A 47,590-nucleotide genomic window follows, 5' to 3' on the forward strand; every position below is an offset into this window, starting at 1 on the left:
AGGCCTGTGGCTCGTGCTCGATGACGTCCGGCAGGTACTGATGGTGGTAGCGCGGCACGGCTGGCCAACTGGCGATGGGCTGACCGTCCAAGTACTGCAGGATCGACAGCAGCACCATGCTGGGAATGCGGCTGCCGCCCGGTGTGCCGAAACTGGTGAAGTCGCTCGGGCTGTCGATGAAGGTCGGGCTCATGCTCGACAGCGGGCGTTTGCCGGCGGCGATGGCATTGGCCTGGCTGCCGGCGAGGCCATAGGCGTTGGCGCCGGCAAGGTCGGCGGCAAAATCGTCCATCTCGTCATTGAGTACCACGCCCGTGCCCGGCACCGTGAAGGCCGCACCGAACGGTAGATTGATCGACAGGGTGGCACTCACCGCGTTGCCATCGGCGTCCAGCACGGTGAAGTGAGTGGTGTGGTCGCCTTCCTTCCAGGGCTTGGCTGGCGGCAGCTCGCTGCTCGGCGTAGCGTGCTGCAGATCGATGCTGGCACTCAGGCTTTTCAGGTAGTCCGGGTTGAGCAGGGCGGCTGCGGGATTGTCGACGAAGGCCGGGTCGCCCAGTTGGCCGCGGTCGCGGTAGGCGCGGCGCAGGGTTTCCACCACCAGATGGGTGCGCTGCACCGGCTCGGCCTCGCGCCAGGGCAGCTGCTGCAGCATCAGCAGGCTTTGCGCCAGTGCCACACCGCCGGCCGAGGGTGGCGGCGCGCTGATCAACTCGCGGCCTTCGGCCAGCGGTACGCGAATCGGCTGGCGATTCACGGTGCGATAGTCGGCCAGATCCTGCAGCGTCCAGATACCGCCCGCAGCGCGCACCCCGGCGACCAGACGCTCGGCCACGGGGCCGGAGTAGAAGCCGTCGCGGCCGTGATTGGCCAGCTTCAACAGGGTGTCGGCCAACTCCGGCTGGCGCAGCAGCGCGCCTTCAGCGGGCACCTCGCCACCGCTCAGGAACAGCCGCGCGGTCTCCGCATCGTCACGCATCGCGGCTAGGCGCATGGTGGCGCGGTCGCGGTACACGCGGTCGACCGGGAAACCTTCGCGGGCCAGGCGGATGGCCGGCGCCAGGCTGTCGCTCAAGGGCAGTTTGCCGTGATGCTCGGCCAACTCGACCAGCGCGGCGGGTAGGCCAGGAATGGCGGCGGCCAGCGCACCATCGCGGGACAGCGCCGCCTGTACCTGGCCATCGCGGCGATAGAGATCGGCGTGGGCAGCACCAGGTGCTCGTTCGCGGGCATCGAGAAAGTCGTAGCGAGCATCGGCGCTGCGCAGCAGGAAGAAACCACCGCCGCCCAGGCCCGAACCGTAGGGCTCCACTACGGCCAGGGCCGCGCTGATGGCCACCGCCGCGTCGAAGGCATTGCCGCCGAGGGCCAGGGTTTCCTTGCCAGCGACTGTGGCGGCGGGGTGGGCGGTGGCGATGGCACTGCTGCCAGGGCGCTCGGCGGCCTGCAGGCCGAGGCTGAGCAGCAGGAGCAGCGCGCCGGACAGGGCGCGCAGGGAATGGAAGCCGCGAAGGGAGCGGCGCACCCTCAGGCCTTGCCGGTAAGGGCTTTGTACTTGGCCATCAACTGCTCCTTGCTCTCGACGTTGTTCTCGTCGAGGGGAATGCAGTCTACCGGGCAGACCTGCTGGCACTGCGGCTCGTCGTAGTGGCCGACGCATTCGGTGCACAGGTTGGGATCGATCACGTAGATCTCCTCGCCCTGGGAAATCGCCGCGTTCGGGCACTCAGGTTCGCAGACGTCGCAGTTGATGCAATCGTCGGTAATGATCAGGGACATGAAAGGCAAGCTCCCGCCGGGCCAAGGGCCGCGACACATTCAAACGGATGGCCGCGATTGTGCCGCATTGTGGCCGCCAGCGCACGCCCGTGCGCCATATGGCGCGCAGACATGCCAGTGTTGCGGATCAGCGGTTCTTGAAGCGTTCGGTCAGGGCTTCGGCGACGGCGGGGTGCACGAACTTGCTGATATCGCCGCCCAGGTTGGCGATCTCGCGCACCAGGGTGGAAGAAATGAAGGAATACTTTTCCGACGGCGTGAGGAACAGGCTTTCCAGGTCCGGCGCCAGTTGGCGGTTCATGTTGGCCAGCTGGAATTCGTACTCGAAATCCGACACCGCGCGCAGGCCGCGCAGTAGCACGTTGGCGCCCTGTTCCTTGGCGAACGAGGCGAGCAGCGTGGAAAAGCCGATCACTTCGACGTTGGGCAGGTGCTTGGTGACTTCCCGGGCCAGCTCTACACGCTGCTCAAGGGAGAACAGCGGGTTCTTCTTTGGGCTGGCAGCGACCGCGATGACCACGCTGTCGAACAGGCGCGCGGCGCGCTCGACCAGATCGCCATGCCCCTTGGTAATGGGGTCGAAGGTGCCTGGGTATAACACTCGATTCATCGTGACGTCCTGGCAGGCGCGTTAGGGAGTCGGATGGTAGCGCAGCAAACCGGCACGGGCCAAGTCGCGGCCCGGCGAGCGGTGGCGGTTGTGGGCGTTAATCGCGCTGCCGCTCAGCGGATGAACAGCTTGTAGACCAGCTTCTGCAAGGCTTTGCCGTAGGGCGGATAGATCAGCCGCGCGAGGTTGAGGCGCTGCTTGATCAGCACGCCCTTGGCCTTGCTGAAGGTCAGAAAACCCTCGTGGCCGTGATAATGGCCCATGCCCGAAGCACCGATGCCGCCGAAGGGCATGTCGTCCTGTGCCACGTGCATCAGGGTGTCGTTCAGGCACACACCGCCGGAGTGGCTGTGGTGCAGCACGTGCTGCTGTTCGCCGCGGTCGTAGCCAAAATAGTAGATAGCCAGCGGACGCGGGCGCGCAGCGATATAGGCCAGGGCGTCGTCGAGGCGGTCATAAGGCACCACGGGCAGCAGCGGTCCGAAGATTTCGTCCTGCATCACCAGCATGCTGTCGTCGACGTTCAGCAGCAGGGTCTGCGGCATGCGCCGCTCCGTTGCTTCAGCGGTAAGAGCGATCACCTCGGCACCCTTGTGGCGGGCGTCGTCCAGATAGCCTTGAAGGCGCTGCTGCTGGCGCGTGTTGATGATGCTGGTGTAGTCCGGATTGCCCTCGATCTGTGGATAAAAGCGCTGCATCACACGGTGGTAGGCATCGACGAAGCCGTTGACCCGCTGGCGCGGTACCAGCACGTAGTCCGGGGCTACACAGGTCTGACCGGCGTTCAGGGTCTTGCCAAAGGCGATACGTTCGGCGGCGTGTTCCAGCGGCACGTCCGCCGAGATGATGGCCGGGGATTTTCCGCCAAGCTCCAGGGTCACCGGTGTCAGGTTGTCGGCCGCGGCACGCATCACATGGCGGCCGATGCTGGTGGCGCCGGTGAACAACAGGTGATCGAACGGCAGCTTGGCGAAGGCCATGCCGATCTCGGCCTTGCCCAGCGCTACGCTCACCAGGTCCTCGGGGAAGATGCTGGCCAGCAGTTCCTTGAGGTGTTGCGAGGTCTGTGGCGTGGCTTCGCTGAGTTTGAGCATCACCCGGTTGCCGGCGGCCAGTGCGCCGACCAGCGGGGCGATGGCGAGGAACAGTGGGTAGTTCCACGGCACGATGATGCCGACCACGCCCAGCGGCTGATAAATCACTTGTGCCGAGGCGGGCATGAATGCCAGGCCCACATGGCGCCGCGATGCTTTCATCCAGCGGCGCAGGCGTTTGCGCGTATAGCGGATGCCCTGCACGGTGGGCAGCATCTCGGCGAGCAGGGTTTCATCGGCGCTGCGATTGCCGAAGTCCTCGCTGATGCAGCGGATCAGCGCGTCCTGATCGGCGAGCAGGCGTGCCTTGAGGCTGTCGAGCCAGGCGATGCGCTGGTCGGCCGACGGCATGGGGTTGGCCATGAAGGCCTCGCGTTGGGCCTGGAAACACTGCTGCAACTCGGCAATAGCCTGCTCGACCGGGCCGGAAAGGGTGACCATGCCGGTGTCCTTTTCCACTCACTGGAGCTGCTGTGTACCACGTTCGATGGCCTGTAGCCATTGGGCACGCGGCGTTCCAAGTGGTAGCCGCTGTTCGAAGTGGTAGATCCGCTCAGGCCGTGGCAGTCCCTATACGTAGATGCAGGATGAGCGCGGCCAGCAGACACGCCAGGGCGATCCAGTCGGCAATCACCACGCGCCGCAAAGCCTCGTTGTAAGCGGGCTCGCTCCAGGCCAACAGGAGAAAGGACAACACGCTGCCCAGGCCACCGATCAGAGCAATGCTGCGCAGGCCGGGCAGGAAGGCCGCGGCCACCAGTAATGCGCCGAGCAGGCCGAAGAGCACGGCGCGATGACGCATGAGGATATGTAGGTTGGGTTCGTCGAAATTCAGACCGTAGAGTGCGTTCAGTCGCTCACCACCGAGTACTCCGGCTAGCGGGAGCAGGTGGATGATGCCAACGACCAGCAGCAGAAAACCGATCAGCTTGCTCATCTCCAATGCTCCACTAAGGCTCCAGGCGATTCGGCCCGGCGGGATTCGATAATCATCGGGGTCTTCCTCAAGCTCCAGCGGGCAGCACGAGAATGGCGCAGCTGGAGTTCTAGGATAAGCATCGCAATGCGTCAACAGGCTACGACGCAGCCGCTTGTGATTACCGCCGATCAGGCATGCCGCAGATGGGTTGGGCTCAGGTCTTCAGGCTTGCCAGCCACGCCGGGATACGTCTTTCCAGGTAATAGCCGGGCCGGCTCGGAGAGCCGTCGACGAAGCCGACATGGCCGCCCTTGGCGTGCAGCTCGAAACGGATGCAATCGGCCAGCTCATTGGCTTCGGGCAGGCTGTGCGGATAGACGAACGGGTCGTCGCTGGACTGGATCATCAGCGTCGGCGTCTGGATACGGCCCAGGAAATAGCGGCTCGAGGCGCGTCGGTAATAGTCGTCGGCATTCTCGAAGCCGTGCAGCGGCGCGGTGATGCGGCCGTCGAAATCCCAGAAGGTACGCATGCCGTCCAGCGGGCCGAGCTTTTCCAGGATCGACAGCCGATCGGCCTGGCCCTGGTGGGCGAACAGGCGCTGCTTATCCTTCACGTAGGCGACCATGGCGCGCATGAAATGCGCCTGGTAGACCCGCGAAAAGCCAACGCCGATACGGTCGGCGCACTGGTCCAGGCGAAACGGCACCGACACCGCGGCTGCGCCTTGCAGGCCGCTGGCGGCGCCAGTTTCCCCCAGGTACTTGAGCAGCACGTTGCCGCCCAGCGAATAGCCCACGGCATACAGCGGCGCCAGGGGATGCTTGGCCTGCAGATGGCGGATGGTTTCGGCCAGGTCTTCGCTGGCGCCGGAGTGATAGCCGCGTGGCAGCAGGTTGGGCTCGCCCGAGCAGCCGCGCCAGTTGAGCGCCACGCTGGCCCAGCCCTGGGTCGCCAGTTGGCGTTGCAGGCCGAGCACGTAGTGGGAGCCGGAGGAGCCGGTCAGGCCGTGCAGCACCAGCACCAGAGGCGCGTGGGCTTCATGGGGGCCGTGCCAGTCGAGGTCGAGAAAGTCGCCGTCTTCCAGCCACAGGCGTTCACGTTGGCGTTCCAGTTCCGGCGGGCGGCGGCACAGCGAGCCCCACAGGGTTTGCAGGTGCGGCCCGGGCAGCCACCAGGCGGGCTGGAAGCTGCTCGTCATCGGCATGCGCTCGCCCATCTTCAGGCCGCCGTCGGCACTTACGCCGAACGGCGCTCCCATAGTGCGTAATGCACCTGGCCAGCCTTCTGCTCACGGTGCAGGCGCCAGTTTCCGGGCATGCCGAGGCTCGATGGCACCTGCTCGCTCTCGGTGTAGACCCAGGCATCGTCGGCCAGCCAACCCCGTTCTTCCAGCAGCGTGCAGGCGGGCAGCAGCAGATCCTGGCTGAAGGGCGGGTCGAGGAACACCAGGTCGAACGGTGTGGCCGGCTGGCTCTGCAGGTAGGCGAGGGCATCGCTCTGCAGCACCTGGCCGTTGTCGCAGCGCAGGGTGGCCAGGTGGCCGCGCAGGCTGGTCACTGCCGCCGGGTTGAGGTCCAACGCCAGGGCGCTGCCGGCACCGCGTGACAGCGCTTCGAGAAACAGCGCGCCGCTGCCGGCGAACGGGTCGAGCACCCGGGCAGCTTCCACGTAGGGCGCCAGCCAGTTGAACAGGGTCTCGCGCACGCGGTTGGGCGTGGGGCGCAGGCCGTGAGCCATGGGGAAAGCGAACTGGCGGCTGCGCCATTGCCCGGCAATGATGCGCAGTTGCCCGTCGCCACCGTGGGCGACGGGTGCTTTGCCGGTGGTCGGTCGTCTGGCCATCAGTGCTCCGGTACGGCAGCGGGCATCTCTGCCGGCTTGTCGGTGGGCGGCGGCAGCTCTTTCTGCTCGACCTTCGGTCCGGCGGTGACGATCACCAGTGCTTCGGGGTCGAGATGCTTGGCCATGGCGGTCTTCACCTGCTCGACGCTGAGCGCCTGCACCTGGGCCATGAAATCTTCCAGGTAGGTGAGCGGCAGGTCGTAGAAACCGATGGCACCGAGCTGGCCGACGATGGCCGCGTTGCTGGCGGTGGACAGCGGGAAGCTGCCGGCCATCTCGCGCTTGGCGGCGTCCAGTTCTTCCTGGGTCGGGCCGGCCGCGATGAAGTCGCGCAGCAGATCCTTGACCAGCTGCAGGGTGCCGTCGCTGAGCTCGGCGCGTGTCTGCAGGGTGATCATGAACGGGCCGCGGGCCTGCATGGCGGTGAAGCCGGAGTACACGCCGTAGGTCAGGCCGCGCTTCTCGCGCACTTCGGTCATCAGCCGGGTACCGAAACCGCCGCCGCCGAACACCTGGTTGCCCAGGTAAAGGGCAGCATAGTCAGGGTCCTCACGGGTGATACCCAGCTGGGCGATCAGCAGGTGAGTCTGGTTGGAAGGGAAGTCGATATGGGTCAGGCCTGGCTTGGGCGCCTCGGGCTCCACGGTCTTGGTCAGGGCCGGGCCTTTGGGCAGCGATGCGGAAACCTCGGCTGCGATGGCTTCGGCTTCCTCGCGAGACAGGTCACCGACCAGGGCAATCACCGCGTTGCCGGCGGCATAGGCCTTGGCGTGGAAGGCCTGCAGCTGTGCGCGGCTGATGTCGGGCACCGACTGCGCTGTGCCTTCGCTCGGGTGTCCGTACGGATGCTTGCCATACAGGCGCTCGAACAGCTCCAGGCTGGCCAGCTTACCGGGGTTCTGCTTCTGGAATTCGAAGCCGGCGAGAATCTGGTTCTTGATGCGCGCCAGCGAGTCGGCCGGGAAGGTCGGTTTGCCGATCACCTGCTCGAACAGCTTCAGGGCCGGCTCGCGCTGCTCGGCGGTGCTGAGGCTGCGCAGGCTGGTGACCGCCATGTCGCGGTAGGCACCATTGCCGAACTCGGCGCCCAGGCTCTCGAAGCCGGCGGCGATGGCGCCGACGTCCTTGCCGGGCACGCCTTCGTTGAGCATGGCGTTGGTCAGCAGCGCCAGGCCGGGCACGTCGCCGTCCTGGCTGCTGCCGCCGGCGTAGGTCAGGCGCAGGTCGAACATCGGCAACTCGCGGGCTTCGACGAACAGCACCTTGGCGCCTTCGGCGGTCTTCCAGCTCTGGATATCCAGTTTGCGGCGCTCGGGCTCCTTGCCGTCCAGCTCGGCCAGTGACTGCAGTTTGCTGTCGTCGGCTTGTGCGGCTTGTGCGGCTTGTGCGGACTGGGCAGTGGGCTCGGCAGCGTCCGGTGCGCGTTTGACGGTGAAGGCCAGGGCCGCCAGCAGGGCGATCAGGAACAGCCCCAGCAGGGCGTAGCGCGGGCCGTTGCGCTTACTCATCGCGCTTCTCCTCGGGCAGAACGTGGGCGACGCTGAGGCGATCGCGGGTGAAGTAGGTCTTGGCGGCGTTCTGGATGTCGGCCGGGGTCACGGCCTCCAGCTCGGCGAGTTCCTGGTCGATCAGCTTCCAGGACAGGCCGACGGTCTCCAGCTGGCCGATGGCGGTGGCCTGGCTGCTGATCGAATCGCGGTCGTAAACCAGTTCGGCGATCAGCTGGGCGCGTACGCGGGCCAGTTCCTCGGCCGACGGCGCTTTGTGCTGCAGGTCCTCAAGCTCGCGCCAGATGCCGGCCTCGGTTTGCTCCAGAGTCTTGCCGGTCTGCACGTTGGGCGTCGCGGAGATCGTGAACAGGCTGTCGCCGCGTGTGTAGCCGTTATACCAGGCGCTGGCGCCGGACACCAATTCCTCGCCGCGCTCCAGGCGGCTGGCCAGGCGCGCGCTGTAGCCGCCGTCGAGCAGGGCGGCGATCAGGCGCAGGGCGTGCACATCACGCGGGTTCCTGGCGGTGGCCAGGCCCGGCACGTTGAAGCCCATCATCAGGGTGGGCAGCTGGGTCTTCAGATGCAGGGTGATCTGCCGCTCGCCGGGCTCGGCCAGCTCCAGGGGAATCTTCGCGGCCGGCACTTCACGCTTGGGGATCGTGCCGAAGTAGCGCTGGGCCAGGGCTTTGACGCCATCGGCGGTTACGTCGCCGACCACCACCAGGGTGGCGTTGTTGGGCACGTACCAGGTTTCGTACCAGTGACGCAGCTCCTGCACGCTCATGCGGTCCAGGTCGGCCATCCAGCCGATGGTCGGGATGCTGTAGCCGCTGGCCGGGTAGGCCATGGCCTTGAAGCGCTCGTAAGCCAAGCCCGAAGGTTTGTCGTCGGTGCGTAGGCGGCGCTCTTCCTTGATCACCTCGATCTCCCGGGCGAACTCTTCCGGCGGCAGGCGCAGGCTGGCCAGGCGGTCGGCCTCCAGCTCGAAGGCCACGCCCAAGCGGTCGGCGGCCAGCACCTGGTAATAGGCGGTGTAGTCGTCGCTGGTGAACGCGTTCTCTTCAGCGCCCAGGTCACGCAGCACCCGCGAGGCTTCGCCGGGGCCGAGCTTGCGGCTGCCCTTGAACATCATGTGTTCCAGGGCGTGGGACAGGCCGGTCTGGCCGGCGGTCTCGTAGCTGGAGCCGACCTTGTACCAGATCTGCGAGACCACCACGGGGGCACGGTGGTCTTCGCGGACGATGACCTTGAGGCCGTTGTCGAGGGTGAATTCATGGGTCGGTTGCAGTGCCGCGGCGTGCGCGCCGAATGGCAGGGCGCAGACGGCCAGTAGCAGGCCGGCGAGATGGCGGGCAAGTGAAGTGGACAAACCTCTCTCCTCGTTGAACCACGCCGGGCGTGGGATTGCGGTCGGGTGTGAGCGCGGTGCAGCGTCGCCGAGGCAGGCCGTCAGAGCGGTCGCGTGGCTTAGCCGTGGTGGCTGCGGAGGTGCTAGGATACGCATCCGTTTTAACGGCGACCACGTCTGGCAATGGCAGTTTGCAATTAATCAGCTGCCCAACTGCAAGCCCTCAGCCCCTCGTGCCCAGGCGCCATGGCGTTCGCCCCAGTGAGATAGCCGTCCTCCATGTTTGGTTCAAAAGACGACAACAAGACTCCGGCCCCCGAACAGGGCGCCGAGAAAGCCGAGAAGCGTGGCCTGTTCGGCTGGCTGCGTAAGAAGCCAGCCGAGCCCACTCCCGCCGTTCCGGAGCCCCAGGCCGATGCGCCTGAGGTAGCGGCGCAGAGCCAGCCAGAGCTGTCACCACAAGCGCAGCCGGCTGAGACCCCTCAGGTTTTGCAGAGCGCTACCGTCGATGGCGACCCGGTCAGCCGTGACCCGGTCGAGGCGCCTGCGCTCAGCGAACCGGCCGTCACCGCCGAGCCCGTGGTGGACGACGCCACCCGCCATGGCCCTGAAGCCTTGCCTGAGCCGGTTGCCGAACAGCCGGCGGCGCAGCCTGAGCATTCGCCTGAGCTGGCCTCCGGCAGCGACGTGCAGCATGCCGTGCCTGCCACGCCAGCCGCGGTGCTGACCGCCCCGGCCGAAGTGGTCGCCGAGCCAGTGGTCGAGCAGAACAAACCGTCTGACAACAAGGGTGGCTGGTTCGCCCGCCTACGCCAGGGCCTGTCCAAGACCAGCGCCAGTATCGGCGAAGGCATGGCCAGCCTGTTCCTTGGCAAGAAGACCATCGACGACGACCTGCTCGACGAGATCGAGACCCGTCTGCTCACTGCCGACGTGGGCGTTGAAGCCACCACGGTGATCATCGGCAGCCTGACCCAGAAGGTCGCGCGCAAGCAGCTGACCGACAGCGACGCGCTGTTCAAGGCGCTGCAGGAAGAGCTGGCCGCCATGCTGCGCCCGGTCGAGCAGCCGCTGAAGATCGACAGCGCCAAGCGCCCCTACGTGATTCTGGTGGTCGGCGTGAATGGTGCCGGCAAGACCACCACCATCGGCAAGCTGGCCAAGAAGCTGCAGGGCGAGGGCAAGAAGGTCATGCTCGCCGCTGGCGACACCTTCCGCGCCGCCGCCGTTGAACAGCTGCAGGTGTGGGGTGAGCGCAACAAGATCCCGGTGATCGCCCAGCACACCGGCGCCGATTCGGCCTCGGTGATCTTTGATGCCGTGCAGGCCGCCAAGGCCCGTGGCATGGACGTACTGATCGCCGATACCGCCGGCCGCCTGCACACCAAGGACAACCTGATGGAGGAGCTCAAGAAGGTTCGCCGGGTGATCGGCAAGCTCGACGACAGCGCGCCTCACGAAGTGCTGCTGGTGCTGGATGCCGGCACCGGCCAGAACGCCATCAACCAGGCCAAACAATTCAACCAGACGGTGAACTTGACCGGCCTGGCCCTGACCAAGCTGGATGGTACGGCCAAGGGCGGCGTGATCTTCGCCCTGGCCAAGCAGTTCGGCCTGCCGATTCGCTATATCGGCGTGGGTGAGGGGATCGATGATTTGCGCACCTTCGAGGCCGAACCCTTCGTTCAGGCGCTTTTCCAGCAGCGGGAGCAGTGATGATCCGATTCGAGCAGGTCGGCAAGCGTTACCCCAACGGTCATGTCGGGTTGCATGAGTTGAGTTTCCGCGTGCGGCGCGGCGAGTTCCTGTTCGTCACCGGCCACTCCGGCGCCGGCAAGAGCACCCTGCTGCGCCTGCTACTGGCCATGGAGCGCCCGACCTCGGGCAAGCTGCTGCTGGCCGGGCAGGACCTGGGGCAGATCAGCAACGCGCAGATTCCCTTCCTGCGCCGGCAGATCGGCGTGGTGTTCCAGAACCACCAACTGCTGTTCGACCGTAGCGTGTATGACAACGTGGCCCTGCCGCTGCAGATCCTCGGTCTGTCCAAGAGCGATATCGGCCGCCGCGTCGGTTCGGCGCTGGAACGGGTTTCCCTGAGCGACAAGGCCGAGCTGTACCCCGGGGACCTGTCCACCGGCCAGCAACAGCGCGTCGGCATCGCCCGCGCCATCGTCCATCGTCCGGCCCTGCTGCTGGCCGATGAACCCACCGGTAACCTCGACCCGCGTCTGGCGGCGGAAATCATGGGCGTATTCGAAGACATCAACCGCCTCGGCACTAGCGTGCTGATCGCCAGTCACGACCTGGCGTTGATCGCGCGCATGCGCCACCGCATGCTCACCCTGCAACGTGGCCGCCTGATCGGCGACGGGGAGGCGGGCGAATGAGCGCTTCCCGCATCCCGCCACCGCAGCCGTCCCAACGCGTCGGCGCAGCACCCAAAAACGCCGAGCCTCAGGGCCCGGACAACGAACCGGATTTTCGCACCCTGACCCGCGCCTGGCTGGAAAGCCACCGCGCCAGTCTGGTCGATAGCCTGCGTCGTCTCGGCAAGCAGCCGATCGGCAGCTTCTTCACCTGCCTGGTGATGGCCGTGGCCCTGAGCCTGCCCATGGGCCTTTCGCTGCTGCTCAACAACGTCGAGCGTCTTGGCGGTACCTGGGAGCGTGCTGCGCAGATCTCGGTGTTCCTCAAGATCGATACCAGCGATAGCCAGGGCCAGGCCCTGCGCGAAGAAATTGCGGGCATGGACGACGTCGCCGAGGCCGAATGGGTCAGTCGTGAACAGGCGCTGGAGGAATTCCAGCAGCAATCCGGCCTCGGTCAGGCGCTCAAGGAGCTGCCGGACAACCCGTTGCCGGGCGCGGTGCTGGTGACACCGAAGGAAGTCGACAAGGCTACGCTGGAGGCACTGCGTCAGCGCCTGGCCGAGTTGCCCCACGTGCAGCAGGCGCAGCTCGATCTGTTATGGGTCGAGCGCCTGAGTGCCATCCTGTCTCTGGGCGACCGATTCGTATTCGGCTTGACCGTGCTGCTGGTCATGGCGCTGCTGCTGGTGATCGGTAACACCATTCGCCTGCATATCGAGAATCGCCGCACCGAGATCGAGGTGATCAAGCTGGTCGGTGGCACCGATAGCTACGTGCGCCGTCCGTTCCTTTATATGGGCGCGCTCTATGGGCTGGGCGCAGGTGTGCTGTCCTGGCTGGTGCTGGCCTTTGGGCTGAACTGGTTGAACGATGCCGTGGTGCGCCTGTCGGGATTGTATGGCAGTGATTTCGCCCTGGCCGGCGTGCCCGCTGGCGACGGCTTCTCCCTATTGCTGGGAGCGGTGCTGTTGGGGTATATCGGTGCGTGGCTGGCGGTGGCGCGACATCTCCGTGAATTGGCGCCCCGCTGAGGCGCTAGTTTGACGCTTCGCTAACACATTGATTTGGTTGATATTGACTATTGACCGGGGAACCAGGATGGTGGCTTCCGGTCATATTGCGCAGTGCTACACTGCGTACGTTTCGTGAATCGGAGGATTCAAATGTCCACTTCTTTGCAACCTGTTCATGCTCTGGTTCCAGGCGCCAACCTGGAAGCTTACGTGCATGCCGTCAACAGCATCCCGCTGCTGACGCCCGAGCAGGAGCGTGAACTGGCCGGTAATCTCTTCTACAAGCAAGACCTCGAAGCGGCCCGCCAGATGGTTCTTGCCCACCTGCGTTTCGTCGTGCACATCGCGCGCAGTTATTCCGGCTACGGTCTGGCTCAGGCCGATCTGATCCAGGAAGGCAACGTTGGCCTGATGAAGGCGGTCAAGCGTTTCAACCCGGAAATGGGTGTGCGCCTGGTGTCCTTCGCCGTGCACTGGATCCGTGCCGAAATCCACGAGTTCATTCTCAAGAACTGGCGCATCGTCAAGGTCGCGACCACCAAGGCCCAGCGCAAGCTTTTCTTCAACCTGCGCAGCCAGAAGAAGCGTCTGGCCTGGTTGAGCAACGATGAAGTCAACGCCGTGGCCGAAAGCCTGGGTGTCGAAGCCCGCGAAGTGCGCGAGATGGAAAGCCGTCTGACCGGTCAGGACATGGCCTTCGACCCGGCCGCCGATGCTGATGACGACAGCGCGTTCCAGTCGCCCGCTCAGTACCTGGAAGATCATCGCTACGATCCGGCCCGGCAGATGGAAGACGAGGACTGGAGCGATACCTCCAGCGCCAACCTGCACGAAGCCCTCGAGGCGCTCGACGAGCGTAGCCGCGATATTCTGCAGCAGCGCTGGTTGGCCGAAGAGAAGGCCACGCTGCATGAGCTGGCAGCCAAGTACAACGTCTCCGCGGAGCGTATCCGTCAGCTGGAGAAGAATGCGATGAACAAGCTCAAGGGCTCCATCGCCGCCTGATCCGGTCAGCAATACCCAAAACGCCCCGACTTGTTCGGGGCGTTTTTGTTTGGGCGATTCAGATCTACTGCGGACTTTAACTATTGTGAGGATTGTGGGAGTGGGCGGGGGGCGCCTAGTTCATGCCCGCGAAAAGGGTTTGCCAGCAGGTGAAGTTCGCGGGCATGTTCCGCACCCACAGACGGCAGAGCGCTGGCTTCTTTAGCTTTTCAAGCTGCCTACTTCGCCCACCAAGCTGGCCGAGGCGCCTGCAGCTGGTCGAGGTAATGGCTACCGCCCAGCTGACGCATCTGGCGACGAATCCAGTTGGCGCGCTGGTTGACGTAGCCGCTCGGGCGGCCGGCATCGAATTGTCGCGGATTGGGCAGCACTGCGGCGAGCAGACTCGCCTGGCGGGCCGACAGGTAGGACGCACCGATATTGAAGTGGTGCCGGGCGGCGGCTTCCGCGCCGAACACGCCGTCTGCCCATTCCGCGCTGTTGAGGTAAACCTCAAGGATGCGCTCCTTGGGCCACAGCAGTTCGATCAGTCCGGTAAACCACACTTCGATGCCCTTGCGCAGCCAGCTGCGGCCGGACCACAGGAACAGGTTCTTGGCTACCTGCTGGCTCAACGTGCTGGCGCCGCGCACCGAGCCGCCCTGTTGGTTGTGCGACAGCGCCGCCTTGATCGCCTCCACATCGAAGCCCCAGTGATAGGCGAACTTCTGGTCTTCGCTGGCGATGACCGCGATCTTCAGGTCATCCGGCAACTGGTCCCAAGAGCGCCAGGTGCGCTGCAGGTCGATAGGCTTGCCGTCGACCCAGGACTCGATCTTGCGCTCGACCATCAGCGCCGTGCCCGGTGGTGGCACCCAGCGCAGGGCGAGCACCAGCAGGAAGGAGCCGGCGATAAACCAGAGCAGCGACTTCAGCAGGAGGCGGCGAAGGGATCGGAGCATGGGCAGGGAGCCGGGCTTGATTGGCCGCTTAGTATAAGGTGCCTGGCGCCGTTGCGGGCAATGCAGCGGCCCGCTGCGGCAATCGGGGAGGCGCGCCGAGGCGTGTGGCGGCGTAAACTGCGTCTTTGTATTGGTAATCGGTGAGAGCGCTATGGTTCGCTTGTGGTTGTTGCTGTCGGCTTTCGCCGGCTTTTCCGGGGTCGCGTTGGGCGCGTTCGCGGCCCATGGTTTGAAGAGCCGGCTGAGCGCCGAGTACCTGGCCGTGTTTCAGACCGGCACCCATTACCAGCTGATCCACGCATTGGCCCTGCTGGGCGTGGCCATTCTGGCGCTGGTCGCGCCGGGGCGTCTGGTCAACCTGGCCGGTGCCTGCTTCGCCATCGGCATCCTGCTGTTTTCGGGCAGCCTGTACGCGCTGACCCTCAGCGGCATCGCCAAGCTGGGCATCATCACGCCGTTCGGCGGCCTGGCCTTTCTGGCCGGCTGGGCCTGCCTGGGGCTGCTTGCCTGGCGCATGGCCTGAGACCAACGGCGGGCCTGCGCCTTGGTCATCGCCGGGGATCGGGCTAGAATGCCGGCCCTTTCTCCTGTCATGACGGGTCGCCATGCATATCCAGTTGAACGGTGAAACCCTCGAGCTGCCCGAGGGCGCCAGCGTTGCCGATCTGATCGAACGTCTGGAACTGACCGGGCGCCGTGTGGCGGTCGAACTTAACCTCGATATCGTCCCGCGCAGCCAGTACGCCAGCACAGCGCTGGCCGACGGCGACCGCCTCGAAGTGGTCCATGCAATCGGCGGCGGTTGAACTCGGCGCCGCGCCCTTCCAACTTTCTGCAGAGGAATCACCATGAGCCACGCAGTCAACGACAAGCCTTTTACCCTGGCTGGCCGCACCTATCAGTCGCGCCTGCTGGTCGGCACCGGTAAATACAAGGATCTCGACGAGACCCGCGACGCCATCGAGGCCTCGGGCGCGGAGATCGTGACCGTGGCGGTGCGCCGTACCAACATCGGTCAGAACCCGGGCGAGCCGAATCTGCTCGATGTGATTTCGCCGGATCGCTACACCATCCTGCCGAACACCGCTGGCTGCTACGACGCCGTCGAGGCCGTGCGTACCTGCCGCCTGGCCCGTGAGCTGCTCGACGGCCACAAGCTGGTCAAGCTGGAAGTGCTGGCCGACCAGAAGACCCTGTTTCCCAACGTGATCGAAACCCTCAAGGCCGCCGAAGTGCTGGTCAAGGAAGGCTTCGACGTGATGGTGTACACCAGCGACGACCCGATCATCGCCCGCCAGCTGGCCGAGATGGGCTGCATCGCGGTGATGCCATTGGCCGGCCTGATCGGCACCGGGCTGGGTATCTGCAACCCCTACAATCTGCGCATCATCCTCGAAGAAGCCACCGTGCCGGTGCTGGTGGATGCCGGTGTGGGCACCGCGTCGGATGCCACCATCGCCATGGAGCTGGGTTGCGAGGCGGTGCTGATGAACAGCGCCATTGCCCATGCCCAGCACCCGGTGCTGATGGCCCAGGCCATGAAGTACGCCATCGAGGCCGGTCGCCTGGCCTACCTGGCCGGGCGGATGCCGAAGAAACTTTATGCCAGCGCGTCCTCCCCATTGGAGGGGCTGATCCGCTGAGTCGCCTTTGCATAGGCGCCTGACGGGGACATGGGTCCCCGTTTCTCATTCCACCTAGTGTCCCGAGTACCCCATGAGCGATATCGAGCAAACCCCAGCCGAAGAAAACCCGCGGCACATGCGCGCCATCAAGAGTTTCGTGATGCGTGCCGGCCGCATGACCGAAGGGCAGCAACGCGGCTTCGACCTGGGCTTGCCGAAATTCGGCCTGGAGTTGAGCGATGGCATGCAGGATTTCGATGCGGTATTCGGGCGCAAGGCGCCGCGCACTTTCGAAATCGGCTTCGGCATGGGCCACTCCACGCTGGAAATGGCCGCCGCGGCGCCCGAGCAGGATTTCATCGGTGTTGAAGTGCACCGGCCGGGCGTCGGTGCATTGCTCAACGGGGTAATGACCCAGAACCTGACCAACCTGCGCGTTTACAGCTGCGATGCCATGGAAGTGCTGCGTCAGTGCGTGCCAGATGCCAGTCTGGATCGCGTGCTGCTGTTCTTCCCCGACCCCTGGCACAAGGCGCGCCATAACAAACGTCGTATCGTGCAGCCGGTATTTGCCGAGCTGGTGCGCCAAAAGCTCAAGGTCGGCGGCGTGCTGCACATGGCTACCGATTGGGAACCCTACGCCGAGCACATGTTGGAAGTGATGAACGTGGCGCCGGGCTATCGCAACCTGGCTGCCGATGGTCGCTGTGTCGAGCGTCCGGCGGAACGCCCGGTGACCAAGTTCGAGCGTCGTGGCGAGCGCCTCGGCCATGGCGTCTGGGATCTGAAGTTCGAGCGCATCGACTGAGCCGATGACTCGCCTGTCGAAACGCCAGGCCCGCCGCGCCGCCCATGCGCGCAACCGTGCGCAGTGGCAGATGCCTCAGCCCAGCAGGCGTGCGGCCTGGGCCGCGCGCCTGTTGTTGCCATTGACCGCAATGGTCATGTTCATCAGCGCCGCGGCGATTCTCTTCACGGTCGGGCAGGCGCTTTACAGCGGTGTGGCCATTTCGCTGTCGCGCATCGGCCCCTCGACCCTTTATCCGCTGGCCAGCGATCCACTGGGCTACTGGCTCACCCTGTTGTGGCACGGCGTCGTCGCGCTGTTTTTCGCGGGGCTCGGCGGGTTCAGTTGGTGGATCTCGCGCCAGCGTTGATCAGGCAGTAACACCACGCAATTGCTGCAGCAGGCGTGCGCCGAACACGTTGATCAGCAGGCCGAGCATGACGATGGCGGCGCCGACCCATTGCACGGCGCTCAACGCCTCGCCGAGAAACAGCCAGGCCGAGCTGAGGCCGACCACGGGGACGAGTAGCGAGAACGGCGCCACCTGGCTGGCCGGGTAGCGCGACAGCAGGCGGCTCCACAGGCCGTAGCCGAGCAGGGTGGCGACAAAGGCCAGGTAGGCGATAGCCAGTATCGAATTCAAGGAAATGCTGCGCAGCCCCGTCTCGATCTGCGCCGGGCCTTCGAGCAGCAGCGACAGGGCCAGGAACGGCAGCGGCGGAATCAGGCTGCCCCAGACCACCAGGCTGACCAGATTGACCTTGCCGATGCGCTTGGTGACCACGTTGCCCAGCCCCCACATCGCCGCTGCGCAGAGCGTCAGCACGAAGCCGGCCAGGGTGAAGGCGCGCCCGCTCTCGCTGCCGATCAGCAGCAGGCCCGCTGCTGCCACCACCAGGCCGATCAGGCTACTGCGCTTTACCGACTCACCGATGAACAACGCGGCGAAGCCCAGGGTAAAGAATGCCTGGGCCTGCAGCACCAGCGATGCCAGGCCGGCGGGCATGCCGGCATACATGGCCGAGAACAGAAAGGCGAACTGCCCCAGGGAAATGGTCAGGCCGTAGGCCAGCAGCCAGCGCAGCGGCATGTCCGGGCGGCGGATGAAGAGGATCGCCGGAAAGGCGGCGAGCATGAAGCGCAGGGCGCCGAGCAGCATCGGCGGCACGCCGTCCAGGCCGACTTTGATGACCACGAAGTTCACACCCCAGGCGACGATCACCACGGCGGCCAGCAGAATGTCCTTGGGTGTCATGGGCGCGGCCTCGTGTGGTGGTATGCGGAGGCGCAGGCTAGCGCGGATGGGCGAGTCTGAAACGCCACAGTTAGCGGTCTTTTTCCCCATACAGAAATGAAAACGCCCCGAGCAGGTCGGGGCGTTTCAGTATCGACGATGCAGTCAGACGGTCAGCGTCCAGTCGTAGTCGACGATCAGCGGCGCGTGCTGCGAGAAACGCGGCTGGCGGGGCAGGCGGGCACTGCGCACGCTGCGGCGCATGCCCGGCGTGAGCAGCTGGTAGTCGAAGCGATAGCCCAGGTTGAGCATCTCCGCCTGCTCGTTGTCCGGCCACCAGCTGAACTGATCGGCCTCGCGATTGACCTCGCGTACGGCATCGACGTAACCCATGGTGCCAGTCACTTCGTCCATCCAGGCGCGCTCGGGCGCCATGAAACCGGGCGATTGCTGGCAGTCGCGCCAGTTCTTTACATCCAGCTTCTGATGAGCGACGTACAGCGAACCGCAATAGATGTAGTCGCGACGCTTGCGGCGTTGCTTGTCCAGGTACTTGGAGAAATCGTCCATGAACTTGAATTTCTGATTCAAGCTCTCATCGCCGCCCATGCCAGATGGCAGCAGCAGCGAAGCGATACTCACTTTATCGAAATCGGCCTGCAGGTAGCGCCCGTAGCGATCGGCCGTTTCAAAACCGAGCCCGCTGATCACCGCCTTGGGTTGCAACCGCGAATACAGTGCCACGCCACCCTGGCTTGGTACTTCTGCATCGCAGGCATAGAGGAAATAGCCATCCAGCTGGAGGGCTTGGTCGTCCATTTCAAAGGCGGAGGCACGGGTATCTTGCAGGCAGATCACGTCGGCATTCTGTGCTTGCAGCCAACTGAGCAAACCGCGCTCGACTGCAGCATGAATACCATTCACGTTCACACTGATGATCCGCATAAATGGCCCCCAAAAACACGTGCGTGTATGATACCTGAGCTAGACGCCGTTTAGTAATTCAAAGCCACATCCTGTGCCGCCTCAAGGTCATTCATGCAAACGTATCAGCGCGATTTCATTCGATTTGCCATCGAGCGAGGCGTTCTGCGCTTCGGTCAGTTCACCCTCAAGTCCGGTCGCGTCAGTCCGTATTTCTTCAATGCCGGGTTATTCGACAGTGGCCTCGCGCTGGCCAAGCTGGGGCGTTTCTACGCGGCAGCGGTGGTAGACAGCGGCATTTCCTTCGACGTGCTGTTCGGCCCGGCCTACAAGGGTATTCCGCTGGCGGCGAGTACAGGCGTGGCACTGGCCGAGCACCACGATGTGGATACGCCCTGGTGCTTCAACCGCAAGGAAGCCAAGGACCACGGCGAGGGCGGCACCCTGGTTGGTGCGCCGCTTAATGGCCGGGTGCTGATCATCGATGACGTGATCACCGCCGGCACGGCAATCCGCGAAGTGATGCAGATCATCCAGGCTCAGGGCGCCCAGGCAGCCGGCGTACTGATCGCTTTGGACCGCCAGGAGCGCGGCCGCGGTGAGCTGTCGGCGATCCAGGAAGTCGAGCGCGACTTCGGCATTCCGGTGGTCAGCATCGTTTCTCTGCAGCAGGTGCTGGAATATCTGGCCGATGATGCTGAACTGAAACAACACCTGCCCGCCGTTGAAGCCTACCGCGCCGAATTCGGCATCTGACCCCGGCTCGCCAAGAGAACGTGCCCATGTCCACCTCGCCCTTGCTGCGCAGTACCCTCTGGCTTGGCCTGCTGCTGCCGTTATGGGCGAATGCGGCGGAGATGTATCGCTATACCAATGCCCAGGGCATTACGGTGATCGACCGCCAGGGCGTACCCAGCGAGTTCATCGCCAAGGGCTATGAGGTGCTCAACGAGCAGGGGCGGGTGATCCGCGTGGTGCCGCCTGCGCCCACCGCGGAAGAAATGCAGAAGATTCTCGCCGATCGCGAACGGGCCAAATCCGATGCCCAGTTGCTGCGTCTGTACAGCAGCCTCGAGGATGTCGACCGTGCCCAGGCGCGCAAGCTGGCCGAACTCGACGGCCTGATCGGCGTGGCCAAGGGTAATCTGCAATCTGTGCGTCAGCAGCAGGCCAACCTGCAGAAGCAGGCGGCGGATCAGGAGCGGACAGGGCGTGAAGTGCCCAAGCAGCTGCTCGATCAGATCAGCAGTCAGCGAGACGAGCAGGTGCGGCTTAAAAAGGATATCGAACGCTATCAGGCGGCGCGTGCCCAGGCGCAGAGCGCCTTCACCGCGGATCGGACGCGAGTCAGCGAGCTGCTCGGCCAGGGTAACTAGCCGCGCGCCAGGCGCGGCCTTCGCTTAGCGGCGCGGTACTGCGCGAGTGCGGCCGCTAGCGTCGATAGCGACGAAAACGAACACCGCTTCGGTGACCTTGCGCCACTCGCTGGACAGCGGGTCGTCACTCCATACCTCCACCAGCATCTGGATCGAGCTGCGGCCGACTTCCAGCGCCTGGGTGTAGAACGACAATTGCGCGCCGACCGGCACCGGCACCAGGAAGGCCATGCGATCGATCGCCACGGTCGCCACACGGCCGGCCGCTACCTTGCTGGCCATGGCGGTGCCCGCCAGGTCCATCTGCGAAACCAGCCAGCCACCGTAAATGTCGCCGAAGCCATTGGTTTCGCGCGGCAGTGCAGTGATCTGCAATGCCAGGTCGCCTTGCGGTATCGGGTCTTCTTGTTCGAAGTCTTTCATCTGTTCACGGCTCGCGGCGCAGTGGTGGGCCCTGCGGGGCAGGGACGCAAAGTATACCGGCTGGGTGTCTACACCGCGACCTTAGCGCGTTGCAGGCATTGGCGCACAGTCCTCTGCCGAACTCTGCGTACCTGTTTGCGCCGTCATCCAACTGTCACATTGATTACATAGAGTGGTCACATTGGCTGATGATACTGAGCCCCGTCCCAACCAACACGACCCTGATCGTGAGAAAGCGGTAAGCCGGGCGCTACGACCACGGCAGCCAGCCTCTCGATGATTACCACTCTGCTAGGAGCAAGGCATGAAACTGAAGCGTTTGATGGCGGCCATGACGTTTGTCGCTGCTGGCGTCGCTACCGCCAACGCGGTTGCCGCTGTCGATCCGGCTATTCCGGCCTACGAGAAGACCTCGGGTGTATCGGGCAACCTGTCCAGCGTCGGTTCCGACTCCCTGGCCAACCTGATGACCCTGTGGGCTGAGAGCTACAAGCAGTCCTACCCGAATGTGAACATCCAGATTCAGGCTGCCGGCTCCTCCACCGCGCCACCCGCGTTGACCGAAGGCACCGCCAACCTCGGCCCGATGTCGCGCGCCATGAAGGACAGCGAAATCCAGGCCTTCGAGCAGAAGTACGGCTACAAGCCGACCGCCGTTCCGGTGGCCATCGACGCCCTGGCGGTGTTCGTGCATAAGGACAACCCGATCAAGCAGCTGACCATGCAGCAGGTCGACGCGATCTTCTCCAGCACCCGTCTGTGCGGTGAAGCCAAGGATCTGAAGACCTGGGGCGATATCGGCCTGACCGGCGAGTGGGCTAGCAAGCCGGTGCAGCTGTTCGGTCGTAACTCGGTATCCGGCACTTACGGCTACTTCAAGGAAGAAGCCCTGTGCAAAGGCGACTTCAAGCCCAACGTGAATGAGCAGCCGGGTTCGGCTTCCGTGGTGCAGTCGATCTCCAGCACCGTCAACGCCATCGGTTACTCGGGCATCGGCTACCGCACCGCCAGCGTGCGCGCCGTTCCCCTGGTCAACAAGAAGGGTGAAGTCGAAGAAGCCAACGAAACCAACGCACTGTCGGGCAAGTACCCGCTGGCTCGCTTCTTCTACATTTACGTGAACAAGGCGCCGAACAAGCCGCTGAGCCCGCTGGACGCCGAGTTCCTCAAGATGATCCTGTCCAAGCAGGGCCAGGACGTGGTGGTCAAGGACGGCTACATTCCGCTGCCGCTCAAGGTCATCGAGAAGACCCGCAAGGAACTGGGTCTGTAAACCGACCGCAGTAAGTCTTGCTGAAGCCCGCCTCTTATCGAGAGGCGGGCTTTGCTGCGTCACCGCACTGTAACTTTTCTGTCATACAGTCGCGTTAGATTGGCCACGCTCGCGATATAGACGAAAAATACGGCGCGCTCATGGCCGCGCAGAGATGCTCTCTCCTATGAATGACTTGCCAAGTGACCCCATGACCGCCTCCTCCAATTCCCTCGGGCTGGACTTCAACACCCCGGCCCTGCAGCGCAAGCGCCGTATACGCGCGTTCAAGGATCGCCTGGCACGCTGGTGCGTATCCATCGGCGGCCTGGCCGTGCTTGGCGCCATCACCCTGATCTTCTTCTACCTTGCCTATGTCGTGCTGCCGATGTTCCAGGGCGCCGACCTGGAAAAGCGCGACGCCATCCAGCCCACCTGGCTGGCCGATGCCGGCAAGCCGCTTTTGATGACCCTCGAGGAGCAGAACCAGGTCGGCATGCGTCTGGCCCGCAACGGCAAGATCCAGTTCTTCGATGCCAAGACCATGCAGGCGCTGACCAGCATCGATCTGCCGCTGCCGGCCGGCAGCGAAGTGGTCTCGGTCGGTGAAGACCAGCCGGGCAGCCACCGTATCGCCCTGGGCCTGTCCAACGGCCAGGCGCTGGTGTTCGAACACACCTATCGCATCACCTACCCGAACGACGTGAAGACCATTACCCCGGCGATCGTCTACCCGTTCGGTGAAACCCCGCTGAACCTCGATCCGCAAGGCCGGCCGCTGGAGCACATGGGCATCAGTGTCAACAGCGGCACGCTGCTGATCGCCGGCTCCGTGGGCAGTGAGCTGCAGGTGCTGAGCCTGAGCCGCGAAGAGAACATGATGACCGGCGAAGTGGAGGTCAGCGAGGAGCGCCTGGCGCTGCCGCAGATCGCCGAGCCGATCAAGGAGTTGATCATCGAGCCGCGCCAGCAGTGGCTGTTCGTGATCAACGGCCGCGCCACCGCCGACGTTTTCGACCTGCGCGCCAAGGCCCTCAACGGCCGCTACAAGCTGCTCAACGATGGTGCCCGGGAAATCACCCACGCCGCCTCGCTGCTGGGCGGCATCTCGCTGCTCACCGGTGACAGTAGCGGCGGCATCGCCCAGTGGTTCATGGTCCGCGACGAGGATGGCAAGTCCTCGCTCAAGCAGGTGCGTGAATTCAAGCTGGCCGACAGCCCGATCAGCCAGATCCTCTCCGAAGAGCGCCGCAAGGGCTTCATCGCTCTGGACGCCAAGGGCAACCTGGGCATCTTCCACAGCACCGCGCATCGCACCCTGCTGGTCGAGCCGGTGGCTGACGGCTTCACCATCGCCGCGCTGTCGCCGCGTGCCAACCGTGCGCTGGTCGAGGCTGACGGCAAGATCGAACGCCTGCTGATCGACAACCCGCACCCGGAAATTTCCTGGAGCTCGCTGTGGGGCAAGGTCTGGTACGAGAACTACGACAAGCCGGCCTACGTCTGGCAGTCGACCTCCGCCAGCACCGACGCCGAACCCAAGCTGAGCCTGGCACCGTTGGCCTTCGGTACGCTCAAGGCTGCCTTCTACGCCATGCTGCTGGCCGCCCCGCTGGCTATTGCCGCGGCGATCTACACCGCCTACTTCATGGCTCCGGCCATGCGCGGCAAGGTCAAGCCGGTGATCGAACTGATGGAAGCGCTGCCCACGGTGATCCTCGGCTTCTTCGCCGGCCTGTTCCTGGCGCCCTATGTAGAGGGGCATCTACCTGGCATCTTCAGCCTGCTGATCTTCACGCCCATCGGCATCCTGCTGGCGGGCTTCATCTGGAGCCGCCTGCCGGAGTCGATTCGCCTGCGCGTGCCGGATGGTTGGGAAGCGGCGCTGCTGATTCCGGTGATCCTGCTGGTCGGCATCGTCTCGCTTAGCATGAGCGGCCATCTGGAAAACTGGCTGTTTGACGGCAACATGCGCGGCTGGCTGACCAATGACCTGGGTATTCCGTTCGACCAGCGCAACGCCCTGGTGGTCGGCCTGGCGATGGGCTTCGCGGTGATCCCGAACATCTACTCGATCGCCGAAGACGCCGTGTTCAGCGTGCCCAAGAGCCTGACCTTCGGCTCCCTGGCGCTCGGTGCCACGCCCTGGCAGACCCTGACCCGCGTGGTGATCCTGACCGCCAGTCCGGGCATCTTCTCGGCGGTGATGATCGGCATGGGCCGCGCCGTCGGCGAGACCATGATCGTGCTGATGGCCACCGGCAACACGCCGATCATGGACATGAACATCTTCGAAGGCCTGCGCACCCTGGCCGCCAACGTGGCGGTGGAAATGCCCGAGTCGGAAGTCGGCGGGACCCATTACCGAGTGCTGTTCCTTTCTGCGCTGGTGCTACTGTCATTCACCTTCGTCATGAACACCTTGGCCGAGCTGGTGCGTCAGCGCCTGCGCGTCAAGTACGCTTCGCTCTGAGGACTGCAAGACCATGTCCGTGAAACAGCACAATCTGAAATCCTGGTTCAAGAGCGGCTCGCCGTGGATCTGGATGAACGCCGGTGCGGTGTCCATCGCCATCATCATGACCGTGGGCCTGCTGGCGGTTATCGCCGTGCGCGGCCTGGGCCACTTCTGGCCGGCCGATATCATCGAAGCCAGCTACCAGGTCCCTGGTGAGCAGGCCAAGCAGATGGCCGGCGAAGTGGTGCAGAAGGAAGAGATTCCACGCGCCCGTCTGGCGGCGGCCGGCCTGCCGGTGAATGCCGAGGGCGGTGAATTCATGACCCGCGAACTGCTCAAGGTCGGCAACCGTGATCTGTACGGTGCGGACTTCTCCTGGGTGGTCGGCGAATGGCTCGGTGAGCAGCGTCGTCCCGCCGGCCTGACCGCCTTCGAGCGCCGCGAGTGGGGCAACTTCTATGGCTACCTAGTCAACGTCAAGGAAGAGGGCCGTCTGGTCGCCGAGGGCGATGCCGCCTGGGGCGAGTTGCAGAAGCGTCTGCAACGCGTCGGTGAGCTGCACAGCGAGATCGTCAAGCTGGAGAAGCGCGACATCGGCCGCATCAACGCAGGCCTCGAGCGCGTAAGGCTGCAGACCCGCAAGCTGGAGCTCGATAACGCGCTGACCGAGGCTGCCCAGGCAGATCTGGCCGCCGAGCGTTCCCGTTGGGACGCTGAATACAAGCAGCTGGAGGCCGAACTCAACGCCCGCTACCAGCAGTTCAACCGCGACAGCATGACCGTGCGCTCGGCCGATGGCCGCGAGCAGGAGATCAGCCTCGGCAAGGTGGTGCGCGCCTACCGCCCGAACGCCATGTCGACCCTGGAAAAGATCGGCTTCTACGGCAGCAAGCTGTGGGAGTTCGTCAGCGATGACCCACGTGAGGCGAACACCGAAGGCGGCATCTTTCCGGCGATCTTCGGCACCATCATGATGACCCTGATCATGGCGGTGATCGTCACCCCGTTCGGGGTGATCGCCGCCATCTACCTGCGTGAGTACGCCAAGCAGGGACCACTGACCCGGGTGATCCGCATCGCGGTGAACAACCTGGCCGGCGTTCCGGCCATCGTCTACGGCGTGTTCGGTCTGGGCTTCTTCGTCTATGTGCTGGGCGGCTCGATCGACCGGCTGTTCTTCCCGGAAGCCGCGCCGGCGCCGACCTTCGGCACGCCGGGCCTACTGTGGGCGTCGCTGACCCTGGCGCTGCTCGCCGTGCCGGTGGTGATCGTCGCCACCGAGGAAGGCTTGGCGCGCATTCCCCGCTCGCTGCGTGAGGGCTCGCTGGCCCTCGGTGCCACCAAGGTGGAAACCCTGTGGCGCGTGGTGCTGCCAATGGCCAGCCCGGCGATGATGACCGGCCTGATTCTCGCCGTGGCCCGCGCCGCCGGTGAAGTGGCGCCGCTGATGTTGGTCGGCGTGGTCAAGCTGGCGCCGAGCCTGCCGGTGGATGGCAACTATCCTTACCTGCACCTGGATCAGAAGATCATGCACCTGGGCTTCCACATCTATGACGTCGGCTTCCAGAGCCCCAACGTCGAGGCCGCCCGCCCGCTGGTTTACGCCACTGCGCTGCTGCTGGTCATGGTCATCGCGATTCTCAACCTGACGGCCGTCTACCTGCGCAACCGCCTGCGCGAGAAGTACAAGGCCCTGGATCATTAAGGTGGCTGCAGGCCGCAGCGCGCGGGCCCAGTGAGCCGGCCAGCGCTGCAGCTTGAAGCCTGTAGCCCCGAAGGAGACTATTGATGCAACACGAAACCGCAACCCACGGCATCGACATTTCGGCCCTGGGCCGTGACAAGCAGAGCCTGAACCTGGCCAACGAAACCGTGGCCATCGAAGTGCCGGGCCTGAACCTGTTCTATGGCGACAAGCAGGCGCTGTACGACGTCAAGATGAACATCCCCAAGCAGCGCGTGACCGCCTTCATTGGCCCAAGCGGCTGCGGCAAGTCGACCCTGCTGCGCACCTTCAACCGCATGAACGATCTGGTCGACGGGTGCCGCGTGGAGGGCGAGATCAACATCGACGGGCGCAACATCTACCGCAAGGGCGAGGATGTCGCCGAGCTGCGGCGCCGCGTCGGCATGGTGTTCCAGAAGCCCAACCCGTTCCCCAAGAGCATCTACGAGAACGTGGTCTACGGTCTGCGCATCCAGGGCATTAACCAGAAGCGCATCCTCGACGAAGCCGTCGAGTGGGGCCTGAAGAGCGCCGCGCTGTGGGATGAAGTGAAGGACCGCCTGCACGACTCGGCCCTGGGTCTGTCTGGCGGCCAGCAGCAGCGTCTGGTGATCGCCCGTACCGTGGCGGTGCAGCCCGAAGTGCTGTTGCTCGACGAGCCGTGCTCGGCGCTCGACCCGATCTCCACCCTGAAGGTCGAAGAGCTGATCTACGAGCTGAAATCCAAGTACACCATCGTCATCGTAACCCACAACATGCAACAGGCCGCTCGGGTATCCGACTACACGGCGTTCATGTACATGGGCAAACTGATCGAATTCGGTGACACCGACACGCTGTTTACCAACCCGGCCAAGAAGCAGACCGAAGACTACATCACCGGCCGCTACGGCTGATGCCATGGCCAATATTCCCTGGCTTTGTCGGGCACGCTCGCCGTACTACTCGTACTGTCAGCGCACGCCCTTCGCACCAAGGAGCATTTTCCAAAGGCCTCTGTGCTGAGATAAACGTGGAAGGTGCAGCGTGCGCACCATGGCCACTCAAGCGAAGCTTTCGCGGAGCGAAACCAGATGATCAATAAAGACAGCCTGAACCACCACATTTCCCAGCAATTCAATGCCGAGCTGGAGGAAGTGCGCAGCCACCTCCTTGCCATGGGCGGCCTGGTCGAGAAACAGGTCAACGACGCGGTCACTTCGCTGATCGAGGCCGACTCCGGCCTGGCCCAGCAGGTGCGCGAGGTCGATGACCAGATCAACCAGATGGAGCGCAATATCGACGAGGAATGCGTGCGCATCCTCGCTCGCCGTCAGCCGGCCGCTTCCGACCTGCGCCTGATCATCAGCATCTCCAAGTCGGTGATCGATCTGGAGCGCATCGGCGACGAAGCCACCAAGATCGCCAAGCGTGCCATCCTGCTGACCGAGGAAGGCGAGTCGCCACGCGGTTACGTCGAGGTGCGCCATATCGGCGACCAGGTGCGCAAGATGGTCCAGGAAGCGCTGGACGCCTTCGCCCGTTTCGACGCCGACCTGGCGCTGTCGGTCGCCCAGTACGACAAGACCGTCGACCGCGAATACAAAACTGCACTGCGCGAGCTGGTTACCTACATGATGGAAGACCCGCGCTCGATCTCCCGCGTGCTCAACGTGATCTGGGCGCTGCGCTCGCTGGAGCGTATCGGCGACCACGCGCGCAATATCGCCGAACTGGTGATCTATCTGGTCCGCGGCACCGACGTCAAGCACATGGGCCTGACCCGCATGCGCGAAGAAGTGCAGAGCGGCGCCAAGGAGTGATGCCTGCCCCCAAAGGGCCAAGGTTGGGCCTGTGCGCGGGGCCTCAGGGTTGCGCTTTAATGTTGGCAATAAGCCAGTGCACACGTCTATGCTAAGGGCCATTCGAGGGAGTGGTCGATGAGCAAAGTCAGTGTACTGGTGGTGGACGACGCCACCTTTATCCGTGATCTGGTAAAGAAGGGGCTGCGTGACCACCTTCCCGGTATCCAGATCGAAGAAGCAGTCAACGGCCGCAAGGCCCAACAGATCCTAGGCCGCAACCCGATCGATCTGATTCTCTGTGACTGGGAAATGCCGGAGATGTCCGGCCTCGAGCTGTTGCAATGGTGCCGTGAGCAGGAGTCGCTCAAGGGCGTGCCGTTCATCATGGTCACCAGCCGTGGCGACAAGGAAAACGTGGTGCAGGCCATTCAGGCCGGCGTATCGGATTTCATCGGCAAGCCGTTTTCCAACGAGCAACTGATCACCAAGGTCAAGAAAGCCCTGCAGCGCGCCGGCAAGCTGGCTGCCCTGATGTCCGCCGCACCGCCGAAAATGCTCAGCACTGGCGCCTTCGCCAACGATTCCCTGGCCGCCCTGACCGGTGGCAAGGCCGAGACCGTCCGCCCGACGGCGCCTACCCAGGCAGCTACCGCTCCAGCCGCGGCGCCTGCGCCGGCCAAGGCCGCCACCCCGGCACCGGCGGGCCGCAGTCAGGGCCAGCTGCGCCTGCCCGGCGGCATGATGGCCTGCGTGGTCAAGGCACTGAGCCTCAAGGAAGCATTGCTGGTGGTCAAACGCGGCGAACTGCTGCCCCAGGTGCTGGAGAGCGCGGTGCTCGACCTCGAGCAGGGCGAAGCCTCGGAAGTGGCGCGTCTGAACGGCTACCTGCACAGTGTGGCAGCGTTCGAGCCGAAGCCCGACAGCGAATGGCTGCAGGTGGTGTTCCGCTTCGTCGATCGCGATCCGCAGAAGCTGGACTATCTGTCCCGCCTGATCGCTCGCGGCACCACCCAGAAGCACTTCACGCCCGGAGCCTGATCAGGCCCCGCCAGACACCGAGCTGCCGTGCGGCATGCTCGGTTCTCGTCTAGGCCACTTCGTTGAGGTGGCGCTGCCAGGAATCCGGAATCCGCTCCAGCCGTGGATAGTTGATGGCATCAAGCTGCTGCGCCTGCAGTAGAAACGGCGTGTGACGCAGGTTTTCCGGCAGATTACGCAGCTCCGGTATCCACAGGCTCACGTACTCACCCTGCGGGTCGTACTGGCGCGCCTGCTTGAGGGCGTTGAAGGTGCGCTTCAGACGCGGGTCGCTGCCAACGCCGGCCAAATACGCCCAGTTGCCCCAGTTGCTCGCCGGGTCGTAGTCGATCAGGTGCTCCTCGAACCAGGCCGCACCGTGGCGCCAGTCTTGCTGCAGGTCGCTGACCAGGTAGCTGGCCACCACTTGGCGGCCGCGGTTGGACATGTAGCCGGTGGCGGCGAGCTCGCGCATGTTGGCGTCCACCAGGGGCATGCCGGTGCGCCCGTGGGCCCACTGCTCGAAACGCTCGTCAATCTGTTGCGGTGCTCGCTCGGTGGCTCTCAGGCCACCGGGCTCGAACAGCGCCTGGCCATAACGCTGCAGGGTGCAGCGGAAGAATTCGCGCCACAGCAATTCTGCCCACAGCCAGTAGGTCGACTCGTTCGCGCCGTATAGCGACTCGTGGCGACGCAGTTCGGCGGCGGTACGGCGTGGCGACAGAGAGCCATTGGCCAGCCAGGGCGAGAACTTGGACGAGTACTCGCTGCCGATCATGCCGTTGCGGGTTTCCTTATAGGTACGCACGTTCTGGCTGTCCCACAGGTAGTCGCGCAGGCGCGCCAGGGCGGCGGTCTCGCCACCGGAGAACGGGAACGCGCTGGGCACCAGGCTCAGGGCATCGCCGAGGCCCAGTTGCGATTGAGTCGGCAGGCCGTAGGCGCTAATGTCCAGGCTTTCGGGCAGCGGTGGGAGCTGTTCGGGCGCCGACTGCGGCTGAAACACGTACTGGCGCGCGTCGATCAGGGTGCGGAACTGGCTGTACACCGTTGGCAACTGATCGAGCGGGCAGGGCAGCTCGGCTTCGCTGAACAGCCCATTGTTTTGGGCGGTGCGCAGCGGCACCGGCCCAAGGGCTTCGCGTACCCGGGCGAGCACAGCGCGCTCCTGGGGGGCGATCTCGTCGAGGGTGATGACCTGGCGCATATCGAACTGGCCGACCAACTGCGCGATCACCTCTTCGGGCTTGCCGCTGACCACCAGCAGCTTGGAGCCGCGCTGGCGCAGCGCGCTGTCCAGAGCAGTTAGGCTTTCCAGCAGGAAGCGTGCGCGGTGTACACCGATACGTCGGCTGCCGAATTCGTCGAACTGCAGCAGCGCCGGGTCGAGTACGTAGAGCGGTAGCAGGCAGTTGGACGCGAGTGCGGCCTGCAGGGCGGGGTGATCATCGAGGCGAAGATCCTGTTTGAACCAGAGCAGCGCGCGCATGGCATGTTCCCTCATAGTCGACTGCATGTTGATCGTGCAGAGGTATGACAAGTTCAGCACCGTCCGGCGGCGATCAAAGGTCGTGGCCACTGACTTGAAGGCTCTTAGCCACTAAACTGCGCGGCTGTTTTCAAGGAGCCCTTTCAATGGATATCTTCAGCATCGCCGTATTGCTGTTTCTGGTCACCGACCCGTTCGGCAACATCGCCATCTTTATCGCGGCTTTGAAGAATGTCCGCCCGGAGCGGCGCATGTGGGTGGCCGCGCGCGAACTGCTGTTCGCCCTGGGGTTGTTGCTGCTGTTTCTCACCTTTGGTGACAAAGTGCTCAGCGCATTGGGCCTGTCTCGGGAGGCAACGGCGATTGCCGGCGGTATCATCCTGTTCGTCATCGCCATGCGCTTGATCTTTCCCAGCCCGCAAGGCGTACTGGGCGACGTGCCCGACGGCGAGCCGATGCTGGTGCCGCTGGCCACGCCGGCGGTGGCAGGTCCTTCGGCGCTGGCGGTATTGATGACCTTGCGAAACACCCATGAGGGCGCGCTGTGGGAGCTTTACCTGGCGTTAATCATGGCTTGGGCGGCGACCGCTTTCATCCTGCTGCAGGCGTCTTTCCTGCAGCGCTTCCTTGGCCCTCGTGGGCTGACCGCAGTGGAGCGACTGATGGGCATGCTGTTGATCATGCTCAGCGTCGACATGCTGCTGGACAACATTCAGAGCGTATTGCACATCCAGCCATGAAATTTCTCAGTCTTGTCCTGTTCGTCCTCGTACTCGCCGGCTGCAGCAGCGGCCCGCGCATCGACCACAGCTATACCGCCGTCGGCCAGAACAGCCGCGTGCAGTACATCGTGCTGCATTACACCTCGACCGATCTGCCACACTCGCTGGAGCTGCTGACCAAAGAAGAGGTCAGCGCTCACTACCTGATCAACGCCGTGCCGCCGACCATCTACCAGTTGGTCGACGAGAACCGCCGCGCCTGGCATGCCGGGGTCAGCGAGTGGCAGGGCCGCACCTGGTTAAACGGCACCACCATCGGCATCGAGATGGTCAACCAGGGCTATTTCGACACGCCCAATGGCCGTTACTGGCAGCCTTACGCCCAGCCGCAGATCGATGCGCTGATCGTGCTGCTCAAGGACATCATGCAGCGCCATCACCTACCGCCGGGCAGCATCATTGGCCACAGCGATATCGCGCCACAGCGCAAGGTCGATCCGGGGCCGATGTTTCCCTGGAAGCAACTGGCCGATGCCGGACTGATGCCCTGGCCGAACGCCGAGGTAGTGGCCCGCCAGCAGGCGGTGTTCAGCACCAGCCTGCCGAGCGTCGCCTGGTTCCAGCAACAGCTGGCCGAGCAGGGCTACACGGTGCCGAGCACTGGCGTGCTGGATGAGGAAACCCGCAACGTGATTCGCGCCTTCCAGATGAAGTACCGGCAGGCGCTCTACGACGGGCAGCCGGACGCGGAAACTGCAGCCCTGCTGCTGGAGGTCAATCGCCTCGCCAAGGGCTGAGGCGATTAAAGAGGCAGGGCGAGGTGAAAGCGTGCACCTTGCCCCGGCTGGGATTCGGCGCCGATGCGTCCGCCGTGCAGCTGGACGATCTCCTTGCACAGCGCCAGACCAAGGCCAGCGCCACCCTTCTTGTGGCCGATCTGTACGAACGGCTCGAACAGCCTGGCCTGCTGGCCGTAGGCAATCCCTTCGCCTTCATCCTCGACGCTGATCAGCAGGCGCTCTTCCTGGCGCTGGGCGCACAGGCGCAGGGTGCCGCCCTCCGGGCTGTGCCGTAGGGCGTTGTCGATCAGGTGGTCGAGCACGCGCTCGATCTGCGCGCGATCCAAGTGAGTGCGCGGCAGGGCATCGCCCATCTCCAGCTGTATGTCGATCTGTCGGGTCTGGGCTTTGCCCAGGTGGCGCCGCACGGCGTTGTCGAGCAGCTCGGGAATGTCGCAGGGCGCCAACTCGAGCTTCTGCACACCGCTCTGGTAGCGCGAGAAATTCAGCAGGTCCTCGATCAGGTGCACCAGCCGCTCCATCTCCTCGTCGACGATATTCACCAGATCGGCTTCACGGGATTCTGCCGCGAACTTGCTGCGCTCACGTAGCAGGCCGAACGCCATGTGCATGCCGGTCACCGGGGTGCGCAGTTCGTGGGAGGCGCGCAGCACGAATTCGTTGCGCGCGCGCTCGAAGGCGCGCTGCTCGGTCACGTCGTGCAGCACCATCACCGCGCCGAGGATATGCCCCTGGCTGTGGCTGACCGGCGTCAGGCTGTAGTTGAGCAGGCGCGTCTCGCCATTGGCCTCCACCTGCAGGTCGGCCAGGCGCTGCTCCAGGTTGTGGCCTTGCAGCACGTGCTGCAGCTGTTCGTCCAGTTCCGGGCGGCCGAGCGCCTGGCTAGGGCGCTGGCCGAGGGGTTGGTCGTCCCAGCCGAGCTGGCGCTGGGCCACCGGGTTGAAGTGTTCGAGCAGGCCGTCGCGGCCAAAGATCAGCAGGCCGTCGTCGATGCTGTCGAGCACCGCTTGCAGGCGCCGCTGCTCGGACATCAGTGCTTCGACGTTGCTGCTCTTGAGCTGGCGCAAGCTCTCGGCCATCAGGCCGAAGCGGCGACTGAGCGCCGACAGCTCGGCCACCGGGGTGATCGGCAGGGTGACCTGGAAGTCGCCGCGGCCGATCTGGTCGGCCGCGCGGGCGAGAGCATCGATCGGCTGGCCGACGCGGCGGGCGATGGTGTGGGCGGTAATGAAGCCGATCACCAGCACCGCCAGTCCGACCAGGCCCAGCAGCCCAGCGATCAGCCAGGCGCGTTCCTGGGCCTGCACCTCGGCGTCCTTGACGGCGGCTACGTACTGGACCTGCAGGGTGTTGAGGCGGTCGCGAACGGTTTCGATGGTCTTGGCGAAATCGTCGTTGGTCAGCAGCTCATCACGCACCGTCAGGGGGTCTTCTAGCATGGTGCTGAACGTCTGGTAGGCGTCCTGGATCTGCTGGATCGCCTGGCGATCAGCCTCGGTCACGCTGCTTTTAAGACTGTCGTCGAGCCAGCCGCGGATGCGCTGATCGGATTCCTGCAGGCGTTGTACCGTGCTGTCGTCGAAGTCTTCGCCAAGCATCAGGAACAATTGCCGGCCTAGTTCCTGGCGCAGATCCAGGCTGGTGCTGATGATTTCCAGGTTGTGCGCCAGGGAACGACTCTGCGACTGGGTCAACTGCAGGACGCTGAAGATGCCCAGGCTCAACCCCAGCAAGGCTACGGTCAGCAGCGCGCTGGTGCTGAGAAACAGCTTGCTGCGTAGTTTCATAGGCCAAGCTGCTTGCGTTTGCGATACAGGGTCGAGGCGTCGATGCCCAGGGTCTTGGCGGCCTGGTCGAGGGTGTCGCTGTTGGCCAGCACAGCGGCGATGTGCGCCTTTTCCAGCTCCTCGAGGCTCAGGTCGGCGCCTACCCGCGGCGCGCTGTTGGCCGCCGGAGCGCTCATGCCCAGGTGGGCCACGTCCACCCATTCGCCCGGGCAGATGATGCTGGCGCGTTCGATGACGTTGCGCAGCTCGCGGATATTACCGGGCCATTGGTAGGCGAGCAGCGCCTTGGTGGCGTCATCGTTGAAGCCACGGGCCGGGCGGGCATAGTCCTTGACGAAGCGGGCCAGGAAGCGATTGGCCAGGGTGAGGATGTCGTCGGCGCGTTCGCGCAGTGGCGGCAGCGTCAGGGTGATGACGTTCAGGCGATACAGCAAGTCTTCTCGGAAGTGACCTTCGCGGACCATCTCGTTGAGGTCGCGGTTGGTGGCGGCGAGGATGCGCACGTCAGCATGGCGGGTGACCGGGTCGCCAACGCGCTCGTATTCCTTGTCCTGGATGAAACGCAGCAGCTTGGGTTGCAGGGTCAGCGGGAAGTCGCCGATTTCGTCGAGGAACAGGGTACCGCCATCCGCCTGGTTGACCCGCCCCAGGGTACTTTCGCTGGCGCCGGTGAAAGCGCCGCGGCTGTGGCCGAACAGCTCGCTTTCCATCAGCTCGGCGGTCAGCGACGGGCAGTTGATGGTCACGCAGGATTTCTTCGCGCGTCGGCTCCAGCCGTGAATGGCCCGTGCCAACTCGCCCTTGCCGGTACCGGACTCGCCGAGAATCAGAATGTTGGCATCGGTGGTGGCCACCTGCCGGGCGGTTTCCAGAATCGCCATCATCGCCGGGCTGTGCGAGTCGATGCCGTCGCTGGGCTTGCGCACTTCACCTTCCAGGGCTTCGAGGCGGGCAGACAACTGGCGCACTTCCAGCTGCTTGGCGGCAGCCAGGCGCAGTTGATCGGGGCTGCATGGCTTGACCAGATAATCGGCGGCGCCGGCCTGCATGGCGTCCACGGCGCTGTCGATGGCTGAGTGGGCGGTGACGATTACCACGCGCATCCACGGCGCCTGGACTCGCATCTGGGCGAGCACGTCCAGGCCATTTTCATCCCCCAGGCGCAAATCGAGAAAGCACATGTCGAATACCTGGCGCTGCAGCAGCGATTCGGTTTGCGCGGCGCTGTTGGCGGTCGTGACCTGGTAGCCCTCGTCCTCCAGGCAATAGCGGAAGGTACGCAGGATAGCCGCTTCGTCGTCGACCAATAGGATGCGCCCGCTCTGACCTGTTGCTTCCATTTACGTGCTCCATGGGGTGAATGGCAGAGATTATCTGGAAATCTTCGTGCAAGTTGCACGGCTAGTATGGCGCGATCTTGCATCGTGCAAGCGGCCCATAGCCAGGCATTGGATTTAACCGGCTGATTTTAGTTGGTTTTTATTTTTCAAGCTGCCTGGCATACCGCTTGCGACCCTACCCGGTCCGCTTGCGAGCGGCTTTTTTGGCTAAAAAGGAGGCGTTACATGCTGTTGAGACAATCCACGTTGGCCATGGCTATTGCCGGTCTGATTACTCTGGCTCCGCTCGCGCAGGCGGCCGAAGGCGATCTGGCCCGGCAATTGAGCGATGCCCGCCAGCAGGGAGCCATCGACACCGCATTCGCACTCAATCGTCACCTCGACCCCTTCGATATCGAGGTGAGCGTGGAAGATGGCGTCGTCACGCTCAAAGGCGCGGTGGAGAACCCTGCCGAGCGTGAGCTTGCCAGCGAACTGGCGAGCAGCATCGAAGGTGTTCGTCAGGTGGATAACCAGTTGCAGATCGACGCCGATCTGTCGCCACCGGTGCTCGAAGACCAGGCGCGGATCGTCACCGACAAGACCCTGGCCCAGCGTTTTGATGACGCTACCCTGGCTGCCACAGTCAGGTCCCGCCTGCTATGGAACACCAATACCGAGGGCCTGGACATTCAGGTGCGTGCCGAGAATGGCGTGGTCAGCCTCAGCGGCAATGCCGGTACCCCGGCTGCCAAGGAACTGGCCGGTGAGCTAGTCACCAATACTGAAGGCGTGCGCGAAGTGCACAACCACTTGAGCATCAACACCGCCGACAGCACCTCGGCCGAAGCGCAGAACGCCGCCAGCGATGCCGCAGCCTCGATCAGCGATGCGTGGATCACCAACAAGATCAAGGCCAGCTACCTCTATAGCCGCAACCTCGATGCCCTGAACATCAAGGTCGAAACCCGCGAAGGCTTCGTGCGACTCAGCGGCACCGTACTCAGCAACGCCGAAAAACGTCTGGCCGTGGAAACAGCGCGCACCATCCGCGGTGTACGTGGCGTCGATGCCGACGCACTGCGTATATCCGGCTAATCACCCTCAGGACGGGCCATTCGGGCCCGCCCACCGTTTCATCCGCTACAGACCCTTCTCAGGAGAGCCACCATGAGCCAGAAGACCGAGCAACTTAACGAGCTGATCGCCATTATTCGCGATGGTCAGCGCTTTTATGAACACGCCCACGACGAGATCGACAATGAACAACTCAAGGCGCTGCTGCGTGAAATGGCCGAGGCCAAGCACCAGATTATCCAAGCGCTGGCAGTCAAGGTCGCTGCCAACCACGAGGCGCCTGCCAGTAGCGGAACCCTCGTAGGCAAGATGCGCCAAGCCTATGCCGATGCCCGCGCTACCTTGTCGAGTGACGAAGAGGCCACCTATGTGGCGCAGCTCGAAGAAGCCGAAGACCGCATTCTCGAAGCCTTCGAGGATGCTTTGGAGAGCGCTCAGCCTGACGTGCAGGCCCTGCTGGCCGTGGAGATGCCCAAGGTACGTGAGTGTCATCAGCGTATGAGCGCACTAAGCAAGAAGATGCAGTGAGGCAGGCGCCTGCGGTGTCGTGCAGAACGCCCGAGCCGCAGGCGGCCATCGTGCAGGATGCCAATGGTGGCATTTTATTTACTGTCTATAAGTATATGTTTTAAAAGGAATTTATTTTTTTAAAAAGCTGGCACGCAGGCTGCAATTATCCCCTCATGAGAAGAACGCCGAGCCGTTCGACAGCGAATATGAGGAACCACCATGAACCTGCACCGCGCCCATACCGAGATTCTGATTCTTGCCGTCGCCGCCGTGATGGTTCTGCTGGTCAGCATCGCCAATGCGCCGGAGCAAAAGGTCGCAGTGCCGCAGGTTTCCACCTCTATCAGTACCCCCATCGAACAGTCTCCAGCCAAAGCAAGCCCGGCTGCGCTACGGGCCGTACCCGCTTCTTTGCACACTGTCAGCGCCTCGACGGCGCATAGCGAGGACGACTGGGTACGTGCCGACTCCGTTCAGGCCCCGGCCAAGCAGACCCGCTGGGTGTTCTGAGACGACTTAACGAATTCACAAGTGATGCACCCGTAAGACCTCAAAAATACCAAGGAGAAACGCCATGCTGAGTTGGGCCATTACCTTTCTGATCATCGCCATCGTTGCTGCCGTACTGGGTTTCGGTGGTATCGCAGGCACTGCCACAGGTATCGCGAAAATCCTTTTCGTGGTGTTCCTGGTGATGTTCATCGTTTCGTTCATCATGGGTCGTCGCCCACGGGGCTAGGCGAGGCATGCTGATGAATCGATTCAAGACGCTCGCTGCCGCTCTCTTGCTGGGCGGTAGTGCGGCGGCCTTGGCCGCCAATACCGATGGCGAGTTTCGCCTCAACGAGTTGCTGACCAGCAACACTGAGTATCGTGAAGCCTGGCAGGATCTGATTCGCGATGAGGAGCGTCTGCCCGAATGGGTGATCAACCTCAGTGGCATCGCCACGCCGATGAAGACCCTGGAGGAAGACGGTGACTCCTATCTGGTCGGGCAATTGTGCGAAACCTCGGACTGTTTCAATCAGCGCCTCTACGTTGCCTTTTCCCAGGACGGGGACGATGCCTACGCCCTGTGGGTGCAGGTACCTGCCGGACTGCCCAAGGACAAGACACCCAGCAAGCACGCTGATCTGCGCTGGCTCGGTGAGCCGGACGACGGCATCAAACAGCTGCTCCAGGAGCAGTTGAAGAAAGACCCCAACTGGTACTGATGCAACCAAACGGCGCCTTCTGGCGCCGTTGCTCTATCCGCACTCCGCTATTCCCCCGCAGCGCATTTACGCTTCCACTTCCAGCCCCCGGCCGCGCTATCATCAGCCGCTACGTTTCAGGGGGTGACCTATGCTCAACGGCCTATGGCTGAGCTTTTTCGTGGTGGCGGCAGTGGCCGCTCTCAGTCGCTGGCTGCTGGCGGACGACCCGGCGGTATTCGGCGCGATGGTGGAAAGTCTGTTTGCCATGGCCAAGCTGTCCGTCGAAGTGATGGTGCTGCTATTCGGCACCCTGACCCTGTGGCTTGGCCTGCTGCGCATCGCCGAGAAGGCCGGCCTGGTGGATGCCCTGGCGCGGGTGCTCGGTCCGCTATTCGCCCGGTTGATGCCCGAAGTGCCCCGCGGCCATCCGGCACTCGGCCTGATCACCATGAACTTCGCCGCCAACGGCCTGGGCCTGGATAACGCTGCCACGCCCATCGGCCTCAAGGCCATGCGCTCGCTACAGGAGCTCAACCCCAGTAGCACCACGGCGAGCAACGCGCAGATTCTGTTTCTGGTGCTCAACGCCTCATCGCTGACGCTGCTGCCGGTAAGCATCTTCATGTACCGCGCCCAGCAAGGCGCGCCCGACCCGACCCTGGTGTTCCTGCCCATCCTGTTGGCGACCAGCGTGTCGACCCTGGTCGGCCTGTTCTCCGTGGCCATCATGCAGCGTCTGCGCCTGTGGGACCCGGTGGTGCTGGCCTACCTGATTCCCGGCGCCCTCCTGCTCGGCAGTTTCATGGCCATGCTCGCCGGCATGTCCGCCACTGCGTTGGCGGCACTGTCGTCGCTGATGGGCAACCTCACCCTGTTCGGGATAGTCGTCGCCTTCGTGGTGATCGGCGCGCTGCGCAAGGTGCAGGTTTACGAGCAGTTCATCGAGGGCGCCAAGGAGGGTTTCGACGTCGCCAAGAGCCTGCTGCCCTACCTGGTGGCGATGCTCTGCGCGATTGGCGTGCTGCGCGCCTCCGGTGCTCTGGAGGCAGCGCTGGACGGTATCCGCTGGATCGTCGCCTGGGGCGGCTGGGACACCCGCTTCGTCGACGCGCTACCCACTGCAATGGTCAAGCCGTTCTCCGGCAGCGCCGCCCGGGCCATGCTGATCGAAACCATGCAGAGCCAGGGCGTGGACAGCTTCCCGGCATTAGCGGCAGCGATCATCCAGGGCAGTACGGAGACCACCTTTTACGTGCTGGCCGTGTACTTCGGCGCGGTCGGTATCCAGCGCGCCCGGCATGCGGTGGGCTGCGCTTTGCTCGCCGAGTTCGCCGGCGTAGTAGCTGCGATTGGCGTGTGCTACTGGTTCTTCGGCTGATCGGCCGAGTCATCAGCCGGCGCAGCTGAGGGCTGCTCGGCTTCGGGTTGGCCTTTGGGTTCGGGCTCGGCGGGCGGCTCGGTCGACTCAGGCGCCGGTTCGGCCGGCGTTTCAGGTTCATCCTGTGGCGCCTCAGCCGGCTCCTCGGATTCGGCGGCCGGCTTGTCTTTGATGCTCGGCGAACTCGCCGGCATGCTGCCATCGGCGGTGACCTCGAAGCGCAGTACGCCGATCATCTGCCCGGCATCGGTCAGCACCTGAATCTCCCAGTCGCCTTCCACGTCCTGGGGGAAATTCTTCTTGTGGGTCCAGGCGCGGTAGCCTTTCTCGCGGCCGCCGTGGATGTCCAGGGCGATGCGCTCCAGCTCCTTACCGTTGTGTTCCCAGACGTGATAGATGCGCTCGTCCAGACCGCGCGGTGCGTTGATCGCCGTGTAGGCGTACAGGCCGTTGGCGCGCAGCTGGCTGACGGTCAGCTGATCGATACCTTCGCCCGGTGAACGGTTCTGGTTGTCGAACTCGGTGGTGATCGCCACCTCGGTCAGCCACAACGTGGCCGGCGGCACCCAGGTGCGGGTCACCCAGCCGAACGCGCCGATGGCCAGGGTCAGGCCAACCAATAGCAGGCCGCGCCACCATTTGCGCACGGTGATGATGGTGAACAGGCTGGGAAACGACAGCACCACCGCCGCGGCGAGGGAGTACTGATAGCTTTGCGTGGTGTTGAGCTTGAAGATGATCGGCAGCGCCGTGAGCATCACCGCGAACAGCGCCAGGGTGTGATAGGCGAGAAAGATCCAGCGCCGCGGCGCCAGCCACTTGTAGTACAGCGGATCGGTGATCGACACCAGCGCCGCGGCGGCCAGCAAGCCGCTGAACAGCGCCTGACTGCTGTTCCAGGTGGTGGTGATGAAGAAGAACGGCAGAACGAAGAACAGACTTTCCTGGTGGATCATCTGCGTGGCGTAACGCAGCAACGGCCGCGGCAGCTCGAAACCGAAGCGCGCGGCGATGCGTTCGCGCAGCACGTTTTCGAGAATCAGCCATAGCCAGCTGACCAGCAGCACCAGAGCCAGCACCTTGGCCAGTCCGGCTTGACGGTCGACCAGCACGAAGCTGGCGACACCGGAGAAAAAACCGAAAATGGCGATGGCGCCCGGATGCCGCTGCATCAGCGCGATGATCCGGAATATGAGGCTTTTGCTGGAATCGAGTAGAGACAAGGCAGTTCTGGCAGTCATCTAGAACGATTCGCAGGATACTGCATTTGCCCTAATTTGCGGCTTCCGCCGATCAGGCGCAGTTCGTCTGAAGTGCGGCGATGGGAGCCCTCTAGGCGAGGTGCTACAGGACTTGTGGGAGCGCGCCATGCGCGCGAAATCATGAACATAACTCGTCTTATAGATTGCTACGCGGTCCTGCTGCCTGTGAGACCAATCAGCTCATAACTCGATACTGCTGCGCCTCCCCCAACAACCAATCCCGAAACGCCTGCAACGCCGCCGACTCCACCTTGCGCTCCGGCACGGTCAGGTAATAGGCGCGGCCGCCGTCCGGTACCGGTCGATCGAGGGCGACCACCAGGCTGCCGTCGGCCAGCTCGCGCTGGATAAGAAACGGCGGGATCAACGCCACCCCCATCTCATGACGGGCCGCCTGGGCGAGCATCGAGAACAGTTCCAGGCGCGGGCCGGTCATGTCGCGACTGACGTTCAGCCCCTGCGCCGCGAACCACTGGCGCCAGGCGTAGGGGCGGGTGCTCTGCTGCAGCAGCGGCAGCTCGGCGATGCGCTCGACGGTGGCTGGCTGGCCGCCGAGCAGCATGGGGCTGCACACCGGCGTCAGGTGTTCGTGCATCAGAAAATGCGCCTCGGTACCCGACCAGTCGCCATCGCCGAAATAGATCGCCGCGTCGAAGCCGGTGTCGGCGAACAGGAACGGCCGTGTGCGGTTGGTCAGGTGCACGGTGACCTCCGGGTGCAATCGCTGGAAGTCCTTGAGTCGCGGCAGCAGCCATTGCGTCGCGAAGGTCGGTACCACGGCGAGCTCCAGGCCCATGGCGCCCTGGGCACCCATCAGCGCCAGGGTGTCGCGCTCCACGGCATCGAGCTGCGCGGCTACCTTGGCCGCATAGGCGGTGCCTGCTTCGGTCAGCAATACGCCGCGGCGCGAGCGGCGAAACAGCTCAACGCCAAGAAAAGCTTCGAGCCCGGCGATCTGCCGGCAAACCGCGCCCTGGGTCAGCGCCAGTTCATCGGCTGCCCGGGTGAAGCTCTGGTGGCGGGCGGAGGCCTCGAAGGCGACCAGCGCTGCGGTGCTGGGGATCTTGCGACGCATCTGTGCAAGTACCTCACTGGATAGCGCGTTTTATTGATCCTAAGGCTATCTCGGAGTGAGTTTTTTGCACAGTGGCATGCGGATTAGTCGTTTGCGGGCAGCCGGCTAGGCTTTTAGGCTCAGCCCACACGTTACTGCCCGAGGATTTCACGATGGCCGGCAAGGCAAGCTTCAACTGGATCGACCCGCTGCTGCTCGACCAGCAGCTCACCGAAGAAGAGCGCATGGTGCGTGACAGCGCTGAGCAATTTGCCGCCGACAAGTTGGCGCCGCGGGTGCTCGAGGCCTTCCGTCATGAAAAGACCGACCCGGCGATCTTCCGCGAGATGGGCGAAACCGGCCTGCTTGGTGCGACCATTCCTGAAGCCTACGGCGGCAGCGGCCTCAACTACGTGTGCTACGGGCTGATCGCCCGCGAAGTGGAGCGTATCGACTCCGGTTACCGATCGATGATGAGCGTGCAGTCGTCGCTGGTGATGGTGCCGATCAATGAATTCGGCAGCGAAGCGACCAAGCAGAAGTACCTGCCCAAGCTGGCCACTGGCGAGTACATTGGCTGCTTCGGCCTCACCGAGCCGAATTATGGCTCCGATCCGGGCTCGATGATCACCCGCGCCAAGAAGGTCGACGGCGGTTACCGCCTGACCGGCAACAAGATGTGGATCACCAATAGCCCGATTGCCGATGTCTTCGTGGTCTGGGCCAGGGACGATGCCGGCGAGATCCGCGGTTTCGTGCTGGAAAAGGGCTGGGAAGGCCTGTCGGCGCCGGCGATTCACGGCAAGGTCGGCCTGCGTGCGTCGATCACCGGCGAAGTCGTCATGGACAACGTGTTCTGCCCCGAAGAGAACGCGTTCCCCGATGTGCGCGGCCTGCGCGGCCCGTTCACCTGCCTGAACTCGGCTCGCTACGGCATCAGCTGGGGCGCGCTGGGTGCTGCCGAAGCCTGCTGGCACACGGCGCGCCAGTACACCCTGGATCGTCAGCAGTTCGGCCGCCCATTGGCCGCCAACCAGCTGATCCAGAAGAAGCTTGCCGACATGCAGACCGAAATCACCCTGGCCCTGCAGGGCTGCCTGCGCCTGGGGCGGATGAAGGACGAAGGCACCGCGGCGGTGGAAATCACGTCGATCATGAAGCGCAACAGCTGCGGCAAGGCGCTGGATATCGCTCGGATGGCCCGTGACATGCTGGGCGGCAACGGCATCAGCGACGAATTCGGCGTGGCCCGCCATCTGGTCAACCTCGAGGTGGTCAACACCTATGAGGGTACCCACGATGTGCACGCGCTGATTCTGGGGCGGGCGCAGACGGGCATCCAGGCCTTCTTCTAAGCCGCTCCAGCTTGTCGATCGTTCCCGCGCCTGGCGTGGGAGCGCCTGCGTCATCTCCGTACGAGGCCTCTGCGATGTCCGGTGCTCTGTCTCATCTGCGCGTGCTCGACCTGTCCCGCGTGCTCGCCGGGCCCTGGTGCGGGCAGAACCTGGCCGACCTCGGCGCCGATGTCATCAAGGTCGAACGGCCCAAGGTCGGCGATGACACCCGCCAGTGGGGGCCGCCCTACCTGCGTGATGGCGACGGGCGCGACACCAGCGAGGCGGCCTATTTCCTCGCCGCCAACCGCAACAAGCAGTCGCTGACCCTGGATTTCACCCAGGCCGAAGGCCAGCGCCTGGTGCGCGAGCTGGCGGCCAAATCGGACATCCTCATCGAGAATTTCAAGGTCGGCGGCCTGGCGGCCTACGGGCTGGATTACGCCAGCCTCAAGGCGATCAACCCGCGGCTGATCTATTGCTCGATCACCGGCTTTGGCCAGAGCGGCCCTTACGCCAAGCGTGCCGGTTATGATTTCATGATCCAGGGCCTGGGCGGCCTGATGAGCCTGACCGGCCAGCCCGATAGCGGCGAGGGCGGCGAGGGCGGCGGCCCGGTCAAGGTCGGCGTCGCGCTGACCGACATCCTCACCGGGCTGTACGCCACGGTCGCCGTGCTGGCGGCGCTGGCGCACCGCGACAAGACCGGCGAGGGCCAGCACATCGACATGGCCCTGCTCGACGTGCAGGTGGCGTGCCTGGCCAACCAGGCGATGAACTACCTGACCACCGGTGTTTCGCCGAAGCGCCTGGGCAATGCCCACCCCAACATCGTGCCTTACCAGGCCTTCCCGACCGCCGATGGCGACCTGATCCTCACGGTGGGTAATGACAGCCAGTTCCTCAAGTTCTGCGAAGTGGCCGGCCATCCCGAATGGGGCGCGGACCCGCGCTTCGCCAGCAACGGCCAGCGTGTCGCCCACCGCGCCGAGCTGATCCCGCTGATCCGCCAGGCCACGGTGTTCCGTACCACCGCGCAATGGGTCGGCCTGCTCGAAGCGGCAGGCGTGCCATGCGGGCCGGTCAACGATCTGCAGCAGGTGTTCGCCGATCCGCAGGTTATCGCCCGGGGGCTGCGTCTTGACCTGCCCCATCCGCTGGCGGGCAACACGCCTCAGGTGGCCAGCCCGCTGCGGCTGTCGGCCAGCCCCGTCGAATATCGCCAGGCGCCGCCGCTGTTGGGGGAGCACACCGAGCGGGTGCTCGGCGAGGTGCTGGGGCTGGACGCCGAGCAGATTCAGGCGCTACGGGATCAGGGCGTGATCTGACCCGGCGTGAGCCGCCGAGTCAAAGACGAGGAGTGTACTCAGGCGTCCAGTTGGGAGGCCGGGCCGAAGAACTCGTAGTGGCACTGTTCGCCGGGAACCCCGAGGTCGCTCAGGTGCCGCTTGACCTGCGCCATGAAGGGCTTCGGCCCGAGGAAGTAAGCGTCCAGGTCGCGGTCTTCCGGCAGCCAGTCGGCCAGTTGTTCGCGGCTGACCACGCCCTGGGCATGGGGCTGGTCACCGTCACGCGGGGCGCTGTAGCAGAAGCGGTAACTGATCTGTGGGTAATCACGGCTCTGTTCTTCAATCCACCGTTTGAAGGCATGCACCCCGCCGTGGCGCGCATAGTGAATGAAATGAATCGGCCGGCCGCTCTCGCGGGCCGCTTCCAGCATGGTCAACGCCGGCGTGATGCCTACGCCCGCGGTGATCAATGCCAGGGGCTTGCTCGAAGGGCGCAGCACGAAGTCACCCGCTGGTGGAAACAGCTCCAGGGTGTCGCCTTCCTGGACATGGTCATGCAGGTAGTTGGATACCTTGCCCTCGTTTTCGCGCTTTACGCTGATGCGATAGTCGCGGCCGTTGCCCTGAGCGGAAAGCGAGTAGTTGCGGCGCTGTTCCTGGCCATCGATGACCATGCGCAGGCCGATGTACTGTCCCGGCTGCTGGCGTAGCACGGCACCGCCGTCCACCGGCGCCAGGAGGAAAGAAGTGATCTCCTCGCTCTCGACGTTCTTGCTCACCACCTTGAAGTCGCGCGACCCGCGCCACCCGCCCGGTGCCTGTTCGTGCTCCTTGTACGCCTGCTCTTCGGCGCCGATCAGGATGTCCGCCAGTTGCCCGTAGGCCACGCCCCAAGCCTGGATCACCTCATCCGTAGCGATTTCCTCACCCAGCACTTCGCGAATGGCCCGCAACAGGCAACTGCCCACGATCGGGTAATGTTCCGGTAGGATCTGCAGCGCCACGTGCTTGTTGACGATCTGGCCTACCAGCGGGCCGAGCGCCTCCAGGCGGTCGATGTGCCGGGCATACATCAGCACCGCACTGGCCAGTGCGCGCTGCTGGGCGCCGCTGGCCTGGTGAGCCTGATTGAACAGCGGGCGCACCTGCGGATACTCCTTCAGCATCATCGCGTAGAAGTGTCGGGTCAGGGCTTCGCCGCCGGTTTCCAGCAGGGGCACGGTGGCTTTGATGATGGCGCGTTGTTGGTTGCTCAGCATGGTGATCGTTCCTGTCGCAAGGCATGGATGTTTTCTCTACCTGGCTCATTACAGATCCCGTGCCAACTTGCGAGGCCGCTGGATTACTGGGGTTGGGCATGCTATGAGTCTTTTTGACTTAGGTGCTTTTGTGTCTTTATGACTCTATTGGTGTCTTTATGACTTCGAATCCGTTGCTGGGCGCCCTGCTTCCGCTGGTGGACGACCTGTCCCGCGAACTCCCCGAGCGTGAGCGCTATCGACGGCTGCTCGCTGCCTTGCGGCAGCTGTTTCCCTGTGACGCCGTGGCGCTGCTCAGGCTCGACGGCGAGGTGCTGGTGCCGCTGTCCGTGGAGGGGCTGAGCGCCGACACCATGGGCCGACGCTTCAAGGTGAGCGAGCATCCGCGCCTGCATGAGCTGTTGCAGCATCGCGGGCCCACCCGCTTTGCCGCCGACTGCGAGTTGCCCGATCCCTACGATGGCTTGCTGGAAGGGCAGCATGGGCACCTGGAAGTGCATGACTGCCTGGGTTGCCCGCTGTATGTGAAAGAGCAGCTCTGGGGGCTGCTGACCCTGGACTCGCTGCAGTCGAGCAGCTTCGGCCGTGTCGACCTGGGCATGCTGGAAGCTTTCGCCAGTCTCGCGGCGGCGACCGTGGCGGCCAGTGAGCGCATTTCCCTGCTTATGGGGCGTGTGGAAGATGAGCAACGCCGCGCCGACCTTTATAAGCAAGCAGCTGCCGCCGTACGGCCGAGGGAGATGATCGGTCAGAGCCCCAGGCACAAGGCGCTGCTGCAGGAGATCGAGCTGGTCGGCAGCAGTGACCTGACGGTGCTGATCAGTGGCGAGACGGGCGTGGGCAAGGAGCTGGTGGCCGAGGCGCTGCATGGAGCGTCGGCCCGGGCCTCACGACCCATGGTCAGCATCAACTGTGCGGCGCTGCCGGATACCTTGGTGGAGAGCGAGTTGTTCGGTCACGTCCGGGGCGCATTTTCGGGAGCGGTCAGCGAGCGGCGTGGCAAGTTCGAACTGGCTGACGGTGCCACCCTGTTTCTCGACGAGGTAGGCGAGCTGCCCCTGGCAGTGCAATCAAAGCTGCTGCGGGTATTGCAGAGCGGGCAGCTGCAGCGTGTAGGGTCGGATCGCGAGCACCGGGTAGACGTCCGCGTGCTGGCGGCTACCAACCGCGACCTGGCCGAAGAGGTGCGTGCCGGGCGCTTTCGTGCCGACCTCTATCATCGCCTGAGCGTCTACCCGCTCAAGGTGCCGGCTCTGCGTGAGCGGGGGCGCGACGTGTTGCTGCTGGCGGGGTACTTTCTCGAAGACAATCGTGCGCGCCTGGGGCTGCGCAGCCTGCGTCTTGCGCCGGATGTGCAGAAGACGCTCTTGCAGCATGACTGGCCGGGCAATGTTAGAGAGTTGGAGCACCTGATCGGCCGCGCAGCGATCAAGGCGCTGTCGGCCTGTGCCGAGCGTCCGCAGATACTGACCATCGACAGCCGCGCGCTGGACCTGCATCCCGCGCATCGTAGCTATATAGAAGAAGAGGTGAGCGGGACGAGCGAGGCAGAGGTACCGCCGGCGGGGCAGTCGCTTCGCGACGCGGTGGATGACTACCAGCGGCGTCTTATACAAGCAGCCCTCGATCGTCATGCCGGGCGCTGGGCGGAGGTGGCGCGCGAGCTGGCAGTGGATCGGGCCAACCTGCAGCGGTTGGCCCGGCGGCTGGACCTGAAATAGGCCCGTTCGGGTTGCTGCTTATATAGAAGGAGCCCGTCTGGCAGCTTTATTTCAATTAGATGAAATAACCCCTTGACCTGAGTTTCGAGGGGCCTATAATGCGCACCACTTCCGGCGCAGTCTGATCTGAAAACTCTTTGTAGATCAACGAGTTAGACGAAGATAAAGGTTGCACGGACGGCGAATTCGAGTAGAATGCGCCGGCATCGACAGGGCGGTTTGAGTGGTTCTGTGGATGGTTCGGTCAGGTTGATCGAAGGCGGTAAATGAGGGTGTTGACAGCGGTTTGTAACGCTGTAGAATGCGCCTCCCGCTGGAGAGAAGATGGTCTGGTCGGGCGCTGCAAGGTGTTGAGAAGAAAGAAAAAATTCTTC

Annotated in this window: 48 protein-coding genes (1 of these 48 running past the window's edge); 28 read left to right on the forward strand and 20 right to left on the reverse strand. The window is 64.0% G+C overall.

Going from position 1 to position 47,590, the window contains the following annotated elements:
* The 9 genes from ggt to BM279_RS20100 form a co-directional block, all read right to left on the reverse strand.
* On the reverse strand, positions 1-1,525 hold the 5' portion of the coding sequence (gene ggt, locus BM279_RS20060; protein ID WP_093506701.1) for a gamma-glutamyltransferase. Its footprint begins 170 nt before the window's first position; the window shows 1,525 of its 1,695 coding nt (coding positions 1-1,525); its start codon is at positions 1,523-1,525; its stop codon lies beyond the left edge, outside the window.
* Positions 1,526-1,527: 2 nt separating this feature from the next.
* Positions 1,528-1,779, reverse strand: coding sequence for a YfhL family 4Fe-4S dicluster ferredoxin (locus BM279_RS20065; protein ID WP_013789298.1), 252 nt, complete (start codon positions 1,777-1,779; stop codon positions 1,528-1,530).
* 127 nt (positions 1,780-1,906) lie between these two features.
* Positions 1,907-2,389 (reverse strand): pantetheine-phosphate adenylyltransferase, encoded by a 483-nt coding sequence (coaD, locus tag BM279_RS20070; RefSeq protein ID WP_093506703.1) that lies wholly within the window; start codon positions 2,387-2,389, stop codon positions 1,907-1,909.
* 113 nt (positions 2,390-2,502) lie between these two features.
* Positions 2,503-3,924: a coniferyl aldehyde dehydrogenase gene (locus BM279_RS20075; protein WP_093506705.1), complete on the reverse strand. Its 1,422-nt coding sequence runs from the start codon at positions 3,922-3,924 to the stop codon at positions 2,503-2,505.
* 112 nt (positions 3,925-4,036) lie between these two features.
* Entirely contained in the window at positions 4,037-4,420 is a 384-nt protein-coding gene (locus BM279_RS20080; RefSeq protein ID WP_093506707.1) for a phosphopantetheine adenylyltransferase, read from the reverse strand.
* Positions 4,421-4,616: 196 nt separating this feature from the next.
* Entirely contained in the window at positions 4,617-5,603 is a 987-nt protein-coding gene (locus tag BM279_RS20085; protein WP_093506782.1) for a hydrolase, read from the reverse strand.
* Positions 5,604-5,641: 38 nt separating this feature from the next.
* The gene (gene rsmD / locus BM279_RS20090; RefSeq protein WP_093506709.1) at positions 5,642-6,247 is read right to left on the reverse strand and encodes a 16S rRNA (guanine(966)-N(2))-methyltransferase RsmD; all 606 of its coding nucleotides are present in this window, start codon (positions 6,245-6,247) and stop codon (positions 5,642-5,644) included.
* The gene (locus tag BM279_RS20095; RefSeq protein WP_093506711.1) at positions 6,247-7,755 is read right to left on the reverse strand and encodes a M16 family metallopeptidase; all 1,509 of its coding nucleotides are present in this window, start codon (positions 7,753-7,755) and stop codon (positions 6,247-6,249) included. Before BM279_RS20095 ends, rsmD begins: the two co-directional genes overlap by 1 nt.
* Entirely contained in the window at positions 7,748-9,106 is a 1,359-nt protein-coding gene (locus BM279_RS20100) for a M16 family metallopeptidase (protein ID WP_093506713.1), read from the reverse strand. Before BM279_RS20100 ends, BM279_RS20095 begins: the two co-directional genes overlap by 8 nt.
* Before the next feature lie 258 nt (positions 9,107-9,364).
* Here BM279_RS20100 and ftsY point away from each other — a divergent pair, with 258 nt between their 5' ends.
* The 4 genes from ftsY to rpoH all read left to right on the forward strand — a co-directional run bounded on the left by ftsY (position 9,365) and on the right by rpoH (position 13,472).
* A complete protein-coding gene (gene ftsY / locus BM279_RS20105) occupies positions 9,365-10,801 on the forward strand; it encodes a signal recognition particle-docking protein FtsY (protein ID WP_093506715.1) in 1,437 nt (478 codons plus the stop codon).
* Positions 10,801-11,472 (forward strand): cell division ATP-binding protein FtsE, encoded by a 672-nt coding sequence (gene ftsE, locus BM279_RS20110; protein WP_093506717.1) that lies wholly within the window; start codon positions 10,801-10,803, stop codon positions 11,470-11,472. The genes ftsY and ftsE overlap by 1 nt, the downstream gene beginning before the upstream one ends.
* Positions 11,469-12,485 carry a permease-like cell division protein FtsX gene (gene ftsX, locus BM279_RS20115; protein WP_093506719.1) on the forward strand — a complete coding sequence of 339 codons (1,017 nt, stop codon included), beginning with the start codon at positions 11,469-11,471 and terminating at the stop codon, positions 12,483-12,485. Before ftsE ends, ftsX begins: the two co-directional genes overlap by 4 nt.
* Before the next feature lie 132 nt (positions 12,486-12,617).
* On the forward strand, positions 12,618-13,472 hold the full coding sequence (gene rpoH / locus BM279_RS20120; RefSeq protein WP_093506721.1) for an RNA polymerase sigma factor RpoH: 855 nt from the start codon (positions 12,618-12,620) through the stop codon (positions 13,470-13,472).
* 218 nt (positions 13,473-13,690) lie between these two features.
* Here rpoH and mtgA read toward each other — a convergent pair whose 3' ends face one another.
* Positions 13,691-14,413, reverse strand: coding sequence for a monofunctional biosynthetic peptidoglycan transglycosylase (gene mtgA, locus BM279_RS20125; RefSeq protein ID WP_093506723.1), 723 nt, complete (start codon positions 14,411-14,413; stop codon positions 13,691-13,693).
* Between the two features lie 151 nt (positions 14,414-14,564).
* On the opposite strand from mtgA, the gene BM279_RS20130 reads away from it, so the two are divergent.
* From BM279_RS20130 to BM279_RS20150, 5 genes are all read left to right on the forward strand, one after another.
* The gene (locus BM279_RS20130; protein WP_093506725.1) at positions 14,565-14,936 is read left to right on the forward strand and encodes a DUF423 domain-containing protein; all 372 of its coding nucleotides are present in this window, start codon (positions 14,565-14,567) and stop codon (positions 14,934-14,936) included.
* A gap of 82 nt (positions 14,937-15,018) precedes the next feature.
* Positions 15,019-15,219, forward strand: coding sequence for a sulfur carrier protein ThiS (gene thiS / locus BM279_RS20135; protein WP_093506726.1), 201 nt, complete (start codon positions 15,019-15,021; stop codon positions 15,217-15,219).
* A gap of 42 nt (positions 15,220-15,261) precedes the next feature.
* Positions 15,262-16,056, forward strand: a complete 795-nt coding sequence (locus tag BM279_RS20140) for a thiazole synthase (protein ID WP_013789313.1) — start codon at positions 15,262-15,264, stop codon at positions 16,054-16,056.
* A 73-nt stretch (positions 16,057-16,129) separates the two neighbouring features.
* Entirely contained in the window at positions 16,130-16,846 is a 717-nt protein-coding gene (gene trmB, locus BM279_RS20145; RefSeq protein WP_093506728.1) for a tRNA (guanosine(46)-N7)-methyltransferase TrmB, read from the forward strand.
* A 4-nt stretch (positions 16,847-16,850) separates the two neighbouring features.
* Positions 16,851-17,195 (forward strand): hypothetical protein, encoded by a 345-nt coding sequence (locus BM279_RS20150; RefSeq protein WP_093506730.1) that lies wholly within the window; start codon positions 16,851-16,853, stop codon positions 17,193-17,195.
* Here the strand turns inward: BM279_RS20150 and BM279_RS20155 are convergent, their stop codons facing one another.
* Positions 17,196-18,080 (reverse strand): EamA family transporter, encoded by an 885-nt coding sequence (locus BM279_RS20155; protein WP_093506732.1) that lies wholly within the window; start codon positions 18,078-18,080, stop codon positions 17,196-17,198. It lies immediately after the preceding gene.
* 144 nt (positions 18,081-18,224) lie between these two features.
* Complete coding sequence (locus tag BM279_RS20160) at positions 18,225-19,004, reverse strand: exodeoxyribonuclease III (protein ID WP_093506734.1); 780 nt, start codon at positions 19,002-19,004, stop codon at positions 18,225-18,227.
* Between the two features lie 93 nt (positions 19,005-19,097).
* Between BM279_RS20160 and pyrE the strand changes: the two genes are divergently transcribed.
* Together pyrE and BM279_RS20170 are read left to right on the forward strand one after the other, a co-directional pair.
* Positions 19,098-19,739 (forward strand): orotate phosphoribosyltransferase, encoded by a 642-nt coding sequence (pyrE, locus tag BM279_RS20165; protein WP_013789318.1) that lies wholly within the window; start codon positions 19,098-19,100, stop codon positions 19,737-19,739.
* 26 nt (positions 19,740-19,765) lie between these two features.
* On the forward strand, positions 19,766-20,359 hold the full coding sequence (locus tag BM279_RS20170; protein ID WP_093506736.1) for a DUF4124 domain-containing protein: 594 nt from the start codon (positions 19,766-19,768) through the stop codon (positions 20,357-20,359).
* Positions 20,360-20,383: 24 nt separating this feature from the next.
* Here BM279_RS20170 and BM279_RS20175 read toward each other — a convergent pair whose 3' ends face one another.
* The gene (locus BM279_RS20175) at positions 20,384-20,782 is read right to left on the reverse strand and encodes an acyl-CoA thioesterase (protein WP_027903190.1); all 399 of its coding nucleotides are present in this window, start codon (positions 20,780-20,782) and stop codon (positions 20,384-20,386) included.
* A 304-nt stretch (positions 20,783-21,086) separates the two neighbouring features.
* On the opposite strand from BM279_RS20175, the gene BM279_RS20180 reads away from it, so the two are divergent.
* From BM279_RS20180 to BM279_RS20205, 6 genes are all read left to right on the forward strand, one after another.
* Positions 21,087-22,055, forward strand: coding sequence for a PstS family phosphate ABC transporter substrate-binding protein (locus tag BM279_RS20180; RefSeq protein ID WP_093506738.1), 969 nt, complete (start codon positions 21,087-21,089; stop codon positions 22,053-22,055).
* A 166-nt stretch (positions 22,056-22,221) separates the two neighbouring features.
* Positions 22,222-24,507 (forward strand): ABC transporter permease subunit, encoded by a 2,286-nt coding sequence (locus BM279_RS20185; RefSeq protein WP_093506740.1) that lies wholly within the window; start codon positions 22,222-22,224, stop codon positions 24,505-24,507.
* A 19-nt stretch (positions 24,508-24,526) separates the two neighbouring features.
* On the forward strand, positions 24,527-26,197 hold the full coding sequence (gene pstA, locus BM279_RS20190) for a phosphate ABC transporter permease PstA (RefSeq protein WP_093506784.1): 1,671 nt from the start codon (positions 24,527-24,529) through the stop codon (positions 26,195-26,197).
* 83 nt (positions 26,198-26,280) lie between these two features.
* The gene (pstB, locus tag BM279_RS20195; RefSeq protein ID WP_013789324.1) at positions 26,281-27,114 is read left to right on the forward strand and encodes a phosphate ABC transporter ATP-binding protein PstB; all 834 of its coding nucleotides are present in this window, start codon (positions 26,281-26,283) and stop codon (positions 27,112-27,114) included.
* 177 nt (positions 27,115-27,291) lie between these two features.
* Entirely contained in the window at positions 27,292-28,020 is a 729-nt protein-coding gene (gene phoU, locus BM279_RS20200; protein ID WP_093506742.1) for a phosphate signaling complex protein PhoU, read from the forward strand.
* Positions 28,021-28,137: 117 nt separating this feature from the next.
* Positions 28,138-29,040, forward strand: coding sequence for a response regulator (locus BM279_RS20205; RefSeq protein WP_093506744.1), 903 nt, complete (start codon positions 28,138-28,140; stop codon positions 29,038-29,040).
* Between the two features lie 49 nt (positions 29,041-29,089).
* Here BM279_RS20205 and BM279_RS20210 read toward each other — a convergent pair whose 3' ends face one another.
* Positions 29,090-30,508, reverse strand: coding sequence for a DASH family cryptochrome (locus BM279_RS20210; RefSeq protein ID WP_093506746.1), 1,419 nt, complete (start codon positions 30,506-30,508; stop codon positions 29,090-29,092).
* Between the two features lie 146 nt (positions 30,509-30,654).
* Between BM279_RS20210 and BM279_RS20215 the strand changes: the two genes are divergently transcribed.
* Both BM279_RS20215 and BM279_RS20220 read left to right on the forward strand, forming a co-directional pair.
* Complete coding sequence (locus tag BM279_RS20215) at positions 30,655-31,248, forward strand: MarC family protein (RefSeq protein ID WP_093506748.1); 594 nt, start codon at positions 30,655-30,657, stop codon at positions 31,246-31,248.
* Positions 31,245-32,027 carry an N-acetylmuramoyl-L-alanine amidase gene (locus BM279_RS20220; RefSeq protein ID WP_093506750.1) on the forward strand — a complete coding sequence of 261 codons (783 nt, stop codon included), beginning with the start codon at positions 31,245-31,247 and terminating at the stop codon, positions 32,025-32,027. The genes BM279_RS20215 and BM279_RS20220 overlap by 4 nt, the downstream gene beginning before the upstream one ends.
* 5 nt (positions 32,028-32,032) lie before the next feature.
* On the opposite strand, the gene BM279_RS20225 is transcribed toward BM279_RS20220, so the two are convergent.
* Complete coding sequence (locus BM279_RS20225; RefSeq protein WP_093506752.1) at positions 32,033-33,817, reverse strand: KinB sensor domain-containing domain; 1,785 nt, start codon at positions 33,815-33,817, stop codon at positions 32,033-32,035.
* Positions 33,814-35,157, reverse strand: coding sequence for a sigma-54-dependent response regulator transcription factor AlgB (algB, locus tag BM279_RS20230; protein ID WP_093506754.1), 1,344 nt, complete (start codon positions 35,155-35,157; stop codon positions 33,814-33,816). The genes BM279_RS20225 and algB overlap by 4 nt, the downstream gene beginning before the upstream one ends.
* Before the next feature lie 225 nt (positions 35,158-35,382).
* Here algB and BM279_RS20235 point away from each other — a divergent pair, with 225 nt between their 5' ends.
* From BM279_RS20235 to BM279_RS20260, 6 genes are all read left to right on the forward strand, one after another.
* Entirely contained in the window at positions 35,383-36,234 is an 852-nt protein-coding gene (locus BM279_RS20235) for a BON domain-containing protein (RefSeq protein ID WP_093506756.1), read from the forward strand.
* Between the two features lie 72 nt (positions 36,235-36,306).
* On the forward strand, positions 36,307-36,741 hold the full coding sequence (locus BM279_RS20240) for a ferritin-like domain-containing protein (protein ID WP_093506758.1): 435 nt from the start codon (positions 36,307-36,309) through the stop codon (positions 36,739-36,741).
* Positions 36,742-36,942: 201 nt separating this feature from the next.
* Positions 36,943-37,233, forward strand: a complete 291-nt coding sequence (locus BM279_RS20245; protein ID WP_093506760.1) for a hypothetical protein — start codon at positions 36,943-36,945, stop codon at positions 37,231-37,233.
* A gap of 64 nt (positions 37,234-37,297) precedes the next feature.
* Positions 37,298-37,462: a DUF1328 domain-containing protein gene (locus tag BM279_RS20250; RefSeq protein WP_013789335.1), complete on the forward strand. Its 165-nt coding sequence runs from the start codon at positions 37,298-37,300 to the stop codon at positions 37,460-37,462.
* A 13-nt stretch (positions 37,463-37,475) separates the two neighbouring features.
* Positions 37,476-37,937, forward strand: a complete 462-nt coding sequence (locus tag BM279_RS20255) for an inhibitor of vertebrate lysozyme family protein (RefSeq protein ID WP_178109922.1) — start codon at positions 37,476-37,478, stop codon at positions 37,935-37,937.
* 130 nt (positions 37,938-38,067) lie between these two features.
* Positions 38,068-39,297 carry a nucleoside recognition domain-containing protein gene (locus BM279_RS20260; protein ID WP_093506764.1) on the forward strand — a complete coding sequence of 410 codons (1,230 nt, stop codon included), beginning with the start codon at positions 38,068-38,070 and terminating at the stop codon, positions 39,295-39,297.
* Here BM279_RS20260 and BM279_RS20265 read toward each other — a convergent pair.
* Together BM279_RS20265 and BM279_RS20270 are read right to left on the reverse strand one after the other, a co-directional pair.
* Positions 39,279-40,538: a DUF5924 family protein gene (locus BM279_RS20265; protein ID WP_093506766.1), complete on the reverse strand. Its 1,260-nt coding sequence runs from the start codon at positions 40,536-40,538 to the stop codon at positions 39,279-39,281. The genes BM279_RS20260 and BM279_RS20265 overlap by 19 nt on opposite strands.
* A 196-nt stretch (positions 40,539-40,734) precedes the next feature.
* Positions 40,735-41,634 carry a LysR family transcriptional regulator gene (locus tag BM279_RS20270; RefSeq protein ID WP_093506768.1) on the reverse strand — a complete coding sequence of 300 codons (900 nt, stop codon included), beginning with the start codon at positions 41,632-41,634 and terminating at the stop codon, positions 40,735-40,737.
* A 152-nt stretch (positions 41,635-41,786) separates the two neighbouring features.
* Between BM279_RS20270 and BM279_RS20275 the strand changes: the two genes are divergently transcribed.
* Both BM279_RS20275 and BM279_RS20280 read left to right on the forward strand, forming a co-directional pair.
* On the forward strand, positions 41,787-42,968 hold the full coding sequence (locus BM279_RS20275; RefSeq protein ID WP_093506770.1) for an acyl-CoA dehydrogenase: 1,182 nt from the start codon (positions 41,787-41,789) through the stop codon (positions 42,966-42,968).
* A gap of 74 nt (positions 42,969-43,042) precedes the next feature.
* Positions 43,043-44,275, forward strand: a complete 1,233-nt coding sequence (locus BM279_RS20280) for a CaiB/BaiF CoA transferase family protein (RefSeq protein ID WP_093506772.1) — start codon at positions 43,043-43,045, stop codon at positions 44,273-44,275.
* A gap of 38 nt (positions 44,276-44,313) precedes the next feature.
* Here the strand turns inward: BM279_RS20280 and hmpA are convergent, their stop codons facing one another.
* Positions 44,314-45,495: an NO-inducible flavohemoprotein gene (gene hmpA, locus BM279_RS20285; RefSeq protein WP_093506774.1), complete on the reverse strand. Its 1,182-nt coding sequence runs from the start codon at positions 45,493-45,495 to the stop codon at positions 44,314-44,316.
* A 158-nt stretch (positions 45,496-45,653) separates the two neighbouring features.
* Here hmpA and norR point away from each other — a divergent pair, with 158 nt between their 5' ends.
* On the forward strand, positions 45,654-47,216 hold the full coding sequence (gene norR / locus BM279_RS20290) for a nitric oxide reductase transcriptional regulator NorR (protein WP_093506776.1): 1,563 nt from the start codon (positions 45,654-45,656) through the stop codon (positions 47,214-47,216).
* Positions 47,217-47,368: 152 nt separating this feature from the next.
* Here norR and BM279_RS23465 read toward each other — a convergent pair.
* A partial coding sequence (locus tag BM279_RS23465; RefSeq protein ID WP_208604553.1) for a hypothetical protein occupies positions 47,369-47,590 on the reverse strand: 222 nt, incomplete at its 5' end.

This window comes from Phytopseudomonas straminea (assembly GCF_900112645.1).
Taxonomy (GTDB): Bacteria; Pseudomonadota; Gammaproteobacteria; order Pseudomonadales; family Pseudomonadaceae; genus Aquipseudomonas; species Aquipseudomonas straminea.

Bases quoted from the DNA above. Each gene is read 5' to 3' on its own strand.
- ftsX (WP_093506719.1), top strand. From the start codon at position 11,469: ATGAGCGCTTCCCGCATCCCGCCACCGCAGCCGTCCCAACGCGTCGGC.
- BM279_RS20075 (WP_093506705.1), bottom strand. From the start codon at position 3,924: ATGGTCACCCTTTCCGGCCCGGTCGAGCAGGCTATTGCCGAGTTGCAG.
- BM279_RS20275 (WP_093506770.1), top strand. From the start codon at position 41,787: ATGGCCGGCAAGGCAAGCTTCAACTGGATCGACCCGCTGCTGCTCGAC.
- phoU (WP_093506742.1), top strand. From the start codon at position 27,292: ATGATCAATAAAGACAGCCTGAACCACCACATTTCCCAGCAATTCAAT.
- BM279_RS20265 (WP_093506766.1), bottom strand. From the start codon at position 40,538: ATGACTGCCAGAACTGCCTTGTCTCTACTCGATTCCAGCAAAAGCCTC.
- norR (WP_093506776.1), top strand. From the start codon at position 45,654: ATGACTTCGAATCCGTTGCTGGGCGCCCTGCTTCCGCTGGTGGACGAC.
- pyrE (WP_013789318.1), top strand. From the start codon at position 19,098: ATGCAAACGTATCAGCGCGATTTCATTCGATTTGCCATCGAGCGAGGC.
- BM279_RS20130 (WP_093506725.1), top strand. From the start codon at position 14,565: ATGGTTCGCTTGTGGTTGTTGCTGTCGGCTTTCGCCGGCTTTTCCGGG.
- BM279_RS20095 (WP_093506711.1), bottom strand. From the start codon at position 7,755: ATGAGTAAGCGCAACGGCCCGCGCTACGCCCTGCTGGGGCTGTTCCTG.
- BM279_RS20080 (WP_093506707.1), bottom strand. From the start codon at position 4,420: ATGAGCAAGCTGATCGGTTTTCTGCTGCTGGTCGTTGGCATCATCCAC.
- ftsE (WP_093506717.1), top strand. From the start codon at position 10,801: ATGATCCGATTCGAGCAGGTCGGCAAGCGTTACCCCAACGGTCATGTC.
- mtgA (WP_093506723.1), bottom strand. From the start codon at position 14,413: ATGCTCCGATCCCTTCGCCGCCTCCTGCTGAAGTCGCTGCTCTGGTTT.
- BM279_RS20155 (WP_093506732.1), bottom strand. From the start codon at position 18,080: ATGACACCCAAGGACATTCTGCTGGCCGCCGTGGTGATCGTCGCCTGG.
- BM279_RS20280 (WP_093506772.1), top strand. From the start codon at position 43,043: ATGTCCGGTGCTCTGTCTCATCTGCGCGTGCTCGACCTGTCCCGCGTG.
- BM279_RS20170 (WP_093506736.1), top strand. From the start codon at position 19,766: ATGTCCACCTCGCCCTTGCTGCGCAGTACCCTCTGGCTTGGCCTGCTG.
- rpoH (WP_093506721.1), top strand. From the start codon at position 12,618: ATGTCCACTTCTTTGCAACCTGTTCATGCTCTGGTTCCAGGCGCCAAC.
- BM279_RS20260 (WP_093506764.1), top strand. From the start codon at position 38,068: ATGCTCAACGGCCTATGGCTGAGCTTTTTCGTGGTGGCGGCAGTGGCC.
- BM279_RS20180 (WP_093506738.1), top strand. From the start codon at position 21,087: ATGAAACTGAAGCGTTTGATGGCGGCCATGACGTTTGTCGCTGCTGGC.
- trmB (WP_093506728.1), top strand. From the start codon at position 16,130: ATGAGCGATATCGAGCAAACCCCAGCCGAAGAAAACCCGCGGCACATG.
- BM279_RS20085 (WP_093506782.1), bottom strand. From the start codon at position 5,603: ATGACGAGCAGCTTCCAGCCCGCCTGGTGGCTGCCCGGGCCGCACCTG.
- BM279_RS20255 (WP_178109922.1), top strand. From the start codon at position 37,476: ATGAATCGATTCAAGACGCTCGCTGCCGCTCTCTTGCTGGGCGGTAGT.
- BM279_RS20245 (WP_093506760.1), top strand. From the start codon at position 36,943: ATGAACCTGCACCGCGCCCATACCGAGATTCTGATTCTTGCCGTCGCC.
- hmpA (WP_093506774.1), bottom strand. From the start codon at position 45,495: ATGCTGAGCAACCAACAACGCGCCATCATCAAAGCCACCGTGCCCCTG.
- BM279_RS20270 (WP_093506768.1), bottom strand. From the start codon at position 41,634: ATGCGTCGCAAGATCCCCAGCACCGCAGCGCTGGTCGCCTTCGAGGCC.
- BM279_RS20160 (WP_093506734.1), bottom strand. From the start codon at position 19,004: ATGCGGATCATCAGTGTGAACGTGAATGGTATTCATGCTGCAGTCGAG.
- BM279_RS20250 (WP_013789335.1), top strand. From the start codon at position 37,298: ATGCTGAGTTGGGCCATTACCTTTCTGATCATCGCCATCGTTGCTGCC.
- BM279_RS20140 (WP_013789313.1), top strand. From the start codon at position 15,262: ATGAGCCACGCAGTCAACGACAAGCCTTTTACCCTGGCTGGCCGCACC.
- BM279_RS20220 (WP_093506750.1), top strand. From the start codon at position 31,245: ATGAAATTTCTCAGTCTTGTCCTGTTCGTCCTCGTACTCGCCGGCTGC.
- BM279_RS20185 (WP_093506740.1), top strand. From the start codon at position 22,222: ATGAATGACTTGCCAAGTGACCCCATGACCGCCTCCTCCAATTCCCTC.
- ftsY (WP_093506715.1), top strand. From the start codon at position 9,365: ATGTTTGGTTCAAAAGACGACAACAAGACTCCGGCCCCCGAACAGGGC.
- thiS (WP_093506726.1), top strand. From the start codon at position 15,019: ATGCATATCCAGTTGAACGGTGAAACCCTCGAGCTGCCCGAGGGCGCC.
- BM279_RS20205 (WP_093506744.1), top strand. From the start codon at position 28,138: ATGAGCAAAGTCAGTGTACTGGTGGTGGACGACGCCACCTTTATCCGT.
- rsmD (WP_093506709.1), bottom strand. From the start codon at position 6,247: ATGGCCAGACGACCGACCACCGGCAAAGCACCCGTCGCCCACGGTGGC.
- BM279_RS20065 (WP_013789298.1), bottom strand. From the start codon at position 1,779: ATGTCCCTGATCATTACCGACGATTGCATCAACTGCGACGTCTGCGAA.
- algB (WP_093506754.1), bottom strand. From the start codon at position 35,157: ATGGAAGCAACAGGTCAGAGCGGGCGCATCCTATTGGTCGACGACGAA.
- BM279_RS20215 (WP_093506748.1), top strand. From the start codon at position 30,655: ATGGATATCTTCAGCATCGCCGTATTGCTGTTTCTGGTCACCGACCCG.
- BM279_RS20175 (WP_027903190.1), bottom strand. From the start codon at position 20,782: ATGAAAGACTTCGAACAAGAAGACCCGATACCGCAAGGCGACCTGGCA.
- pstB (WP_013789324.1), top strand. From the start codon at position 26,281: ATGCAACACGAAACCGCAACCCACGGCATCGACATTTCGGCCCTGGGC.
- BM279_RS20210 (WP_093506746.1), bottom strand. From the start codon at position 30,508: ATGCGCGCGCTGCTCTGGTTCAAACAGGATCTTCGCCTCGATGATCAC.
- BM279_RS20225 (WP_093506752.1), bottom strand. From the start codon at position 33,817: ATGAAACTACGCAGCAAGCTGTTTCTCAGCACCAGCGCGCTGCTGACC.
- coaD (WP_093506703.1), bottom strand. From the start codon at position 2,389: ATGAATCGAGTGTTATACCCAGGCACCTTCGACCCCATTACCAAGGGG.
- BM279_RS20235 (WP_093506756.1), top strand. From the start codon at position 35,383: ATGCTGTTGAGACAATCCACGTTGGCCATGGCTATTGCCGGTCTGATT.
- BM279_RS20150 (WP_093506730.1), top strand. From the start codon at position 16,851: ATGACTCGCCTGTCGAAACGCCAGGCCCGCCGCGCCGCCCATGCGCGC.
- BM279_RS20240 (WP_093506758.1), top strand. From the start codon at position 36,307: ATGAGCCAGAAGACCGAGCAACTTAACGAGCTGATCGCCATTATTCGC.